This window comes from Nocardia sp. NPDC003482 (assembly GCF_053588115.1).
Map to the genome: position 1 here is coordinate 55,798 of NZ_JBSFPI010000019.1, position 55,399 is coordinate 111,196.

The window sequence follows — 55,399 nt, forward strand, 5'->3', positions numbered from 1 at the left end:
AACCCGACCACGGCATCTGGGAGATCCGCGGCAACCCGCGCCACCACGTGTACTCCAAGGTGATGGGCTGGCTGACCGTCGACCGCGCGCTGCAACTCGCGCAGCGGTTCAACCGGTTCGCCGATCCGGAGTGGGTCGAGCTGCGCGAGACCATCGCCGAGGAGGTCAAGGCCAAGGGCTGGAACGAGGAGGTGCAGTCCTTCACCGCGGCCTACGACGGCACCGATCTGGACGCGGCGACGCTGCACATCGGGCTGAGCGGGCTGATCGATCCGTCGGATCCCCGGTTCGCGGCGACCGTGGTGGCCACCGAGGCCGAACTGCGCAGCGGGTCGACCGTGTACCGGTACCACCACGACGACGGCCTGCCCGGCGGCGAGGGCGGCTTCCATCTCTGCGCGGCCTGGCTGGTCGAGGCGTATCTGCTGATCGGCAAGCGGTCCGACGCCGAGGCGCTGTTCGCGCAGCTGGTCGACGTCGCCGGGCCGACCGGACTGCTCAGCGAGGAGTACGACCCGGTGGCCGAGCGCTCGCTGGGCAATCATCCGCAGGCGTACAGCCATCTCGGTCTGCTGCGTTGCGCCCAGCTGCTCAGCCAGCCGGTGCCCGCACTGGTTCAGTAGCGAATCCGCGTCGAGGGCCCGTGACCACGGTCACGGGCCTTCGTCGTGTCGAGGACCACACGGGAATCGGACAGATCGATGTCACCGGCTATGGACACGTACGCTACATTCAAATGGAAATCGTTTCCGTTAAGTGCTGTGCAGGAGTACCCCCGCGTGAACAGAAGTCTCGTCGTCCGATCATTCGCCGTCGTATTGGGGGTCGCGGCAGCGGCAGCCCTGACCGCCTGCTCGAGCAGCTCCGAGGACACCGGTAAGCACACCGTCGTCGCGTCCACCAGCGCGTGGGGCAGCATCGCCGCCGCGGTCGCCGGGCCGGATATGACGGTCGAGTCGATCATCGATCAGCCCACCCAGGATCCGCACGAGTACCAGACCAGTCCGTCGGACGCGGCCAAGATCCGCGAGGCGGGGCTGGTGATCTTCAACGGCGGGCACTACGACGAGTTCGCGGAGAAGGCCGCCGAGGGCCGCGACAAGCCGACCATCGACGCCTTCGAGCTGCGCGCGGGTGCGGCGAAATCCGATGACAACGAGCACATCTGGTACGACGTGGACACCGTCGACGCGGTGGCGACGCGGATCGCGTCCGAACTCGGCAAGATCGACGCCCCGCATGCGCAGGCGTACACCGACCGCGCCAACGCCTTTCGCGCCCGGCTGAAGGAGATCTCCGCGATCACCGCCAAGATCGCCGCCGAGCACCCGAAATCGCCTGTGCTGCAGACCGAACCGATCGCGCACTATCTGCTGCTGGCCGCCGGGACCGACGACCGCACCCCGCACGCCTTCGCCGAGGCCGTCGAGCAGGGCACCGATCCCGCGCCCGCCGACGTCGCCACGGTCCGGGACCTGTTGAACGGCAAGCAGGTTCGCGCGCTGGTCTACAACAAGCAGACCGAGGACAAGACCACCCGCGACGTCGCCACGGCCGCCACGGCCGCCGGTGTCCCCGTCGTCGAGGTCACCGAGACCCTGCCCGCGGGCAGCGACTACCTGCAATGGCAGATCGGGAACGCCCAGGCGCTGGCCAAGGCGCTGGGCTGACGACGGGAGTGGTGATGTCCGGGAAGGCAGACCTCGGCGAACGTGTTGCGAACGGTGTGACAGGCACTCCGGGCGCCACTCCCGCACTCGCCGAAACCGATTGTCCGTTCGATGCCGCGTGCGCGGGTGAGCTCGCCGAGCCCGCGGTGCGGCTGCGGGGGGCGCGGCTCGCGTTCGGGGAGCGGACGCTGTGGGACGGGCTGGATCTGGATGTGGCGGCCGGGGAGTTCGTCGCGGTGTTGGGGCCCAACGGGTCCGGCAAGACGTCGCTGTTGCGGATGCTGTTGGGGCAGATCGCGCTGAGCGCCGGGAGTGTGGAGATCGCGGGTTCGCCTGCGCGACTGGGGAATCCGCGGGTGGGGTACATCCCGCAGCAGAAGACGATGGACGCCGGGGTGCAGTTGCGCGGGATCGATCTGGTCGGGCTCGGGGTGGACGGACATCGGTGGGGGCTGGGCTGGCGGGGGCGCAAGGAGCGGCGGGCGCGGGTCGCCGCGGCCATCGCTCAGGTCGGGGCGCAGGATTTCGCGCGCGCGCCGTTGGACGCGTTGTCGGGCGGGGAGCAGCAGCGGCTGCGGGTGGCGCAGGCGCTGGCGGGGGATCCGAAGGTGCTGCTGTGCGACGAACCGCTGCTGAGCCTGGATCTGGCGAATCAGCGGCTGGTGTCGCAGCTGGTCGACCGGCGGCGGCGCGACCACGGGACGGCGGTGCTGTTCGTGACGCACGAGATCAATCCGGTACTGCCGCTGGTGGATCGGGTGCTGTATCTGGTGGACGGGAAGTTCCGGATCGGCACGCCGGACGAGGTGATGACCTCCGAGGTGCTCTCGGAGCTGTACCGGACCCAGGTCGACGTCGTGCGGGTGCGGGGGCGGCTGGTCGTCGTCGGGGCCGAGGAGGGCGCGGCGTGATCGAGAAGTTGTCCGAGGTCTTCACGCGGATGGTCGATCTCCAGGTGACGGCGAATCTGCTGTCCTACGACTTCGTGCGGCAGGCGATCCTGGCCGCCGCGCTGCTCGGATTGCTCGCCGGGGCGATCGGGCCGCTGATCGTGAGCCGGCAGATGTCGTTCGCGGTGCACGGGACGAGCGAGCTGTCGCTGACCGGGGCCGCGGCGGCGTTGCTGGCGGGGATCGGAGTCGGGGTCGGGGCCATCGCGGGTTCGGTGGTGGCGGCGGTGTTGTTCGGCGTGCTGGGAGCCCGTGCGCGGCAACGGGATTCGGCGATCGCGGTGGTGCTGTCGTTCGGGTTGGGGTTGTCGGTGCTGTTCCTGTGGCTGGGTCCGAGCCGGGCGGGGTCGAAGTTCTCGCTGCTGACGGGGCAGGTCGTGAGCGTGGGCGACGGCGGGCTGGGGCTGTTGCTGGCGTGCACCGTCGGCGTCCTGGTGGTGCTGGCGGTGATCTACCGCCCGCTGCTGTTCGCGAGCACCGATCCGGAAGTGGCCGTGGCCCGCGGTGTTCCGGTCCGCGCCCTCTCGGTGGTCTTCGCCGTCCTGCTCGGCATCACCGCCGCCTTCGGCGTCCAGATCGTCGGCGCCCTCCTGGTCCTGTCCCTCCTCATCACCCCCGCCGCGGCCGCCGCCCAACTGACCGCCAGCCCCCTCCGCACCACGGTGCTGGCCATAGCCTTCGCCGAAATCTCCGCGGTAGGCGGCATCCTCCTCTCCCTGGCCCCCGGCGTCCCCGTCTCCACCTTCATCACCGCCATCTCCTTCGCCATCTACGTGATCTGCCGCCTCATAGGCACGAGAACCCGAAACCGCCGCTCCCCCATACCCGTTTGACCCCCAGGTACGCCAACCCAGCCGCACCCTTTATTCGGATCCGCACCCGTTTCAGGGCTCTGGAAGGGGTGCGGATCCGAATAAGGGGTGCGGCTGGGTTCGTGGGCTGCGGTTAGGGGGTGGCTTCGCCTGCTAGGGCGAAGAGGCCTTCGGGGGTTTGTTCTATGAGGCCGTCGGTGAGGAGGGAGTCGAGGGCTCGGGTGCGTTGGGTGGGGTTTTGGGGCCAGGCTAGGTCGAGGGTGGAGCGGGGGACGGGGGTGGGGGTGTTGCGGAGGACGTCGAGGAGGCGGCCTCGGGCCTGGCGGTCGGTGCCGGTGTATTTCTGGGTGCGGCGGGGGGTGGTGGATGGGGGGTGGCCCGCGGATTTCCAGGTGCAGTGTGGGAGGGGGCAATTGGTGCAGGTGGGGGTTCTGGCGGTGCAGATCAGGGCGCCGAGTTCCATGAGGGCGGCGGAGAATTTGGCGGCTCGGGGGACGTCTTTGGGGAGGAGGGCCTCGGTTTCGGCGAGGTCTCGGGCGGCGGGGTTGGCCGCGTCGGCGCGGCCGTGGACGGCTCGGGCCACTACCCGGCGAACGTTGGTGTCCACCACGGGAACTCGCTGTCCGTACGCGAAACAGGCCACGGCGCGGGCGGTGTAGGCGCCGATGCCGGGCAGGCCGAGGAGGACGTCCACGTCGGCGGGGACCTCGTCGCCGTGTTCGTCGGCGAGGACCCGGGCGCATTCGTGCAGGCGCAGGGCGCGGCGGGGATAACCCAATCTGCCCCAGGCGCGCAGGACCTCGCCCTGGGACGAGGCGGCCATGGCGGACGGGACGGGCCAGCGGGCGACCCACTCGCGCCAGATGGGCTCGACCCGCACGACGGGGGTCTGCTGGAGCATGATCTCGCTCATCAGGATCTGCCAGGCCGTCACCCCGGGCCGCCGCCACGGGAGGTCGCGGGCGGTCTCGTCGTACCAGTCGATCAAGGCGTCGGAGTCGATGCTCACGCGTTCGCCGTCCTCTCGCAGTTCGCCCTCACGCTGCCCGCCGCCGCACCACTCATTCCGTACACTTCCCGTACCCGGCCGACACCGGTTTGCCGGGACGTAACTTGGCGGACTCGCCGGTAACCGGCCCAGTATGGAAAATGGGACACATGCCTCATACCAACCCGATCAGTGCCTGGAAGGCCCTCCGCGAGGGCAACGAGCGGTTCGTGAGCGGCACGCTGCAGCATCCTAGCCAGGGTGCCGCCGACCGGGCCAAACTCGTGGCCGGTCAGCAGCCCTCGGCAATCCTGTTCGGGTGCGGCGACTCTCGCGTCGCCGCCGAGATCATCTTCGATCAGGGCCTCGGCGACATGTTCGTGGTGCGCACCGCGGGACATGTCATCGACTCGTCGGTGCTCGGCTCGATCGAATACGGCGTCGAGATCCTGAACGTGCCGTTGATCGTCGTGCTCGGCCACGACAGCTGCGGGGCCGTGCGCGCGACCATCGACGCGCTCGACGGCGGCGATGTGCCGGGCGGCTTCATCCGCAGCGTGGTGGAGCGGGTCACCCCGTCCATCCTGGTGGGCCGTCGCGAGGGCTTGACCGAGGTCGACGAGCTCGAGGCGCGGCACGTGATGGAGACCGCGCGCCTGCTCATGCAGCGTTCGATGATCATTTCGCAGCGGGTGGCGACGGGTGAGTGCGCGATCGCCTGTGTGACATACAAACTCACCGACGGCAAGGTGCAGCTGCATCGCGCGGTCGGCAACATCGGCGAAGTGGCCTGACCGGGGCCGACACGCCGTGCGCGTGAGCCGGACCGGCCGGATCGTGCGCTTACCGTTGTCGCTGTGCTGGAACCGACTGGACCGTTACCGCCCGAGGTCTACTGGCGGCGCCGCCTGCTCGCGATCGCGGCGCTGGTGGTCGTGCTCGCGCTGCTGATCTGGCTGGCGGTCTTTCTGCTGGGTGGGGGCGACGACAAGCCGAGCTCCGCGGCGGCGCCGAGTTCGACCTCGGCCTCCCCCGGTTCCGCCGCGCCCGCCGCGGGTGCGGAGAGTTCGCCGAGCGCGGCCGCGACCACGAACGCCGCGGCCAGCGGGTCGCCGTCGCAGTGTCCGGATCAGTCGCTCGCGGTGAAGGTGGCGGTGGGACAACCCAATTACAAGTCGGGCGAGCAGCCGGTGTTCCGCATCGTGATCACGAACATCTCCACCGCCGCCTGCACCCGGGACATGGGTTCGGGTTTGCAGCAGGTCTCGGTGACCTCGCTCGACGGGCAGCGCCGGCTGTGGGCGAACACCGATTGCGATCAGGGTGGTCCGGGAGATGTGCGGACCTTGAACGGGGGGCAGCAGGCGGAGTTCACGCTCACCTGGTCGGGGACGACCTCGCAGCCGAACTGCGCCGGGGAACGGGTGCCGGTCGGGGCGGGGGCGTATGCCGTTGTGGCGCAGTTCGGTTCGGTGCGGAGTGTGCCGGAGCCGTTCAATATCGCGTGAGCGCCGCGCGGATTCGGCGGGCCAGCCCGTCGTCGATACCGGGGAGGGCGGTGAGGTCGGGGAGGTCGGCGGCGCGGAGGTCGGTGAGGGTGCCGAAGGCGGCCACCAGGGTTTCGGTGGCTTCGCCGGAGAGTTGCGGGAGCTGCGCGAGGAGGCGGTAGCCGCGGGGTGCGGTCGTGGTGTCCAGGGCCTCGAGCCTCGCGGGAAAGCCCAGGGGCGGGGCCAGATTCGGCAGGTCCAGCAGGTCGAGTTCGTGGAGTTGGTCGAGGGCGTCCAGGGCACGGTCGGCGACGGTCTCGTCGGCGGTCGGGCGCGCGTGATCGCGGACGATCAGGCGGCGGACGCGATCGGTGTCGCCGACCACCTCGGTGAGTTGCAGGGCCAGTTGACGGCCGTCGGTACCGAGTTCGAGCACGTCGGATTCGATCTCGTGGGTCACCCGGCGGACCAGTTCGAGGCAGTGCAGGGCGCTCAGCACATCGCGGAGGGTCGCCGTGTCGGACAGCTCGGCGGCCGAGAGGCGCCGGAGCGTCTCGTCCAGCCGGGTCCGATACCGATCGAGGGTCGCCATGGCCTGATTCGCCCGCGCCAGAATGGTTTCCGAGGGCTGGATCAGGTGCCGGGCGCCGTGGGCGTAGACGGTGATGAGGTTGGTGGACCGGCTCACCGAGACCACCGGGTAGCCGATCTGCGCGGCGGTCCGCTCGGCCGCCTTGTGCCTGGTGCCCGTCTCCGTCGTCGGCAGTAGCGGATCGGGAACCAGGTGGACGTTGGCCCGCCGGATCCGCGTCCCGTCCGCCGAAAGCACCACGGCCCCATCCATTTTCGACAACTCCCGCAGCCGCGTCGGCGAGAACTCCGTATCCAGATCGAATCCCCCGTCGCAGATCCGCTCCACGCTCTCGTCGTACCCGAGCACGATCAGCGCCCCGGTCCGAGCCCGCAGAATCCGATCGATCCCGTCCCGCAGCCCGGTCCCCGGCACGAGCCGGGCCACGACCGCCCGGACGAGAGCGTCCGCGCCGCTGTCGCGGCGGGAACCGAGGGAGAGGCCCCCGGGGGAACCGAGAGAGTGGTCCCGGGGGGAACCGAGGGAAAAGTCACGAGGGGAACCGAGGGAGAGGTCACGGAGGGAACCGGAGGAAGCGTCGGGGCGAACGCCGACGGGCGGATCGTTGCGAGTGCCCAGAGGGTCGCGGCCCGGGGGGCCACCGGGCGATGCGAGGGGTAGGTGGCCGTGTGGGCCCGGTGGGAGGTCGGCGTGAGAGTCGTTGCCGGAGTGGGCATTCGCCGCGGGCGGGAGGGACAGGCCCGCGGCGGCCAGGGGGCGGCCCAGGAGGTTGGTGACCCAGCGGCCCGGTCTCATTCGACGGCCTCCAGTCGGGGGCGGTTGCGTTTGGCCAGGCCGGTGACGGTGAGGGCGGTGCGGACGTCGGTGACCTCGTGGATCTTCAGGCCGAGGCCGGAGGTGTCGACGCCGGGCGGGACCAGGGCCTCGGTGAAGCCGAGGCGTTCGCCCTCGGCGAGGCGGCGGGTGGCGCCCGCGACGCGGCGGACCTCGCCCGCGAGGCCGACCTCGCCGAGGATGACGGTGCCCGCGCGCAGGGGTTTGCCACGCTCGGCGCTGGCGATGGCCAGGGCCACGGCGAGGTCGGCGGCGGGTTCGGTGAGGCGCATACCGCCGACGGTGGCGGCGTAGACCTCGAATTTGCCGAGGTAGAGGCCGCACCGGCTCTGGAGGACGGCCAGCACCATGGAGACGCGGTTGTAGTCCAGACCGCTGACCGCGCGGCGGGGCATGGCCGCCTGGGTTTCCACCGTGAGGCCCTGGACCTCCCCGACGAGCGGGCGCTTGCCGTCCATGGCGACGGTGATGGCGGTGCCGGGGACGGCGTCGGCGCGGTGATGCAGGAACAGGCCGGACGGGTCCTCGACGCAGACGATGCCGTCGTCGTGCATCTCGAAACAGCCCACCTCGTCGGCACTTCCGAAGCGGTTCTTGATGCCGCGGATCATGCGCAATGTGGAATGCTTGTCGCCCTCGAACTGCAACACCACGTCCACGAGATGTTCCAGCGTGCGCGGCCCGGCGAGATTGCCGTCCTTGGTGACGTGCCCGACGAGCAGCACGGCGATACCGCTCGCCTTGGCCAGCGACGTCAGCGCCGCGGTGACCGCGCGCACCTGCGTCACGCCGCCGATCACGCCGTCCACATCGGCGGCCAGCATGGTCTGCACCGAGTCCACCACCAGCAGCGTCGGCCGCACCTGGTCGACGTGCCCGAGAATGGTCGACAGATCGGATTCGGCTGCGAGATAGACCCTTTCGTGCACCGCGTCGGTGCGGTCCGCGCGCAGCCGGACCTGTCCGGCCGACTCCTCCGCGGTGACGTACAGCGACCGCTCGTCGCGTTGCCGCGCCCAGCGATGCGCGACCTCGAGCAGCAGCGTCGACTTGCCCACCCCGGGCTCGCCGGACAGCAGCACCACCGAACCGGGGACGATGCCGCCGCCGAGCACCCGGTCCAGTTCGCTCACCCCCGTGGAGCGGGCGCGGGTGATCTGCGAGTCGATCGTGGAGATGGGCGCGGCCGCGGTGGACGGCAGCAACGCCCGGCGCGCGGCCGAGCCGCCCGTGGACGACACGACGGGGGCGGCCTCGTCGACCGAACCCCACTCACCGCAGCCGGGACACCGGCCCACCCACTTGGCGACCTCGTGCCCGCACGCGGAACATCGGTACTGCGATTTCACCTTGGCCACGTGCGCAGCCTAGAGATCGGGTCCGACACGAGCGGGCAACGGCGCGAGGCGATTCCGCGCGCCGGGGCTCCGACTCAGTGACCCGAGCCCTCGGCGGCCTTCTCGCCCGCCTTACGCTCGAGGTCCGGACCCGCGTCGACGGGGACGTCCACCTTGACCGTGCCCGCGTTCTTGAAGTTGAAGGTGACCTGGTAGGTCAGGCCCGGCGAGACGTCCTTGGTCAGGCCGGTGATCTCGATGAGCAGCGGATGCGCGGCCGGGTCGGCGGGCTGATCGGGCGAACCCTCGCCCACGCCGTGCGCGGGCGCCGCGCTCGCGGTGGCCGAGGCGCCGGTGCTCGTCGGCGCGGCCGTGGTGCTGGCGGCGGCGGAGGTGGTCGGCGCGGCCGCGTGGACCGCCTTCGGCGAGGCGGCGACGACGGTCTGGCCGGACTGCAACTGCGGGTTGGCCGGGGTGATCTTCACCGTGCCCAGATCGGAGGTGATGCTGGTGAGCTCGTCGCCATGGGCCGGATCGGCGTTCACGGCGCTGAAGGCCAGCACGGCCTTGCCGCCCTTGGCGTTGGTGTACTCCTCCGACTGCGGCAGCAGCAGGCGCACGTCGCGCAGCGCCACCTTGCCGATGTTCGCGCTGTTGCCGTTGACCGCGGCGACCTGGTCCGCGGTCTGCGAGATCTGACCGGCACCGCACCCCGACAGCGCGAGCATCGCGCCCGCGGCGAAGGCGGCGACGGTCACGGCGTGGCGGCGCGCCTTCGACGCTGTGGTGGCTTTCTGGGCAGTCACGGCTTGTCCTCCATGTCGACCGGCTCACTCCACGATGCAGAGTAGTAGTAGGCAGCGTAGTAGTCGCCCCGCGACGCCTCGTGTCGGGTAGGGGGACTTGTAAGCTCAACAATGGGCGGTCGGTACCATTCGACGAGCGGAATGCGGGCCGATCCGTAAATCCTTCTGGCACAACGGGATGCACACCAATGGCGTTCTGTCAACCCCCGCCGCCGCCTCGTTGTGGCCCTGACCTGCGTCGTTGATCGCGCCGTTACCGAGTCGCATGTTAAACTGTGAACATCGAAAGGGGCACGGGACACATGATTTTTAAGGTCGGAGACACCGTCGTTTACCCCCACCACGGAGCGGCGCTGATCGAAGCTATCGAGACTCGCACCATCAAGGGCGTGCAGAAGGAGTATCTGGTCCTCAAGGTCGCCCAGGGCGATCTCACCGTACGCGTTCCCGCCGAGAACGCGGAGTACGTCGGCGTCCGCGACGTCGTGGGCCAGGAAGGTCTCGACCGAGTTTTCCAGGTGCTACGCGCACCGCACACGGAGGAACCGACCAACTGGTCCCGCCGGTACAAGGCCAACCTGGAGAAGCTCGCCTCCGGCGATGTGAACAAGGTGGCCGAGGTCGTCCGCGATCTGTGGCGCCGGGAGCAGGACCGCGGCCTGTCCGCCGGTGAGAAGCGGATGCTGGCGAAGGCGCGCCAGATCCTCGTCGGGGAGCTGGCCCTCGCCGAGGGAACCGACGACGTCAAGGCCGAGACCCTGCTCGACGAGGTTCTCGCCGCGGCCTCCTGACCGTGAACGCCGCACACGACGCAAGTCGTGTCGTGGCATTGGTGCCTGCCGCCGGTCGGGGCGTGCGCCTGGGTGAAGCGATGCCCAAGGCGTTCGTCCCGATCGGCGACAGCCCTATGCTCACGCTCGCCGTCGACGGTCTGATCGCGTCCGGGGTCGTGGACCGCATCGTGATCATCGCGCCCGCCGAACTCGTCCGACACGCCGAATCCGCCTTGCCCGCCGGATTCCCGGCGGATGTGGTGGCCGGCGGCGCCGAACGCATCGACTCCGTGCGCGCCGGACTCGCGGCCGCGCCGGAGGCCACCCATGTCCTCGTGCACGACGCGGCCCGCGCCCTCACGCCGCCGTCGCTGATCGCGCGGGTGGTGGCCGAACTGCGCGCCGGGCATCCGGCCGTCGTGCCGGGCGTGCCCGTGGCCGACACCATCAAGTCGGTGGATTCGCGGCAGACCGTCACCGGCACCCCGGACCGCGCGGGGCTGCGCGCGATCCAGACCCCGCAGGGTTTCGAGGCACAGCTGCTGCGCGAGGCGTACGCGCTCGATGTTCCCGCCACCGACGACGCGGGACTGGTCGAACGCCTCGGCGCGCGCGTGCGCGTGATCCCCGGGGACACAATGGCTTTCAAGATCACCACCCCGCTCGATCTGCGGCTGGCCAACGCCCTGCTCGCCGATCGGCCCGTACCGGACGCGGTGTCGTGATGTCCGAACTCGCGGCGATGCGCGTCGGCATCGGAAGTGATGTGCATCCCATCGAACCCGGCCGTCCCTGCTGGCTGGCCGGGCTGCTGTTCGAGGGCGACAGCGGGTGCGCGGGTCACTCCGACGGCGATGTGGCCGCGCACGCGCTCTGCGACGCGCTGCTCTCGGCCGCCGGGCTCGGCGATGTGGGCGCGGTCTTCGGGACCGGACGCCCGGAATGGGCGGGCGTCTCCGGCGCGGCCATGCTGAAGGAAGTGCGCCGCCTGCTCGACGAGGCCGGGTTCACGGTTGTCAACGCCGCCGTCCAGGTTATCGGGAATCGTCCAAAAATCAGCCCGCGCCGTGGCGAGGCTCAGCGGGTGCTGGGAGAATTACTGGACGCGCCGGTCTCGGTGTCGGGCACCACGACCGACGGATTGGGGTTGACCGGTCGCGGGGAGGGGATCGCGGCGATCGCCACCGCCTTACTCCAGTGTTGTAGCCCCTCCTGTCCGGGTTCGCACTGACCCCTGCGCCTCTCCGGCATCGGAGCGCGTGCCCGTGCTCCCCCCTTGTACCACCCGTAATCTGCAAATTCTCAACAGCTAGGATGGCTGGTCGTGACTCTGCGCCTGTTCGACACCGAGACGCGGACCCTGCGTGATTTCACGCCGCTGGTCCCCGGCCGCGCGTCCGTGTATCTGTGCGGGGCCACCGTGCAGGGCGAACCCCATATCGGACACGTGCGCAGCGGCGTCGCCTTCGACGTGTTGCGACGGTGGTTGTCCGCCAACGGATTCGACGTGGCCTTCGTCCGCAATGTCACCGATATCGACGACAAGATCCTGAACAAGGCCGCCGCCGCCGGTCGTCCCTGGTGGGAGTGGGCCGCCACGCACGAGCGCGCCTTCGACCGCGCCTACCAAGCGCTGGGCGTGCTGCCGCCGTCGGTCGAGCCGCGGGCCACCGGGCACATCACCCAGATGGTCGACCTCATGCAGCGACTCATCGATCGCGGCCACGCCTACGCCTCCAGCGGCAACGTCTATTTCGACGTCCGCAGCTACCCGGACTACGGCAGCCTGTCCGGGCACAAGCTCGACGACGTGCACCAGGGCGAGAGCGCCGGGGAGGGCAAGAAGGATCCGCGCGACTTCACGCTCTGGAAGGCCGCCAAACCCGGCGAGCCGACCTGGCCCTCGCCGTGGGGTCCCGGGCGCCCCGGCTGGCATCTGGAGTGCTCGGCCATGGCGGAGTTCTATCTCGGCCCCGAATTCGACATCCATTGCGGCGGTATGGATCTGGTGTTCCCGCACCACGAGAACGAGATCGCCCAATCCCGCGCCGCCGGAGACGGTTTCGCCCGGTACTGGCTGCACAACGGCTGGGTGACCCTGGGCGGGGAGAAGATGGCGAAGTCGCTCGGCAACACGCTGTCGGTGCCGAATGTGCTGGAAAACGTTCGCGCCGTGGAACTCCGGTTCTATCTGGGCAGCGCGCACTACAGCTCGATGCTGGAGTACTCCGACCAAGCGCTGCGCGACGCGGCCCAGACCTATCAGCGGCTGGAGGCGTTCGTCCGGCGCACGGTCGAGCGGGTGGGCGAGGTCCCGGTCGGCAAGTGGACCGACGATTTCGCCGAGGCGCTCGACGACAATCTCGGAATTCCCAAGGCGCTGGCCGAGATTCACCGGGCGGTGCACGAGGGCAACAAGGCGCTGGAGTCGGGCGATCACGACACCGCGCGGGAACTGGCCGGGCAGGTGCGCGCGATGCTCGGTGTCCTCGGTGTGGATCCGCTGGATCCGCACTGGGCCGCCCCGGAGGATTCCTCGGCGGCCCTCGACGCCCTCGACGTGCTGGTCCGCGCCGAACTGGAGCAGCGTCAGCAGGCCCGGGCCGCCAAGGACTGGGCCACCGCCGACGCGGTCCGGAACCGGCTGACCGCGGCCGGTGTCGAGGTGACCGACACCCCGGACGGCCCCGAGTGGAGCCTCAGCGGAAAGGCCAACTGATGGCAGGCAATTCGCAGCGCCGCGGCGCGATTCGCAAGTCGGGCACCAAGAAAGGGCAGACCGTCGGCTCGGGCGGGCAGCGGCGGCGCGGGCTGGAGCCGCGCGGCGCGACCCCGCCCGCGGAGATGCGCAAGTACCATCCGGCGGCCAAACGCGCCGCCGCGGCGGCGAAGAAGGCCACCCAGCAGTCCAAGCGCCCGGCGGGCCGCCCGAGCACGCGTAAGGGCGACGACGGTCCCGAACTGGTGCTGGGCCGCAATCCGGTGGTGGAGTGCCTGCGCGCCGGGGTTCCGGCGACCGCGCTGTACGTCGCCAACGGCACCGAGAACGACGACCGGCTCACCGAGGCCGTGCAGCGCGCCGCCGACACCGGGATCTCGATCCTCGAGGTGCCGCGCACGGATCTGGATCGCATGAGCGCCAACGGTTTACATCAGGGTCTGGCATTGCAGGTGCCGCCCTACCGGTACGCGCATCCGGACGATCTGCTCGAGGCCGCGCGCGCCTCGGGGACGCCGCCGCTGCTGGTGGCGCTGGACAACATCTCCGATCCGCGCAATCTGGGCGCGGTGATCCGCTCGGTGGCGGCGTTCGGCGGGCACGGCGTGGTCATTCCGCAGCGCCGCAGCGCCAGCGTCACCGCGGTGGCGTGGCGGACCAGCGCGGGCGCGGCGGCCCGGCTGCCGGTCGCGCGGGCCACGAATCTGACTCGGACGCTGAAGGATTGGGCCAAGGCCGGATTGCAGGTGGTCGGGCTGGACGCGGGCGGGGACACCTCGCTCGACGACTTCGACGGCAGCACACCGACGGTCGTGGTGGTCGGATCGGAGGGCAAGGGCCTGTCCCGGCTGGTGCGCGAGACCTGCGACAGCGTGCTGAGCATTCCGATGGCGGGCGAGGTGGAATCGCTGAACGCCTCGGTCGCGGCGGGTGTGGTGCTCGCCGACATCGCGCGGCGGCGGCGGGGCTGAGCCGGAAACCGCGCGCGTCCGCGAGCTTTCGGGGTACCGAGCCCCCTAAACTTGGTTGGTGGCCAGCTACCCGCCCCAGTATTTTCCCGACGAGCCGATCGGTTCGCCCGTCGAGCATCCGCACGCGACCACGGTGCTGCTGCTCGGCGCGCTGAGCGTATTCTGTTGCGGCGCTCTGGGTCCCGTGGCGTGGGCGATGGGCAAGCGCGCGCTCGATCAGATCGAGTTCTCCCTCGAGCATCCCGAGCAGACCGGCGGGCAGGTGTTCGGCGGCCGGGCGCAGGTGCTGGTGGGTTACATCCTCGGGATCATCGGCACCATTCTGATGGTGATCGAGGCGATCATCTTCCTGCTGGTGCTGATCGGCGGCCACTGACCGCGGTTCAGTCCAGGCCGGGGCGCGGCGGGTCGGCGGGGACCTTCCAGGCGGGCCAGTCGGCGCTCACGCGTCCGGTCCAGTTGGGGGCGCGGCGATCTCGCACGGCGGCCAGGCCCTCCCCCGCGTCGACGCTGTTGGCGACGTAGGTGGTGAGTTCGGTCTCGAGCGCGGCGACGGCGTCGGGGCCCATGCCCAAGCCCTCCCACAGCAGGCGCTTGGACAGCGCGGCCGACAGCGGGGCCGAGCCGGCCGCGATGTCGTGCGCGACCGACAGCGCGGTGGGCAGCACCTCGGCCACGTCCAGGCTGGCATTGGCCAGGCCGAGCTCCTTGGCCTCGTCGCCGTCGAAGGTGCGGCCGGTGAGCAGGATGTCGGCGGCGTTGGCCATACCCGCCAGGCGGGGCAGCAGCCAGTGCGCGTAGCCGTCGGCGAGGACGCCGCGCCGCACCTGGTTGAGTCCGTAGATGGCGTCGCGGGCCAGGTAGCGCAGATCGCATTGCAGCGCGAGCGCCAGGCCGAGCCCGACCGCGTGCCCGTTGACCGCCGCGATCACGGGTTTGCGGATGCGCCAGGGCGCGGGGTCGATGGTGGCGGTGACGTCGCCGACACGGCTGGACAGGTCCGCGCCCGCGCAGAAGGCGGGCGGCGTACCCGTGACGACCACCGCCCGCACGGCGTCCTCGGTATCGCACCGCCGCAGCGCCGCCCCCAGTTCGGCCGCCATCGTCGGGGTGAACGCGTTCTGTTGCGCGGGACGATGCAACGTGAGCACGGCGACTCCGGCGGATACATCGACGTGCAGTTCCGAACTCATGCGACGAAATCCTAGCTCTGTGCGCGGGTCGTGCCCTGGTACGCGAACGAGCAGATCACAGGCGGGCACGGTCCCGCAACCGCGATGCGGAGGGAGCGCGAACGCGAACCCGCCGCGACGAAGGAGCGGCCGAAATTACCGCAGCACCTTGCGGCCGATGGCCCACTTGTGGACTTCTGTGGGGCCGTCGTAGAGGCGGAAGGCGCGCATGTCGCGGAAGATCATCTCCACGACGGTCTCGTCGCTGATGCCGATGCCGCCGAGGACCTGGACGCAGCGGTCGGCGACCTTGAACAGTTCCTCGGAGACGAAGGATTTGGCCATCGAGCTCTCGTGGCGGGCCTTGTGGCCCTGGTCCATGAGCCAGCAGGCGTGCCAGATGGTGAGGCGGCACTGGTGCAGGGCGATCTCGTTGTCCGCCAACATGAACGACACGCCCTCGTGTTCGCCGATGGCCTTGCCGAAGGCGGTGCGGGTCTTGGCGTGCTCGACGGCGATGCTCTGGGCGCGTTCGGCGGCCCCGAGCCAGCGCATGCAATGGGTGAGCCGGGCGGGGGCCAGGCGCAATTGGGCGTAGCGCAGGGCCTGGCCGGTCTCGCCGAGCAGGGATTCCTTGGGCAGCACCAGGTTGTCGAACCGGACCACGCCGTGGCCGCCGACGTAGTTGCGGTCCATGGTGTTCATGGTGCGTTCGATGACGATGCCGGGGGTGTCGCCGCCGGTGAGGAACAGCGTCGGACCCTCGGGCAGATGCGGGTTGGCGGCGAGGCGGGCCATGATGATCCACGTCTTGGCGCCGTCGGCCCCGGTGATCAGCCACTTGCGGCCGTTGACGGTGAAGTTCTCGCCGTCGAAGGTGGCGGTGGTGGCCAGCTGATCGGGATCCGAACCGGCCCCGGCGGGTTCGGTCATGGCGAAGACGGACCGCTGGTGGCCGGTGATCACCGGCATCAGGTAGCGGTCGACCTGTTCGGGATTCGCGATCTTCGACAGCAGGAACATATTGCCCTCGTCGGGCGCGGCGCAGTTCATGGCGACCGGGCCGAGGGTGGACCAGCCCGCGGCCTCGTAGAGCACGGCCTGCTCGACGTGGGTCAAGCCGCGGCCGCCGAGTTCGAGCGGGGCCTGGATGGTCAGCAGTTTCTCGGCGCGGGCGAGCTCGACCAGTTCCTGTCGCAGCTCGTCGTTCGGGCCGTGCGAGGTCAGTCGCGGATCGCGCTCGTAGGGCACGATCTTGTCGACGACGAATCCGCGAATCCGGTCGCGTTCGGCCTCGAGCTCGGCGGGCAGCGAGAAGTCGATCATCGGTTCACCCTTTTCCAGCGGTCCCGGCGCGTCGTTCGCCGGGTGTGCTGCGAGCATACGGCCCGGCCGGGCGAAGACTGAAGGCGGCTGCCATCAAATGCTGTCGCGCAGGAATTCGGCCACCTGCGCGCGGTAGACCTCGGGCCGGTCGTCGTGCGCGAGATGGCCCGCCCCGGCGATGCGGATGTAGCGGGCGTGCGGATGCGTCGCCGCCATCTCGCGCATCTGGCCGGGCGGGGTGATGGTGTGCTCGGCCTCCACGAGCAGGGCCGGGGCGCGGACGGCACGCCACTGCGACCAGAACTCGCGCGTCCCCCATTCCTCGGAGATGGCACGGAAGGTCTCCACCGAGCCGTGCAGGCGATACCCGTCCGGACCCGCGACGAAGGAGTTCAGGAAGTACTCCCCCGCCACCGGGCCGAAGAATTCGCGCACGGCCGCCGCGTCCGGAAACGGTTGCGGCCAAGCCGAAATCATGGCCGCCCAGTCCGACGCGGTGCGGCCGCGGAAGTCGGGGGCCATGTCCTCGACCACGAGCGCGCGCACCCGCCGCGGGAATTCGGCCGCGAACATCCAGCCGTGCAGCCCGCCCATGGAGTGCCCGATGACGATCATGGGTTCGGCGATGGCCGCGGTCGCGGCCGCGAGATCGGCGACGAACGCCTCGGTGCGCAGCTCCGCCGGGGCGGGCCGCCCGTGCCCCGCCGCGTCGACGGTGTACACGTGCCCGAACTCCCGCAGCCACGGCACGTGCGCCCGCCAGGTCCGGGCGCTGCCCATCAGCCCGTGCAGCAACAGAATCGGCACACCCGTGCCACCCTCGTCGTACAACAGCTCGTCCGCCTCCTCGTGCGCCGCGCACTCGCCACGGGTCCTGCGACCCTACCCACTGCCCTAGGCTGGGGCGCATGGCTGTTGTGAAGATCAATGCGATCGAGATTCCCGAGGGCGCGGGACCGGAGCTGGAGAAGCGGTTCGCCGCTCGCGCGCACGCGGTGGAGAACTCGCCCGGTTTCCTCGGTTTCCAGCTGTTGCGCCCGACCGCCGGGGAGAACCGGTATTTCGTTGTGACGCAATGGGATTCGGAGGAGTCGTTCGCGGCGTGGCGGGACGGGCCCGCGCGCGAGGCGCACGCCGGGCAGGCGCGGCAGCCGGTCGCCACGGGCGCCTCGCTGCTCGAGTTCGAGGTGGTGCTCGACGTGGCGGGCAAGGGCGCGTAGGACCTCAGCGCGGCCGGGTCGCGACGTCCACCTCACGGATGCCGGGCCGGGCCGTCGGATCGCCCCCGTCGACCTGGATCCGGACGTAGCGCGCGCTCGTCGGTTGCAGGAGTTCGCCCAGCGGCGTGGTCGCCACCTGCGACCATGTCCGGTTGTCGCCGGAGACGAGGATGGACGAGGTGACGGGGGCGGGTTCGGTCCAGCGCGGGCTCACCCGGGTGAGGGTGACCGTCGCGCCGAGGTCGACGGTCAGGTCGGCCCGGGACGAGTCGGGGAGCCAGCTGGTGGCGGTGTCGCCGTCCACCGCGGCCGCGGCGTAGTCGCCGGGTTGTTCGCTGCTGGCCGCGGTGGCCTTGCAGCGCGCGGCGTCGTCGGTGGGGACCAGATCCGGTCGGCGGGTGGGCAATTCCAGCGTCCCGTTCGAAGCGACCTGGCGCAGGCCGGAATTCGTCTCGACCGGGAGCGGGTCGCCGGAGCGCAGCGTGACCGTGGTGCGTTCCGGTCCGGCGGCGACGTCGAAAACGCGTCCCTGCCACCGCAATCCGCGCACGGTGAGGCCGGCCGCCAGGCGCGGGGTCAGCATCGGGTCCAGCACCACCCGGTCCTCCCGCAGGCGCAGCCCCAGCAAACCGTTGGTGAACTCCTGGAGGTAGCCGCCCGCGAGGGTGGTGAAATCGAAGGCGGGGGATCCGGCGAGCGGGTCGTTGGCGCCCGCCTTGGCGCCGCGCGCCTCGGAGAACTGGCCGAACGGTTCCCGGGCGAACGGCCGCGCCGAGCGTTCCAGATAGGTGGCGACCGAACAGCCGGGCTCGTTGTTGCGCGCGGCATCGATCGCGTGCACCGAATCGGTCATGGCCGGTCCGTCGGGGTCGGTGCGTTCGGCGTAGTAGTCGAGGGTCTTCGCGGCCACCTCCGGGGACATCGGCCATTCGAGGGGATATTGCAGCAGCACGGTGTCGGCCTGTTTGATCTGCGCGCCGCGGTAGCCCGCGTATTGCAGGAATACGCCGTTGACCGGATCGAAGGGGATGCGCAGGTGGTCGGCGACGTCGGTCCAGGCCGGCGGGGCGGGCTGGTTCAGCAGGCGCGCGGCGGCGGTCGCGTTCCGGAGTGCCTCGGCCGCAACGGCATTGGTGTATACGCCGTCGTCGACGCCGTTGCTGTACTCGTCGGGTCCGGCGACATCGCGGATCGAATAGCCGCCGTCCGGGTCCGCGGTGACGCGCGCGGCCCAGTACTCGGCCACCGCCGAGAGCACCGGCCAGCCGCGGTCGCGCAGGTAGCCCAGGTCCTTGGTGGCGAGGTAGTACTGCCAGACCGCCAGGGCGACATCGCCTTGCAGATGGTTCTGGATCAGGCAGTGCGGGGGTGACCAGCTGTGGCAGTCGGTGTTCAGATCGCCGGTGGCCGCGCTGGTCCAGGGGTAGAACGCGCCGGGCAGGCCGAGCCGCCGCGCGTTCTCGCGGGCGGCGGGCAGGGTCTTGAAGCGGTAGTCGACCACGGATCTCGCCAGGTTCGGGGCCAATTGCAGCAGGCCCGGGTACATCCAGATGTCGGCGTCCCAGAAGATCAGCCCGGCGTAGTTGTCGCTGCTCAGACCGGTCGGCGAAATGCTGTTGTCCTGCTGGGCGTTCGTCGCCGAGTACAGCGAGTACAGCGCGCCGCGCACCCAGCGCTGCGTGTCCGGATCGCCGGGCACCTCGATATCGGCGGACCAGAGTTCGCGCCATTGCCGGGCCTGTTCGGCGAGCAGGTTCGCCCAGCCGCGAGCGGCGGCGCGGTGGGCGGCGTCGGTGGCGGCGCGCGCCGGATCGGGGGCGGTGAGGGCGGTGTCGACGCCGACATACTTGGTGATCTCGTACGAGTTGCCCTGGGAGACTTGGAGTTCGGCGCGCTGGCTGGTTTCCTGTTGCCGCACCGGGGCGTTCCCGGCGGCGAGGACCGAGACGACGTCACCGACGACATTCGTGGTGCGCGTTCGGAATTCGAGGGCGGTGGTGTTCGCGTCCGGGGTGGCGATCGCGGTCCGGTCCAGGCGCCGGGCCCCGGCCATGTCCAGCAGGCCGGTGATCGTGGCGGGGCCGTCCCAGTGCGGGGTGAGCGTGAGATGGACGGCGGCCGTGTGCTGGTCGGCCCGGTCGGCGAGGACGTCGTAGACCAGATCGGTGGCCCGGCCGTCGCGGGTGGTCCAGGTGAGCGCGGTGCGGACCAGGCCGCAGCGCAGGTACTCGGTCTGGCGGAAGTTCGACACTTGATCGGGAGACAATGCGGGCGTGAGGGTTTCGCCGTTCACGGTGACCTGCAAGGTCGACCAGTTGGGCAGCGCGGCGGCCACCGTGCGGCCGTCGGCGAGTCCCGGTTCGGCGCCGTAGAGTCCGGCCACGAACGCGCCGTCGTAGCGCGGGGTGTACAGCGGCCAGCCGGTGCGCTCACCGGTCTCCACGTAGCCCGTGCCCGCGGGCGGGACGCGCAGGCCGAGATAGCCGTTGCCGACGAAGGGATGCCGGTCGTATCCGGCGCGGAAGTCCTCGGAGAAGGGCGCCCAATCCGGGCGCGCCGCGGCGGTGTCGCCGGGACACGCGGGCGCGCTGGCGGATTCGCCGTCGCGCGACCGCACCGCGACGAGCACGACCGCGGCCACCACCACCGCGACGACCACGACCACGACGAGTCCGATCAGCAGCCGCGTACGACTGCCGAGGAGATGTCGCGCTCCGGACGCCACACAGGCAGAGTGCCACAAACGGGCCGGATGTATGCGCGGACACGACACCCGCCGGACCGTCGCGACCGATGGGCCGCAACGGTTTCGGCGGGCACGAGATCAGGACGCGAGCGCGGCGTCCAGTTCGATGGTGTCGACTCCGGCCAGCGCCTTGCTGACCGGGCACCCCGCCTTGGCGCCCTCGGCGGCCTGCCCGAACGCGGCGGCATCGATGCCGTCGACGTCGCCGCGAACGGTCAACTTGATCTTGCTGATTCGGAAGCCGCCCGCCGGATCCGGGCCCAGCGTCACGTCCGCGGTGACGTCCAGGCTCCGCACGGTGCCACCGGCATTGCCGATCTGCGCCGACAAAGCCATGGCGTAGCAGGAGGAATGCGCGGCCGCGATGAGCTCCTCCGGGCTGGTGGTGCCGTCGGCGTTGTCGGCGCTGCGCTTGGGGAAGGAGACGTCGTACTTGCCGACGCCCGAACTGGCCAGCTCGACCTGTCCGGAACCGTCCTGCAGGCCGCCGGTCCAAGCGGTGCGCGCGGTACGTGTTGGCATCACTGTCCTTTCAGAGTGGGTATGGGGTCGCCGTCGCGATCGAACCTACCGCCTTCCCGTGTTCCGGGTTGTCGTGCGGACGAGACGAGCCCGGCATCCGTCGGTTCAGGCGGGGTTGGTGGCGCGGGCGAGCACGATGCCGCCGACGATCAGGGCCAGGGCCAGTACGCGGCCCGCGCTGACCGGGTCCTTCTGGACGATGACGCCGAGGACGATCGCGCCGACCGCGCCGATTCCGGTGAACACCGCGTAGGCGGTGCCGACCGGCAGGGTCTGCATGGAGCGGGAGAGCAGGTAGACCGCGGCGGCGGCGAGCAGGAAGCACAGCAGGGTGGGCAGCGGGCGGGTGAAGCCCTGGGTGGGCTTGATGCTCTGGGACCAGGCGATCTCGATCAGACCGGCGAAAGCCAATAGGGGCCAACCCATTTCGGGACTCCTTCGCAGACAAGTGGACGAGTTGTCCACTTCTTTCGAGGGTAGAGCGATATGGACACGTTGTCCACTTACTTCCGTCCGCAGTAGAGTCGAGCCCATGACCGACCTCCTCGCGCCGGACCCGGCCCCCGGGGAGCGGGCGGATGCCGCGCGCAATCGCGCCAAGGTCCTGCACGCCGCCGCGGAACTATTCCGCACCCGCGACCCCCGGGCGGTGACGATGGACGACATCGCCAAGGCCGCCGGGGTGGGCCGGGGGACGCTGTACCGGCGCTACCCGGACGTCGCCTCGATCGCCCTCGCCCTGCTCGACGAGCACGAGCGGGACGTGCAGGGCCGCCTGCTAGACGGCCCCCCGCCGCTGGGCCCCGGAGCGCCGCCCGGCGAACGGCTGGCCGCCTTCTACGCCGCGATGGTCGAATTGCTGGAAACCCATTCGCATCTGGCGCTCGGGGCGGAGACGGGCGGGGCCCGGTTCGCGACGGGCGCGTACGGGTTCTGGTACGCCCACGTCCGGACGCTGCTCGCGGAAGCCGGTGTGCCGCAACCGGATCGACAGGTGGACATCCTGCTCGCGCCCCTGGCGGCGGAGGTGTATCGGCATCAGCGGGAGCGGGGGCTGTCGGCGGAGGAGATCGCGGAAGGGTTGGCGCGGTTGGCGTATTCGGTGGTGGGGTAGCACTCAGGCCATATCGCGGCGGCGGATCAGCCAGAGCGTGCCCACGACGAACACCGCCACGTACACCCCCGTCGTCACGAAAGCCACTGGGCGGGTGAGGGTGTCCACCACGCCGGGGGTGGCCGCGCCCTGGACGGTGCGCATGGCGTTGGCCAGGGAACCCGCGGCGGTGCCGGGGAGGTGGTCGGTGAGGGGGCGCAGGGGGGTGAAGAGGGCGGCGACGCCGCGCAGGAGGTTCTCCACGACCAGGACCCAGACGAGGCCGAGGCCGACGGCGAGGGCGGGGCCGCGGGCGAGGGCGCCGATGAGGGCGCCCGCGAGGGTCCACATGGCGAGAATGGCGGTGCCGGTGAGGATTCCGAGCAGGACGCGGGAGGCCGAGGGGAGGGCCAGGGATTGGTGTTGGGTGGCGGCGATCAGGGCGGCCACGCCGGTGTCGACCACGAAGGCGACGCAGACGAGGGCGACGACCACCGCGGCCAGGGACACGATCGTCCCGCCGATGACGGCGATGCGCGAAGGCCCTTGGGCGAGAGCGGTTTTCCAGGTGCCCCAGCCGTAACCGCTGCCGATCGCCAGCGCGCCCAGCACCAGGATGAGCGCCCCGCCGAACATCGCCATGCCCTGGGTGAACACCTCCGGCACCGCGGCGGGCAGCATCTGCCGCAACAGCAGGTCGCGCGGCAGCCCGTTGGACATCCGGGAACTCGACCCGGACGAATAGGCCAGGTAGTTGAACAGATACGCGAAGGTGAGATTCAGCAGCAACCAGGTGCCGACCAGAATCCACATCGCGGGCCATTTCACCATTCGCGCGAATTCGGCTCGCGCGCAAGCCAACAGGTCGGTCATGATCCCGCCGCCACCTTCGTCATCTCGAAAAACACTTCTTCCAGGGACTTCTCGTCGGTGCGCAACTCCAGCAGATCCGCACCGGCCTCGATCACCGCGCGTGCCACCGTGGGCGCCGTCGCCCGATCGGCATCGACTCTGATGCCGCTGGCGGTCAGCAACGCGGAGCGCTCCCCCACCACCCGGCGCACCGCCGGGAAGGCCACCTCCAGCGGTTCGGCACGCAGGAAAAGCGTTGCCGCGCCGCGCAGTTCGCTCACCGTGGCCTCGGTGAGCAACCGCCCCCCGGCGATGACGCCGACCCGATCACAGATCTCCTGCACCTCGCTGAGCAGGTGTGACGAGAGCACGACGGTGTGCCCGTCGGCGGCCAAACCGGTGATGAGCTCGCGCATCTCGGCCATTCCGGCCGGATCGAGCCCGTTGGTGGGTTCGTCGAGGATCAGCAGATCGGGGCGGCCGAGCAGAGCCGCGGCCACCCCGAGTCGCTGCTTCATGCCGAGCGAATACGCCCGGAACTTGTCGTCGGCGCGGTCGGTCAGGGCGACCCGGGCCAGCGCCTCGGCCACGGCCGCCGTCTCGCAGCCGCGGTAGCGGGCCAGGACCCGCAGGTTGTCCCGGCCGGAGAGATACGGGTAGAAGCCGGGACCCTCGATCAGCACGCCCATGCGGCGCAGGGTGCGCGGATCGCCCGGTCGGCTGCCGAGTACCCGGGCGGTTCCGGACGTCGGGCGGATCAGGCCGGTCAGCATGCGCAGCGTGGTCGTCTTGCCCGCCCCGTTCGGGCCGAGGAAGCCGTAGATCTCCCCCGCCCGGACCGTCATGGCGACGGCGTCGACGGCGGTGTGGGTGCCGTAGCGTTTGGTCAGTGCCTCGGTGACCACGACGGTGTTGTTCATGCCTTCGAGAATCCGCCCTCGACCTGCCCGGACACATCGGCCGCCCGGCGTGAGCGGACGTACGTATCGCGACGTATTTCCTCGTGGCGGCGTACCGCGCCGGGTTCGTCCGGGGTTACCGTGCGAGGGTGAGTCCTACCGCGCGCCCGTGTGGGCGAGACGTGCTGGTGGCGCTCGTCGTCGCCGGTGTGCAGCTGGGCGCGGGCCCGGCGGTCAACCACGGGGAGGTACAGCACGGGCTCGCGGGCGCGCGGCCGGTGGACGCGCTGGGGTACGGCCTGCTGTTGCTCGGGCCGCTGCTGCTGGTGGTGCGGCGGGCCTACCCCTTGGCCGTCTTCGTGGGCGCGCTGGCGGTGACGGTCACCTATCTGGTCGCGGGTTTCGGCTACGGGCCGATCTTCCTGTCGCTGGTCATCGCGTTCCTCACCGCGGCCTCCGCCGGATCCCGGTGGCGCACATACCCATTCGTGCCGGTGGGCTATCTGCTCATGATCTGGCCGCTGCCCGCGCTGCGCGGCTATCCGACCAACGGCTGGCAGATGGTCGGGGTGCTGGCCTGGTTGTGCGTGCTGCTCGGCCTCGCCGAGGGCATCCGCCAGCGCCGCGAGATCCGCACCGCCCGACGGCAGCGGGCCGAGGCCGCCCACCGCAACGAACAGGCCGAACGCGAACGCGAACTGGCCCGGCGCGAACAACGCGCCTCCGAGGAGCGGCTGGCCATCGCCCGCGAACTGCACGATGTGCTCGCGCACAGTCTGTCGCTGATCAATGTGCAGTCCTCGGTGGCGCTGGAGTTGCTCGACCGCAAACCCGAACAGGCCGCGACCGCGCTGGCCGCCATCAAACAGGTCAGCCGCGACGCGCTCGGCGAGGTGCACACGCTGTTGCGGTCGATCCGCTCGGGCGCGGAAACCGGTGCGGCGCCGACCAGTCCGACGGTCGGCATCGCCGATCTCGACGCGCTCATCGATCCGGCCCGCGCGGCCGGGCTGACCGTGCGCACCGAGATCAACGGTCCGGCGCGCCGCCTGCCCGCCGTGGTCGACGTGGCCGCGGCCCGCATCGTGCAGGAGTCGCTGACCAATGTGCTGCGCCACGCGCCCGGCGCGGAGGCCGTTGTGGCGCTGGACTATTCGCCCGGCGAACTGCGGCTGACCGTCGAGAACGGCAGGCCCGCGAGTTCTCCACAGCCGTCCACAGGCGGCGGCAACGGCATCGCCGGAATGATCGAGCGCGCCCACGCGCTCGGCGGCGAGGTGGCCGCGACACCCGCCGGGGACGGCGGCTTCCGGGTGGCCGCGCGGCTGCCGCTCGGCTCGACCGACGAGGGGACCCGATGACCGTTCGAGTACTGATCGCCGACGACCAGGCCCTGGTCCGCGCCGGATTCGTGGCCCTGCTCGACGCCCAGGACGGCATCGAGGTGGTGGGCGAGGCCGACAACGGTCAGCAGGCGCTGCGCCTGACCCGCGAGCTGCGTCCCGACGTGGTGCTCATGGACATTCGGATGCCGGTCCTCGACGGGTTGTGCGCGACCCGCGAGATCGCCGCCGACCCCGACCTGTCCGAGGTGCGCGTGGTCGTGCTGACCACCTTCGAACTCGACGAGTACGTCTTCGAGGCGATGCGTTCGGGCGCGACCGGATTCCTGGTCAAACACACCGAACCCGCCGATCTGGTGAAGGCCGTGCGGGTGGTCGCCGCGGGCGACGCCCTGCTCTCCCCCAGCGTGACCCGCCGCCTGGTCGCCGAATTCGCCACCCGCGCCAAACCCGCGCCGCCCGCCGAACTGACCGGCCTGACCGACCGCGAACGCGAGGTGATGGTGCTGGTGGCCGAGGGCCTCACCAATGCCGAGATCGCCGAACGCCTGTTCCTCAGCCCCGCGACCGCCCGCACCCACGTGAGCCGAATCCTGTTGAAACTGCGCGCCCGCGACCGCACGCAGCTGGTGGTGCTGGCCTACGAATCCGGATTGGTGCGGCCGGGCTGGCAGTGATGCCGAATCCCGTACGCATGCAGACGTACGACGGGTGTCGCTCCCGCGCCGATGCCCGTCGACAGGGATCGGCGGAGGCTGGGGATATGAACGAATACCTTTCCGCGGCGGCCGAATACGGCTGGCATCCGTGGCCCTTCTTCTGGATCTTCCCGGTGCTGTTCTGGCTCGCCGCGATCACGTTCGCGGTCCGGTTCCGGCGTGGGTGTGGGCGTGACAACGGGGTGGGGCTGTTGCGCTCCGCCTTCGCCCGGGGGGAGATCAGCGAGGAGGACTACCTGTCCCGGCTCGCGGTGCTGCGCCGTTCGCGGCGTCTTTTCTGACCGATATCCACATTCGACGAGAGGCCGTCATGTCCATCAGCTTCGCCACCATGGCCGTACCCTTCGCCGGTCGGGCCTGGGCCGAGACCGCACGCCGGGTCGAGGAGCAGGGGTATCACACGCTGCTGCTGCCCGATACCCTGCACACCCCGTCCCCGTTTCCCGCGCTCGCGGCCGCCGCGGCGGTGACCACCGCACTCCGGTTGCGCCCCAACGTGATCGCCGCACCGCTGCGGACCGCCGCGGCGACGGTGCGGGAAACCGCCGCGCTGCAAGTACTTTCGGATGGCCGATTCGAACTCGGGATCGGCATCGGCCGACCCGACGCCGCGGCGGAGGCCGAGCGACTCGGGCAGCCCTGGGGCTCGGCCACCGCACGCCGTGCGCATCTCGCCGAGACCGTGGCCGCGGTCCGGGCCGGGGTCGATCCCGTGCCGCCGATCGTGATCGCCACCTCCGGGCCGCGGATGCTGGCGCTGGCCGGTCGCATCGCCGACCGCGTGGTGCTCGCCGCCGGACCGCAGGTGACCGAGGACGATCTGGCGGGCATGGTCGCCGTGGTGCGCGACAACGCCGAACGCCCGGTGGCCTTCACCGTTCAGCTCATGGGCATCGGCGACGCCGTGCCGCGCTGGCCCGGGAACTGGAAGGTGCCCAGCGTCGACGCGCTGCGCGACGTGGGCTCGGCGGCCGTCCTGCCCGGCGATCCGGACGAGGCGGCCGAGATCCTGCGGCATCGGCACGAGAAGTACGGCATCGACGAGGTGATCGTGCCCGGCGATATCGGGGACGCCTTCGCCCCGATCATGGCGTTGTTGCGCTGAGCCCGCGCCGAATCGCCTGTTCCACAGGCGAATACGCGCCGTCGGGGCGCTCCAGGACGCAGGGCTCGCGGGGCAGCAGCGGCGGCTGGGCCATGAATTTCGGCCGGTCGCCGCGATGGCGCTGGGCGGCGTGGACCAGGAACGGATGGCACAGGTACACGTCCCCGGCCCGCCCGGTCGCCGCGACCTCCGGCAGATCCGCGGTGTCGGCGTAGGCGGCCTGCATCTCGGGGCCGCCGATCGGCAACCCGGCGGCGCCGTGCGGCGCGAGCACACCGGACAGCCGCGTATGCGAGCCGACCCGGATGCGGGTCGGCGCGTCGGCGGCGGAGACGTCGGAGAACAGGAACAACATCAGCAGCGCGCGCCCCTCGGAACGCACGTTGACCCGCCAGGTGAGGAAGTCGGTGTAATCCTCGCCCGGCAGGCTCGCGTCCACGTGCCAGCCGTCGTCGCCCGCCGATCGTTCGCTCGGGAAGCGGATCGGGAAGGTGCCGAGGCTGATTCGCGGCAGCCACCGCCCCGCCCCGACCAGCTGATCGAACGCCTCGACCAGGGCCGGAGCGGTCGCCGCGGCGCGGAACGGCTCCTCGCCGTGCTCGCCGAGGCGGATCACCGGTTCCGTCCACGTTCGCGGATCGTCCGGATCGCGGCCGGTGGCGCGCCACAGGATCGCCCGCCCGGCATCGGCGGTCGCGCGCGGGAACGCCTGCTCGATCCGCACGAATCCGTCGGTGATGAAACCCTCGATCTGCGCGTCGGTGAGCACTGGCGTCCTTTCCTCCCGGGTCGGCTCGACAATGGCCCACGATCGCGGCCGCGCGCCAGCGATTTTCGGGCCCGCACACGCGAAAGCCCCTCTCGCACAAGGCGAGAGGGGCTTTCGAGCTGGACTTACTCGCCCGCGGCGGCGGCCTCGCCCGCGAGGGCGGCGACCGGCTCCTCGTCGGACTTCTTCGCCTTCTCCGTACCGGCGAAGGTGAACTTGGCGTCCTCGCCCGCGCCCTCGCCGTCCCAGTTCTCCACGTCGACCCGCACCAGCTGACCGGGGCCGATCTCGCCGAAGAGGATCTTCTCCGACAGCTGGTCCTCGATCTCGCGCTGGATGGTCCGGCGCAGCGGGCGGGCGCCCAGCACCGGATCGAAGCCGCGCTTGGCGAGCAGGCTCTTGGCGCGCTCGGTGAGCTCGATCTCCATGTCCTTGTTCCGCAGCTGCGTGGCGACGCGGCCGATCATCAGATCCACCATCTGGACGATCTGCTCGGTGGTGAGCTGGTGGAAGACGATCACGTCGTCGATGCGGTTGAGGAACTCGGGGCGGAAGTGCTTCTTCAGCTCGTCGTTGACCTTGAGCTTCATCCGCTCGTAGTTCGAGCCCTCGTTGTTCGACTGGGTGAAGCCCAGGCCGACCGCCTTCGAGATGTCCTGCGTGCCGAGGTTCGAGGTGAAGATCAGCACCGTGTTCTTGAAGTCGACCGTGCGGCCCTGGCCGTCGGTGAGGCGGCCGTCCTCGAGGACCTGCAACAGGGTGTTGTAGATCTCCTGGTGGGCCTTCTCGATCTCGTCGAACAGCACGACCGAGAACGGCTTGCGGCGCACCTTCTCGGTGAGCTGGCCGCCCTCCTCGTAGCCGACGTAGCCCGGAGGGGCGCCGAACAGCCGCGAGGCGGTGAAGCGGTCGTGGAACTCGCCCATATCGATCTGGATGAGCGCGTCGTCGTCGCCGAACAGGAAGTTCGCCAGCGCCTTGGACAGCTCGGTCTTACCGACGCCGGACGGACCGGCGAAGATGAACGAACCGGACGGGCGCTTGGGATCCTTCAGGCCGGCACGGGTGCGGCGGATGGCCTTGGAGACGGCCTTGACCGCGTCCTCCTGGCCGATGATCCGCTTGTGCAGCTCGTCCTCCATGCGGAGCAGCCGGGTGGTCTCCTCCTCGGTGAGCTTGAACACCGGGATACCGGTCCAGTTGGCCAGCACCTCCGCGATCTGCTCGTCGTCGACCTCGGCCACGACGTCCAGATCGCCCGAACGCCACTGCTTCTCGCGCTCGGCGCGCTTGGCGACCAGCTGCTTCTCCTTGTCGCGCAGGCGCGCGGCCTTCTCGAAGTCCTGCGCGTCGATCGCGGACTCCTTCTCCCGGCGCGCGTCGGCGATCTTGTCGTCGAACTCGCGCAGGTCCGGCGGCGCGGTCATACGACGGATGCGCATCCGGGCGCCGGCCTCGTCGATCAGGTCGATCGCCTTGTCCGGCAGGAAGCGGTCGTTGATGTAGCGGTCGGCCAGCGTGGCGGCCGCGACCAGCGCGGAGTCGGTGATCGAGACGCGGTGATGCGCCTCGTACCGGTCGCGCAGGCCCTTGAGGATGTTGATGGTGTGCTCGACGGTCGGCTCACCCACCTGCACCGGCTGGAACCGGCGCTCGAGGGCGGCGTCCTTCTCGATGTACTTGCGGTACTCGTCGAGGGTGGTCGCGCCGATGGTCTGCAGCTCGCCGCGGGCCAGCTTGGGCTTGAGGATGGAGGCCGCGTCGATCGCGCCCTCGGCCGCGCCCGCGCCGACCAGCGTGTGCAGCTCGTCGATGAACAGGATGATGTCGCCGCGGGTGTTGATCTCCTTGAGCACCTTCTTCAGGCGCTCCTCGAAATCACCGCGGTAGCGGCTGCCCGCGACCAGCGAACCCAGGTCGAGGGTGTAGAGCTGCTTGTCCTTGAGCGTCTCGGGGACCTCGCCGTTGACGATGGCCTGGGCCAGACCCTCGACGACGGCGGTCTTGCCGACGCCGGGCTCGCCGATCAGCACCGGGTTGTTCTTGGTGCGGCGGCTGAGCACCTGCATGACGCGCTCGATCTCCTTCGAGCGGCCGATGACCGGGTCGAGCTTGCCCTCGAGGGCGGCCTGGGTCAGGTTGCGGCCGAACTGGTCGAGCACCAGCGAGGTGGACGGGGTGCCCGACTCGCGGCCACCGGCCTCCACGGCCTCCTTGCCGCCCTGGCTGTACCCCGACAGCAGCTGGATGACCTGCTGGCGCACCCGATTCAGATCGGCGCCGAGCTTGACCAGCACCTGGGCGGCCACGCCCTCGCCCTCGCGGATCAGGCCGAGCAGGATGTGTTCGGTGCCGATGTAGTTGTGACCGAGCTGCAGCGCCTCGCGCAGGCTCAGTTCCAGCACCTTCTTCGCCCGCGGGGTGAAGGGGATGTGCCCGGACGGGGCCTGCTGGCCCTGGCCGATGATCTCCTCCACCTGGCTGCGCACACCCTCCAGCGAAATGCCCAGCGACTCCAGCGACTTCGCCGCGACACCCTCGCCCTCGTGAATCAGGCCCAGCAGGATGTGCTCGGTGCCGATGTAGTTGTGGTTGAGCATCCTGGCCTCTTCCTGAGCCAGGACAACGACCCGCCTTGCGCGGTCGGTGAACCTCTCGAACATCGCTCCCTCACTTCCTGCTCCGCTATCCACGGCGTTCCGGCGGTTCGGTGGGATCCGTCGCCAGCCTGCCATGAAGCCCTGGGGTTGCATCCCCCGCCTCCACTCTAGTTGGCGGGGGTCGCGGCCGTCGTGCGTCCACCCTATTGCGGACCTCCGACAGCACGTGTCATTCAGTCATAACGCGACTGTTGCCCGGTTCGTTTCCGTCTCGATACGCCGACAGCGAACACTCGTCCCGCCGAGGTCCTACCCGGGTCGCCGAGGGCCTAACCGGCCGCGGCGGCGGCCTACAGGTCCCGGTCGGAGATGATCCCCGCCTGCAGCGCGAGGCTGGCCAGCCGGACCCGTTTCTGGTTCTGCGGCAGGTCCTCGACGCCGAACTTCGAGAACAGCGTCCGCAGATGGGTTTTGATCGCGTCCACGCTGAGGAACAGCTCGTCGGCGATCTGCTGGTTGGACGCCGGGGTGGCGAAGCCGGAGTTGTTCTTGTACGGACGGCACAGCGCGACCAGGACCGCGCGCTGAGTCTCGGTCAACGAGCGCAGGGTGGGGAACATTCCCACCGACGTGCGGGTGGCGTCGTCGGCCACGCCGCTGAAGTCGTGGAACGACAGCAGCTGGGAGCCGATCCGGATGCGGTCGCCCTCGGTGAGCCGCCGCCGGCCGAGCACGCGTTCGCCGTTGACGAACGTGCCGTTGCGGGAGAGCCCGTCGTCGACGATCGTCCAGCCCGCGGTCAGGAACTCCACCGCCGCGTGCAGCCGGGACACCTCGGCGTCCCAGGACAGCGTGAGGTCGGCCTGTGGCGAGCGTCCGATGGTGACGCGCTGCCGATCGGGGGTCAGCATCAGCTCCTGGCGTTGGCCGTTGTCGTCGGTGAATCGCAGGAACGATCCGTGAAATCCGGTCACTGTGCCGATCCCTCACTCACCCGTCCATGGTGCCGCGCCCGCTCGGCTCGAAGCAAGATCGCGTGACGCTCGTCCGGGGAGCGTCACTTTCACCGGTTATGCGGAAAAGGTATGAAAATGCCGCTGCCGTCCGGACGGGGCGCGATTTCCTCCGGGCGGCAGCGGCCCCCAATTACAAACCGAGTTGTCGCTCTAGTTGTTGCGGCCGACTTCCTTGTTGTACGCCTCGGCGATCTCGGCGGAGATGCGGCCGCGTGCGGAGACCTTGTGACCCTTGCGCCGGGCCCATTCCCGAATTGCGGCGCTCTGCTCGCGATCGCGCGAGACATGGTTCTTCGGCGCGCCCGCACCGGTACCCGCGGGCTTGCTGCGCCGCCGGCCGCTGACCCGGCGGGCGTTGGAAACCCACGGCTCCAGCCCATCCCGCAGCTTCGCCGCATTCGCCGACGACAGATCGATCTCGTACGACACACCATCGATCGCGAACTCGATGGTCTCGTCCGCGATGGACTCACCGTCGACGTCGTCGATCAGGCTAACGGTGACCTTCTTTGCCATGAGCTGAACGTCCCTTCGAAATCGTGCGACCCGCATACCAGGCCGATACCCGAGTCGAGAATACCTCGAATTGCGAGATTTCCAAGACGAGACTTCGGCATTCAATCCCGAAGTTCACCGGGCGGCCGGACGCACAATTGGGAAGAGTATGGTTTCCCGGATTCCGAGACCGGTCAAGGCCATCAGCAACCGGTCGATTCCCATACCCGTACCGGTTGTCGGCGGCATGCCGTGTTCCATGGCGGTGAGGAAGTCCTCGTCCAGCCGCATCGCCTCGTCGTCGCCCGCCGCGGCCAATCTGGCCTGATCAATGAAGCGCTCGCGCTGAATGACGGGATCCACGAGTTCCGAATAGCCGGTGGCCAACTCGAACCCGCGAACGTAGAGATCCCACTTCTCGGTCACGCCGGGCCGGTCCCGGTGCTCGCGGGTGAGCGGGGACGTCTCGACCGGGAAGTCGCGCACGAAAGTCGGGGCGTACAGCTTGTCCCCGTAGGTGTGCTCCCACAGTTCCTCGACGAGTTTGCCGTGTCCGTACCCCTTGCCCTGGGGAATTTCCAGACCGACCCGATCGGCCAGCGCCAGCAATTCCCGGACCGTGGTTTCGGGGGTGACCGCCACGCCCAGCGAGTCCGACAGCGACGGGTACATCTCCACGGTGTTCCACTCGCCACCGAGATCGTATTCGGTGCCGTCGGCCAGGGTGACCACCAGGGTGCCGTACACCTCGGCGGCGACCTCCTGGATCAATTCGCGCATCATGCGCGCGGAATCGTCGTAGGTACCGTACGCCTCGTATGTTTCCAGCATGGCGAACTCGGGCGAATGCGTGGAGTCCGCGCCCTCGTTGCGGAAGTTGCGGTTGATCTCGAAGACCTTCTCGATGCCGCCGACCACGCAGCGCTTGAGGAACAGCTCCGGCGCGATGCGCAGATAGAGATCGATATCGAGCGCATTGGAGTGGGTGACGAACGGCCGCGCCGCGGCGCCACCGTGCAACGTCTGCAGCATCGGGGTCTCCACCTCGAGAAAACCCCTGCGCTCCAATGCGTTTCGCAGCGCGCGCACGACCCGCACGCGGGTGCGCGCCATTTCCCGGGCCTCCGGGCGCACGATGAGATCGACATAGCGCTGCCGGACCCGCGCCTCCTCGCTCAACTCCTTGTGCGTCACCGGCAGCGGGCGCAACGCCTTGGCCGCCATCGACCAGGAATCGGCCATGACGCTCAATTCGCCGGTGCGCGAGGAGATCACCTCGCCGTGCACGAATACGAAGTCGCCGAGATCGACCTCGGCCTTCCAGGCGGCCAGCGCGTCGGCGCCGACACCGTTCAGGCTGATCATCGCCTGCAGCTTGGTGCCGTCGCCCTCCTGCAGCATCGCGAAACACAACTTGCCGGTATTGCGCACGTGAATGACGCGCCCGGCCACGCCGACCACCAGGCCGGTCGCCGTATCGGCCGCCAGGTCGGGATAGGCCGCGCGAATTTCGGCGAGGCTGTGGGTGCGCGGTACCACCACGGGGTAGGGCTGGCGCCCCTGCTCGAGCAACCGCTCCCGCTTCTCCCGCCGAATCCGCATCTGCTCGGGAAGGTCGACTTCCATTGCGGCAGGACCGTTTTGCCGCGGCGGAACCGTGGCGTCACCGGTTGCGGGAGGATTCGGGTTGCTCACATCGAACCACCCTATCGTGCGGTGAAAATTCTTTTGCGGCGGAGCCCTGCCGGGCAGGCGACAATTACGACGACGCGAGCGCCACGACCTCACGGGTGATGTGCGGGGCGTTCGCCGCGACCGACAGCAGACCGGCCGCCTTCAGCGCCTGATATCCGCCGACCAGATCGGTCGCCCGGCGCAGGCCCAGCTCTTGCAGCGAGGCCGCGGCCAGGCTCGAGGTGTAGCCCTCGGAGCAGACCACGATCCATTCCACGTCGTGGTCGACGGCCAGCGCCAGCCGCGCGGAACTGGTCGGATCGAGCCGCCACTCCAGCACATTGCGCTCGATGACCAGGGCGCCGGGCAGCGTGCCCTCCTTGACGCGCTGCGCCTGCGGCCGGATGTCGACGAGCAGGGCGCCCCGCGCGAGGGCCTCCGGCAGTTCGAACGCGTAGATCCGCCGCAGCCGCTCACGCGTGTTCGCCAGCATGCGATCGATCGTCAGATGGGTCATTTCGCATCGCCTTCCGGCTGGTCGGTGAGGACGGTCCGGGTGCGGCGCAGCGTGCCGTGGCCGGTGACCTCGTAGTAGGACATGGCGGTGAGCGGTGGTGAATAGGCGTGCACGGACAGCGTGGGATCGGCCGGTCCGGCGACGAGGTGATCGGGGGCGCGCACCACGTCGTGCACCCAGCCCAGCGGGAACGCCGCCTGATCGCCCGCCGACAGCGTGCGATTGCGTAATTCCCTTCCGTTCCAACGGAATTCGGACAACGCGCCGGAGAGCACGGTCAGCGCGCCGAGGGATCCGGCATGGTCGTGCAGTTCGGTGTACTTGTCGGGCACCCAGCTGATCAGCCAGACGTCGACCTCGTCGTCGGCCGACAGGCGGGTGGCCCAGCGGTTGTCGGTAGGCCAGGCGCCGTCGGCGGGCAGCAGGTGGTCGTAGCGCCCGGCCAGCACGTCCTCGGCGCCCTCGTCGGTCAGGCGCAGCAGGTCGGCGGGGCGCAGCCGGGTGGGCAGCGCCGAGGCGACCGCGCGCTCGGTGACCTCGGGGGCGAGGCGCTGCGGCGCGAGGGCGGGAGAGGCGGGGGTGATGACAGAGGAACGCATGAGCGAATCTCCAGGAGAAGTGGTCGGCCGGGGGATGCGAAGCCCCGACAACGGTCGAGGCGAATCAGCCTCGACAACACTCCTGGACGCTCATGCGGTAAGCCACGGGCAAGAGCTTAGCAGCCGGTGAGAGAAGCACAAGCGGGCGCCTAGCGACGGCGTTGCTGATTGCGCTCGTAGACCAGCCGCAATCCGTCGAGTGTGAGATGCGGCTCATGATGTTCGATGGTCTCCGACTCCGGCACGATCAGCGGCGCGGTGATCCCGGTGGCCACGATCGCGACATCGTCCCCCGCGAAGGCGTCGAACTCGTCGCGCACGCGGTCGATGATGCCGTCCACCAGTCCCGCGAAGCCGAACACCGCGCCGGACTGGATGCATTCGAGGCTGTTCTTGCCCAATACCGAACGGGGACGGGTCAATTCGGCCCGGCGCAGCGCGGTGCGCGCCACCAGCGCCTCGGTCGCGATCTCGACGCCCGGCGCGATGCTGCCGCCGAGGAATTCGCCCTTGGCCGAGACCAGGTCGACGCAGATGGCGGCGGGACCGAAATCGACCACGATGGCGGCGGATTCGAAGCGGTGATAGGCGGCCAGGCAGTTGACGATGCGGTCCGCGCCGACCTCCTTCGGATTGTCCACCAGCAGTGGGATTCCCGTGCGCACGCCCGGTTCCACCAGGACGTGCGGCACGTTGTTCCAGTACCGGCTCAGCATGGCCCGCAGCTCGCGCAGCACGGGGGCCATGGTGGACAGCGCCGCGACGCCGACCACCCGGTCGAGTTGGTCGCCGACCAATCCCCGTACCTGCATGGCGAATTCGTCGGCGGTCAGCAGCGGATTGGTGTGCATCCGCCAGGTCTGCGTCAGCTCCGCGTGCGCGCCGCTGCCGGAGAACAGGCCGATCTCGATGCTGGTGTTGCGGACGTCGATGGTCAGCAGCATCCCCGAGGCCCGCCGCTCAGGCGAAGGTGAGCGAGCGCGGGGAGGTCAGACCCGACCCCTCCGGCGCGTGCGCCGGATCCGACCCGAGTTCCACGGGCCGGTTGCGCTCGTCGACGAAGACCACGCGGGGCTGGTACTCGCGGATCTCGCGCTCGTCCATCATGCCGTAGGCGATCAGGATGACCAGATCCCCGGGATTCACCAGATGCGCGGCGGCGCCGTTGATTCCGATGACGCCCGAGCCGCGTTCGCCCGCGATGACATAGGTCTCGAGGCGGGCGCCGTTGTCGATGTCGACGATGCAGACCTGTTCGCCCTCGAGCAGGTCGGCGGCGTCCATCAGATCCGGATCGACGGTCACCGAACCGACGTAGTGCAGATCGGCGTGGGTCACCGTCGCGCGGTGGATCTTGGATTTCATCATGGTGCGCAACATCGTCGTCGCCTTCCTACGAAAGAGCTTGTGCGGCAGGGGTATTGGGGTGGCCGTCGATCGGTACCCCGACGGTGACGGCCATGTTGTCGATGAGGCGGGTCGCGCCGATACGCGCGGCGACCAGCAGCCGGGCATTGCCGCTCGCGGTGATCTCCCCGAGGTCCGCGCCGCGCAGTTCCAGATAGTCCACGCCGATCTCGGGCCGGGTGTCGAGCACAGCACGCGCGGCGGCGAGGACGCCCTCGGGGCCGAGGCCCGCGGCATGGCGGCCGGCGGCCAGGGCGGCCGACAGGGTGGTGGCCAGTTCGCGTTCGGCCGGATCGAGGTAGCGGTTGCGCGAGGACAGGGCCAGCCCGTCGGGTTCGCGGACCGTGGCGACCGGGACGACGCGGACGTCGAAGTTCAAGTCCCGCACCATCTGTCGGATCAGGGTGAGTTGCTGGTAGTCCTTCTCGCCGAAGAACGCCTCGTGCGGGCGGGCGATCTGCAACAGTTTGGCGACCACCGTGAGCACCCCGGCGAAATGGGTCGGGCGGCTCACGCCCTCGAGTTCCGCGCCCAGCGGTCCCGGATGCACCGAGGTGCGCGGCCCGTCGGGATACATGTCCGCGGCGCTGGGCGCGAAGACCAGTTCCACCCCCTCGCCGCGCAGCAGGGCCACGTCGGCGTCGAGCGTGCGGGGATAGCGATCCAGATCCTCACCCGCCCCGAACTGCAACGGGTTGACGAAGATCGACACGATCACGACCTGATTGGTGCGCCGGGCGCGGCGCACGAGCTCCAGATGACCCTCGTGCAGGGCGCCCATCGTGGGCACCAGCGCGACCTTGCGGCCGACCGAGCGCAGCGCGTTCACCACCGCGGAGACGGTCGCGGGGTCGTGCAGCACGGTGAGTTCACCCGGACGGTAGGAGCCGCGCAGGGCGAGCAGCCGGGAATTCGGATCGGACATCAGCGTCCCTCCAGCAAATCGATCAGCTCGGGTTTCGCGTGCGCCCGCTCGGCCGTGCGCAACGACAGCGCGCGATAGCCCTCGGCCAGGCGCGGGTCCACCTCGCCCAGCGCCACGAGATGGGCCGCGACGGCCGCCGCGTCGCCGCGCGCGACCGGTCCGGTGAGCGCGGATTGCCCACGGCGCAGGGCATTGTCGAGGGCCGCCGAGGCCAGCGGCGCGAGCATGCGTTCGGCGAGGCCGCCCGGCTGGTCGTCGACCACCTGCTGGCCCATCAGGCCGGGGCCTTCCAGCGCGGCGCGCAGCGCGGCCACCGCGTCCACGATCAGCGTGACGAGATGATTGCTGCCGTGCGCGAGCGCGGCGTGGTACAGCGTGCGCTGCTCCTCGCGCACCCGCACCGGCTCGCCGCCCATCTCGATCACCAGCGACTGCGCGATGGCGTAGCCCACCTCGTCGGCCGCGGTGATCCCGAAACAGGCGTTGCCCAGCCGGGCCACGTCCTCGTCGTGACCGGTGAAGGTCATGGCCGGATGGATCGCGAGCGGACGCGCGCCGCGCTCGGTGAGCGGGGCCAGCACGCCGATCCCGTTCGCGCCCGAGGTGTGCAGCACGATCGTGCCCGGGCGCACCACGCCCGCGGTCGCCAATCCGCCGACCAGATCGGCCAATTCGCTGTCGGGCACGGCGAGCACCAGCAGTTCGCTGCGCGCGGCCACCTCCTCGACCGGCAGGATCCGCGAATCCGGCAGCCGGGTGCGGGCGCGCCGGACCGACGCGTCGGAGATCGCCGCCACGCCGAAGACGACGTGCCCCGCGCGCTCGAGCGCGGCGCCCAGTGCGGAGCCCACGCGTCCCGCCGAGACGATTCCCACCGTCAGTCGTGCAGGCGCAGGGTCACTCCCAGAATTACCTGAGGTCACCATTGTCCTCTCGATGTCGTTCCAGTCCCGCCGTGCGGGTACCGGACGTTACCGAGTCGAGGATAGGACGACGGACGTGCCGCGCCCAGAGGCGGGCCCGGTGATGTTCACCTCAGCGTCCGCTCTGCTCCGCGCGGAGATTGGCCATGATCTCGGCCACCGACAGGCGCGGGCCGTCGTCGTCGCCGTCCTCGTCGTCGGCGCGGCGACGGCGGCGCGAGCCCGCGGTGCCCATCGGCGTCCGGCGCTCCGGGCCGGGGTGGGCCGTGGGTTCGGGCCCGGATTTCGGTGCGGGCGTTGGCTTTTCGGGTTCGGAGGCGGGCGTCTCGGGCTCGGCCGGTGTCGCGGGCTGCCGGGCCTCGGGCGGTTCGGACGCGAGTCGCGCGGGACCGGCCTGCTCGGCGGGCTTGGGGTGGTCGACGACCTCGGGGCGCACCGGCCCGGGCTGTTCCGGCTCGGCCTGCTCCGGAGACTCGGCGCGGTCGCCGTCACCGGATTCGCGGTCGGGCTCGCGCTTCGAGGGCCGCTCCGGCTCGGCGCGCGGTCGCTCGGGGCGGACCCGCTCGGCCTCGAGGTCGGCCAGTTCCTCGGCCGAGACCACCGCGGTCTCGGCGGTCACCGGATCGTCGAAGGGGCTGGCGAAGGCCGGGGGCTCGGTGTGGTCGGTCTCGAAGACCGGGGTCACGTCCAGCGGGACCGCGGGGGCGTTCCACGCGTCCCAGGTATCGGTTTCTCGCGAGTTACCGTTCGCCACGCCCGGAAGTTCGGGCAGGCGGAACGCGTCCGCGTGCAGGGCCGGGCGCTGATTCGGCAGGCCGCCGTCGAACAGTCGTTGCAGACTCTCCCGCAGCACCGACAACTCGGCGCGCAGCGCGGCCAGTTCCGCGGCGTCCGCGCCGACCTTCTCGCGCACCCGCGCCTCGACGGTCAGTTCGTATTCGCGGCGGGCGCTGATCTCCCGCTCGAGCTGCAACTCGTACACCGTCCGCAGCTCGCGCGCCCGCGCCTGATCGTTGGCCGCCTCGCGCCGGTACCTGGTGGCCGCGAGCGCCCCGAGGACCGCGGCCCACAGGGCGGCGACCAGACCGACCCGGACCAATTGCAGGCTGTCGCTGAAGATCAGGAACACACTGGCAATCAGGCCGAGCAGGATCAGAATTCCGATCAGGAACTTTCCCGCGTAATCCCGCCACCGACGGGAAGTACTGCTACGGGCGGGTGAAACCATGACCGCGAGGATAGCCTGGTCAACTCGTTCCGGGTGGAAGCCGGTGCGATAATTCCCGAACGAATAATTGCTAGGAAGTAGCCGCTTCGTCGGGCGGTTCGTTGGGCGCGCGACAGCAATACTCCAGCCACAGGGCCGCCGCGACCAGGGCCAGCCCGGCGACGAGACCGACGACCGCGCCCGGCGTGTCGGCCGCGGCCGCGCGCAGGGTCGACCGCTGCGGGAAGACCCAGATCAAAAAGCCCAGCCACACCCCCGCCGCCAGCGAACCCACCAGCGCCGACGCCTTGGCCAGCGCGGCCGCGCGGGCGACGGTGATCGGATGCAGATGCCGGGGCGCGTCGCCGATCCGGTCGTCGTTGACCCGGGCGCGAATCACGAAGGCCAGCACGGCCTCCAGCGCCGCCACCGGATAGAGCGAGGCGCCCGCGATCGCGGTGATCGGCGGGAAGCTGGAGTACGCCCAGCGCGTGGCGATCCACGCCACGACGGCGGCCACCAGCACGTTCGCGGTCAGATCCAGGGCCCGCGTCGGCTTCATGACGTTCATGACACGGCCGCGCGCAGGGTGAGTTCGGTCCGGCGGACACCGTCGATCTCGCTGGCGTCCAACGCGTTCAGCCAGTCCCGGATCGGCAGTTCCCGGCCCTCGGCCGCCAGCACCGCGTCCGGTTCCACCTCGAGCCAGGGCACCAGGACGAAGGCGCGGCGGTGCGCTTGCGGATGCGGCAGGGTCAGCGTCGGGTCGGTGCTGCGCACCTCGCGCGAACCCGTCGCGCAGCGAATCACGTCGACGTCGAGAGTCCGTGCGCCCCAGCGCACTTCGCGCACCCTGCCGGCGGCCTGTTCGAGTTCCTGGCCGCGCCGCAGCCAGTCGCGCGGTTCGGCGGCCGGATCGTCCACCACCACAACGGCATTGAGGTAGTGCTCCTGCGGCACCCCGCCCCACGGCGCGGTCGAGTACACCGACGACACCGCGACCAGATGCGGCGCGCAGGCGTCGACGACGCCGCGCAGGTGGGCGAGGCGGTCGCCCAGATTGGATCCGATGGACAGCACCGCGCGGCTCACGCGATCACCTCAGCCCCGGCGCGGCGACGGGTGGCGACCACCCGGACGTCGGCGAAGGTGTGCGGGATGGGGGCGGACGGCTTGTGCACCACGACCTCCGCGGCGGCGACGCGCGCGTCGGTCATCACGTCGTCGGCGATCTCGGCGGCCACCGTCTCGATCAGATTGCGGGGCGGTCCGGTCACGACGGCGACGGCCCGCCCGGCCAGCTCGCCGTAGTCGACGGTGGCCGAAAGGTCGTCGGCGGCGGCCGCTTTCGCGAGGTCCAGCCACAAAGTGATGTCCACGACGAACTCCTGGCCGTCGCGGCGCTCGAAATCGAAGCACCCGTGATGGCCGTACGCGCGCAGGCCGCGCAGCTCGATGCGGTCGGTACTCACTCGGCTCCCTGTCGGATTCGTTCGGCGCGCCGCCAGGCGTCGGCGACGGCGATGGCGTCCAGTGACGCACGAACATCGTGGACCCGCACACCCCAGGCGCCGTGCAGCGCGGCCAGCGCCGAGATGGTGGCCGTGGCGGTCTCGCGCCCGTCGGGCGGGCGCGGGCCGGAGTCGTCGGCGAGCAGCGCCCCGAGGAAGCGTTTGCGGGAGGCGCCGATCAGGATGGGCAGGCCGTGCGCGGTCAGCTCGGGCAGCGCGCCCAGCAGCGCCCAGTTGTGCGCGGCGTTCTTGGCGAAACCCAGGCCGGGGTCGAGGACCAGGCGGCCGGGGTGCACCCCGGCGGCCATGGCCAGGTCCACCTGCATGGACAGCTCGTCGCGCACCTCGGCGACGACGTCGTCGTAGTGCTCGGCCCGGCCCGTGTGCCGGTAGTCGGCGTCCGCCCGCCAGTGCATGAGGATCCACGGAACCTCCGCCGCCGCAACGACTTTCACCATATCCGGATCGGCGCGGCCGCCGGAGACGTCGTTGACCACCGAGACCCCGGCCGCGAGCGCGGCGTCGGCCACCGGGGCGCGCATGGTGTCCACGCTGGTCGGCACGCCCGCCGCGACCAGTTCGCGGATGACGGGCACGACCCGCGCGGCCTCGGTCGCCGGATCGACGCGCACCGCGCCCGGCCGGGTCGACTCGCCGCCGACGTCGATGATGTCCGCGCCCGCCTCGTACAGCGAGAGCCCGTGCGCCACAGCGAGATTCGGATCCAGGTAGCGGCCGCCGTCGGAGAACGAATCGCCGGTGACGTTGACCACGCCCATCACCACGCACGAGCGGTCGCCGCGCGGGGAGACGAGTCGTCCGGACACGGGCCGCTCGCTCACTTCCGCAGGATCAGATCGAGGGCCTCGGCGCGCGAGGAGGCGCTGCTCTGCAGCAGGCCGCGCACCGCGGACGTGGTGGTGCTCGCGCCCGGCTTGCGGATGCCGCGCATGGCCATGCACAGATGTTCGGCCTCGATGACCACGATCGCGCCGCGCGGATCCAGTTTGCGCATGACGGCGTCGGCGATCTGGCTGGTCAGCCGCTCCTGCACCTGCGGGCGCTTGGCGTACAGATCGACCAGCCGGGCCAGTTTGGACAGACCGGTGACCCGGCCCTGCGGGCCCGGGATGTAGCCGACGTGCGCGACGCCGTGGAACGACACCAGATGATGTTCGCAGGTCGAGTACATCGGGATGTCGCGCACCAGCACCAGCTCCTGATGGCCCTCGTCGAACGTGGTGTTGAGCACCGCGTCCGGTTCGGTGTACAGGCCCCCGAACATCTCCCGGTAGGCGCGCGCGACCCGGGCGGGGGTGTCGGCCAGACCGGGGCGGTCGGGATCCTCACCGATCGCGAGCAGCAGTTCGCGGACCGCCGCCTCGGCGCGCGCCTGATCGAATCGGCGGCCGGTCTCGATCGCGATCAGAGCGTCGGTATCGGGTTCTGCGATGGCGTGGTTGTTGGCCGACACTCGGGACACCTCCAAAAATCCGGGTACGCGGCGCCCGGCGGCGCCGGTCGCGACCGGCGCCGGTTACCTCTCGGCACCGCGCTGTCGAGCCTAATCTCCGGTCGATCAGTGCCGACCGTTCGGCCCGTCCCACTCGCCGCCCTCGGATTCGCCGTTGGGCGAGGGGTAGCCCTGGCCCTGCTGATCGTGCGGCTGATGCCGAGCGGGACGGCCGTAGCGCTGACCGCCGCCGGGCGCCCAGCCGCCCTGCGCCTGCCCGCCGGGGGCGGGACGGCCCTGCTGATCCTCCTGCGGCGGCCAGCCGGGGGCGGACCAGCCGGCCGGGGCGCCGTAGTCCGGCCGCGAACCGTGCGTGCCGGGCCGCGGGTAGCCGGGGCCGTTGCCGGGCAGCGGGTACCCGCCGGGCTGCGGCTGCGGATACCCGGGCTGCGGCTGCCGCGCGCTCTCGGGCGGGTAGCCGTTGGCCGGAACCGGCTGGGCCGCGGGGCGGGCCGCCACCTGGGTGGCCGACTCGTCGGGCCACGGCTCGCCGCGCTCGGCGGCCAGTTCGCGGGGGGTCTTGACCGGCGGGCGGTCCGAGGGGGTGCGCTCGCCGAAGTCGTTGAACGCCGTGATGCGCGGCCGCTTGTCGACGGTGGCGAGGACCTCCTCGAGATCCTTGCGGTGCAACGTCTCCCGCTCGAGCAGCGCGCTGGCCAGCGCGTCCAGTTCGTCGCGGTAGTCGTTGAGGATGGCCCACGCCTCGGTGTGCGCGGCCTCGATGAGGTTGCGCACCTCCTCGTCGATCTCGCGGGCGACCTCGTGCGAGTAGTCCGAGCCCATGCCCATGGACCGCCCCAAGAACGGGTCGCCCTGCTCCTGGCCGTAGCGGACCGCGCCCAGCCGGGCGCTCATGCCGTATTCGGTGACCATCGCGCGGGCGATCTTGGTGGCCTGGTCGATATCGGAGGACGCGCCCGTGGTCGGCTCGTGGAACACCAGTTCCTCGGCGGCGCGCCCGCCCATCGCCATCACCAGCCGGGCGATCATCTCCGAGCGGGTCATCAGGCCCTTGTCGTCCTCGGGCACGGTCATGGCGTGGCCACCGGTGCGCCCGCGGGCCAGGATGGTGACCTTGTAGACCGGCTCGATATCGGGCATCGCCCAGGCCGCGAGGGTGTGCCCGCCCTCGTGGTAGGCGGTGATCTTCTTCTCGTGCTCGCTGATGATGCGGCTCTTGCGCCGCGGGCCGCCGATGACGCGGTCGACCGACTCCTCCAGCGACGCGCCCGTGATCACCTGGCCGTGCTCGCGCGCGGTGAGCAGTGCGGCCTCGTTGATGACGTTGGCCAGATCCGCGCCGGACATGCCGACCGTGCGCTTGGCCAACCCGTCCAGGTCGGCGTCGGGGGCGATCGGCTTGCCCTGGGAATGCACCCGCAGGATCGCGCGCCGGCCCGCGAGGTCGGGGTTGCCGACGGGGATCTGCCGGTCGAAGCGGCCCGGCCGCAGCAGCGCCGGGTCCAGGATGTCGGGGCGGTTGGTGGCCGCGATGATGATCACACCGGTGCGGTCGCCGAAACCGTCCATCTCGACCAGCAACTGGTTCAGGGTCTGTTCGCGCTCGTCGTGCCCGCCGCCCAGGCCCGCGCCGCGCTGACGGCCGACCGCGTCGATCTCGTCGACGAAGATGATGCAGGGGCTGTTCTGTTTGGCCTGGTCGAACAGGTCGCGCACCCGGGACGCGCCGACACCGACGAACATCTCGACGAAGTCCGAACCGGAGATGGTGAAGAACGGCACCCCCGCCTCACCGGCGACCGCCCGCGCGAGCAGCGTCTTACCCGTGCCGGGCGGGCCGTAGAGCAGCACGCCCTTGGGGATCTTCGCGCCCAGCGCCTGGTAGCGGGCCGGATTCTGGAGGAAGTCCTTGATCTCGTAGAGCTCCTCGACGGCCTCGTCGGCCCCGGCCACATCCGCGAAGGTGGTCTTGGGCATGTCCTTGGACAGCTGTTTGGCCTTGGACTTGCCGAAGCCCATCATGCCGCCGCGCCCGCCGCCCTGCATGCGGGCCATCACGAACACGAACAGGCCCAGCAGGACCACCATCGGCAACACGAACAGCAGCACCTGGGTGAACCAGCTGTCCTGCTTGACCGTCGTGTTGTAGGGCGCGCCGGAGGCCTGCACGTCCTTGAGGATCTGCGCGGAGACCTCGCTGCCGCCCGGGTACTTGGCGATGATCTGGCTCTGGCCGTCGGTCGCGTCGTTGCCCTTGTTCAGGGTGATGCGGAGCTGCTGCTCCTTGTCATCGATCTGAACCTGTTTGACGTTGGCCTTGTCCTGCAGCTGGGTGAGCGCCACCGAGGTATCGACGTTCTTCCAGCCGCGCGTGTCGTTGCTGAAATACGTGACCAGATAGATCACGAGCAGGATGCCCGCGACTATGGCCAGGTTGCGAAACACTGTCTTGCGGTTCATAGAGCGTCGGCCGGCGGGCCAGTCCTTTCCGGTGATTCCGGTTCGTGCCTACGATGCATCGGGCGGCGTATCCGCAACCGGAGGCGACCGGGTGCGACCGAACGGATGCGGACAAGCCACGTTACCGCGTACGGTCTACTCGATACATCGCGCAGTTCGGCACCTGATGCAGTTCGACAAGTAAACGGTCGGAGAACAGCGGTGGTTCCCGGCCTGTGCTCAGACCGATCCGAACATCATGTGTTCGGCGTCGGACCAAGTGGTCACAATGATGACATGCGCGTCCTATTGTGAGCGAGGACACAACACGAGTGCAGGGGGTATGGACATAGTCGAGTTACGGACACCCACAGCGATCCTGCGTCACGGCGGTGGTCGGCTGCAGGTCCTCAGACCCGGTGCGGAGGGCGAGCGCGTGCTCGACGTGCCGGTCTCCGACCTGCTCAAGGTCCGGCTGAACCGGCGTACCGACGACGCCGTCGTCATCGAGATCTACCTGCGCTACCCCACCTCGCTGCTGACCGGCATCCCGGCGGACCGCACTCCGCTGCCCGTGTTGATCGCCGAGCACGATGTCCCGGCGGCCACGGTGATCGTCGAGCGGATCAACGCCCAGATCACGGCCACGCAGCGCATCGACATGTCCGTACCCGACCTGGAACCGCCCGCCCCGGTGTGGGGTAAGAACGGTCCCACCCGCGCCGACGTCGATCGCGCGGTCCGCCGGATGGCCCCGCGCCGGGACACCAAGGCCGCGGTCACCACGCTGCACCGGCTGGTCACCCCCGAGGAGTTCGCGCTCGAGACGGCGCTGGTCACCGCCCAGCCCCCGGCCGGACGCGGGCGCGGACTGCTGGCGGTCACCACCGCGCGCCTGCTGTTCGTCGCGATCGGCCCGGCCGAGCGCTACGCCCACGAGATGCCCGTCGCCGCGCTCATGACGGCGCGCTCGGCCGACACCGACGGGGAACCCGGCGTGCAGGTCTGCGACGGCAATATGACGCTGACCTTCGTCGGCGCCGACCGGGCCGACACCGAGCGCGTGGTGGGCGCGCTGACGTTCGCGATCCAGCGCGAGGCCGCCGACGGGGCCGTCGCCCCGCCGGATCCCGGTGTGGCCCAGCTGTATTCGGAGTGGGAGCTGCTGGTCGAGCGGCATTCGCTCGGTATGGTCGACGATTCGCAGTTCCAGCGCTACGGCCGGGGCATCCTGCGTTCGCTGCCCGACTGAGCGCTAGGCGCTCGCCTCGGTGGGCTGCAACGAGATCCGGCGCCAGGGGCTGGTGGGCCGCATCCACAGCCGTACCAGTTCCAGGCGCCGGTCCACGCCGCCGGACTTCAGTTCGGCCAGATCCTCGCACGCCTGCCAATAGGTCCAGCCGGTGAGATAAGAGTCACCGAACTGCCGCCAGTTGCGGTAGCGGCGCTGGGCCGCGGGCAGCGCCCGCATCACGTAGTCCCAGGCGGCGTCGGCGTCGAGATATCCGGCGGTGAACGCCATCCGCGCGACCGCGACCACGCGGGCCAGATCCCACGCCTGGATGTCGGCGGGCAGCGGCTGCACCAGATGCTCGGTGAGGCCGAGTTTGATGGCCTGGGACCAGATGTCGTAGTCGCGCACGAGGGCCTCGGGGTTCTCCATGCCCCGGAACGAGCCGACCTGCCGCAGGAAGGCCCGGTGCCGATCGGCCCGCTCGCCGAACCGGTCCCGCTCGGGCGAGTTGATCGCGGCCATCACCAGCGGATGCACCAGCGCGTAGAGCGGGGAGTGCATCCCCTCCAGCAGCTGTTCCATCGAGGCCATGGCCTCGGTGCCGTCGGTGATGCCCCAGGCGCCGGTGAGGGTGTCGATGGCGAGTTCGCGGCGGTCGCCGAGCGGGTGCTCGCGCTCGGGGCCGAGCAGCAGCGCGTCGTGGAAGGCGTCCCAGCGCGCGGAGTAGAACGCCCCCAGCGAGAGCGCGCGCAGCTCGTCGTCGGAGACCTGCGCACCGGACCAGTGGTCGTCCTCGCGCCGGTCCAGCTCCTCGTAGGGGAAGGTGGTCAGTGTCGGCACGTCGCGGGTGGCCATATCTTCGATTGTGTCGTATCGATGCGCGGCGGGTTCGCCCATCCCCGTCGAGACGCGCGTCACGCCGCCGCCGCGCGGCCGGCGCGGCTGCAACACACAATTTTCACATCTGTGGTTTCTTGACCTGTCGCGGTCGGTTACCGAGCGCTACTCTCGGCGCCATGTGTAGAAACATCACCGTCCTGCGCGGGCTCGAGCCGCCCGCGACCGATCAGGAAATCTACGCGGCCGCACAGCAATACGTGCGGAAGGTCGGTGGGCTGACCGGCCTGTCCTCCACCACCAAGCCCGCGTTCGACAAGGCGGTGGCGGCGGTCGCGGCCGCGACCACGCAGTTGCTGGCCGAACTGCCCGATCGCCGGGTGCCCCCGGCCACCGAACCTCCGCTGCGACGGCTGGCGGCCAACGCGGACCAATAGCTCACGGCTATCGAACTCCGTAGATCGCGGCGCACTCCAGCGCGATCTCCAGCCACAGGCCGCGGTGTTCGATCGGATGGCCCAGTAGTTCCTCGATGCGCTGCATTCGATAGCGCACCGTGTTCTTGTGCACGCCCAGTCGTTTCGCGGCCGCGTCCGGACTGCGACGGCAGCGCAGATAGGCGTGCAGCGTCTCGCGCAGCCGCGCGGAGTTCGCGTCCGGCGCGGCCAGCGGGCCCAGTTCCCGCACGATGAGCGCGCGCATCGCCGCCTCGTCGGTTCCGGCCAGATAGGCCACCTCGACCTCCGGATAGTGCAGCACCCGCCCGATCTCGCCCCGCGCGCGCTCGGCCACCCGCCGCGCCGAGACCGCCTCCCGATGGCTCGCGCGGAAGCCCGCGATCCCCGCGGCGGGCGCGCCGACCGCGATCCGCACCGGCGCCTCGACCGTCGCGGGCGCGCGGGCGGCGTCGGATTCCACCGCGATCCAGGCCCACAGCGCGCTCGCGCCCGACGGCACGGTCAGCACGCTGCGGCTGCCCAGGGCCGCGGCCAACCGCGCCACCACCCGGTCGAGCAGGCCCAGCGTCTCGCCGTCGCCGACCTCGGCGCGAAAACCGTTGTCCGGCAATGTCATCGGGCCCGGCATCGCGTCGTCGGTCCACACCACGCAGGCCAGGTGCCGCCCGGCGAGCCGGTAGCCCAGCCGCGCGCTGGCCTGATCGATGTCGGCGTCGGCGCCCGCCAGCAGCGCGCGCACGAGTTCGGTGCGCTGGTTCAGGGCCGCGCGCAGGCCGCGTTCGCGCTCCTCGATGTAGGTCTCGGTGAGTTCCTCCACCGACGTGCCGACCCAGCGGATGGACCGCTCGAACAGCCGCATCAGCACCGATCGCTCGATGTCGGGCGGCAGCCCGCGCCGGTCCAGCACCTCGGTCATGTAGTCCATCACCGCCTCCTGACCCAGGTGGTAGACCCGCAGCAGCAGTCGCAGCTCGAGGCCGCGGCGGGCCAGGGTGCGGGCGAAGTCGTGGGCCTGCTGCGGCACCGGGTAGTCGGCGCGGTCCTGGGTGAGCCCGCCCAGCATGACCAGCGCGTGCGCGTGGGTGCTGGCCGCCAGATCGCGGCGGATGTCGCGATCGGCCAGCTCCGGCAGCCGGGCCACCACCTCGTCGTCGAGCCGGTCCACGATCTGGTCGAGGATGCCCGGACGCAGGGTCTCGGCGACGAAGTCGTTGAGCCACTCCCGCACCAGCGGATGGGTGCCCGCGGTCCGCGTCATCGCCGCCCTCCCTTTGTATCCGGAGTACAAACCGCGCGGGGAGGATTGACCGTCACGGCCAAGAAGCCGCCGCGCGATTGTGTCACGATCATAGTTCAGTGAACCATTTCACAATTCAGCGAAACGTGTACCCGGAGAACAGATCGTGACGAACCCCCAGACGACACCCGCCGACGCCGCCGGGATCGAGGTGCGCAATCCGGCGACCGGCGCGGTGGTCGGCACGGTGCCGAACGAGTCGGCCGCCGCCGTCGCCGCCAAGGTCCGCGAACTGCGGCTGTATCAGCGGGAGTGGGAGGCCATCGGTCCCGACGGCCGCAAGGAGTGGCTGCTGAAACTCCAGGACTGGCTGATCGACCACACCGATCACCTGGCCGACGTGGTGCAGTCCGAATCCGGCAAACCGCGCGTGGACGCCCTGATCGATCCCGGCTTCGCGGTCGATCTGATCGGCTACTACGCCCGCCGCGCGGCCGGTTTCCTCGCCGACGAGCATCCCGCCCCGCACAGCCCGCTGGCCCGGGTGAAGAGGCTGACCACGGTCTACCGCCCGTATCCGGTGGTCGGGGTGATCACCCCCTGGAACTTCCCGCTCGCCATGCCCGCGCTGGACGTGATCCCCGCGCTCGCGGCCGGGGCGGCGGTGCTGCTCAAACCGTCGGAGGTGACCCCGCTCTCGGCGCTGGAACTGGCCCGCGGCTGGGCCGAGATCGGCGCCCCGCCGGTGTTCGCGGTGGTGACGGGGGCGGGCGAGACCGGCGCGGCCGTGGTCGACAATGTCGACTATCTGCAGTTCACCGGGTCCACCCGGACCGGCCGGGCGATCGCCACGGCCTGCACGCGGCGGCTGATCCCCTACAGCCTGGAGCTGGGCGGCAAGGATCCGGCCATCGTGCTCGCCGACGCCGATCTGGATCGCGCGGCGTACGGCGTCGCGTTCGGCGGGCTGTTCAACGCGGGCCAGGTCTGCATCTCGATCGAGCGCGTGTACGTCGAGGCCCCGGTGTACGACGAGTTCGTCGCCAAGCTGACCGCGCACGTGCGCACGCTGCGCCAAGGCCAGGACGATCGCCGCGCCCGCTTCGACATCGGCGCGCTGGCGACCGAGGCGCAGCGCGACATCGTCGCGCGGCACGTCGACGACGCCATCGCCAAGGGCGCCACGGCCGTCACCGGCGGCAAGCCGACCGGCGTGGGCACCTTCTTCGAGCCGACCGTACTGGTCGACGTCGATCACACGATGGCCTGTATGACCGAGGAGACCTTCGGCCCGACCCTGCCGGTGATGAAGGTCGCCGACGAGACGGAAGCCGTCGCGCTGGCGAACGATTCGATCTACGGCCTGTCGGCGTCGGTGTGGACCGGCGACAAGGTGCGCGGCGAGCGCATCGCGCGGCGGCTGAACGCGGGCGCGGTGAACGTCAACGACGTCTTCGCCAACCTGTTCAATTTCGCCCTGCCGATGGGCGGCTGGCAGCAGTCCGGCATCGGCGCGCGCTGGGGCGGGGCCGAGGGGGTCCGCAAGTACTGCCGCAAGCAGGCGCTCACCACGCCGATGCTGCCGACGCAGCAGCGGGAACTGTTCTGGTTCCCCTACACCAAGACCCGGCTCGCGATCGCCCTGTCGGCCATGCGCGCCGCGGGCGCCCGGGGCATGCGGCGGCTGGGCGTGCTGGACGTGATCAACACCGTGGGAGGTAGGGGCAAGTGACGGATTTCGGCATCATTCGCGGCAAGGTCGTGGTGATCACCGGTGGCGCCCGGGGCATCGGGCTGGCCACCGCCACCGCGCTGCGCGCGCACGGCGCGAAGATCGCCATCGGCGACGTGGACGAGGTGGCCGTCAAGGAGTCCGGCAGCGCCCGCGATTTCGAGCACTACGCCCGGCTCGACGTCACCGACCAGCAGTCCTTCACCGCCTTCCTCGACGAGGTGGAACGGCGGCTCGGCCCGATCGACGTGCTGATCAACAACGCGGGCATCATGCCCACCGGCCGCGTGGTCGAGGAGCCGGACGCGCTGACCCGCCGCATCCTCGACATCAATGTCTACGGCGTGATCCTCGGCTCCAAACTCGCCCTGGCCCGGATGCTGCCACGCCGAAGCGGGCACATCGTCAATATCGCCTCCCTCGCCGGGGAGACCCATGTCCCCGGGCTGGCCACCTACAACGCCTCCAAGCACGCGGTGCTCGGCTTCACCGACACGCTGCGCGAGGAGTACCGCGACAGCGGGGTGTCGTTCTCGTCGGTACTGCCGACGCTGACCAACACCGATCTGGGTTCGGGCGTGACCGCGCCCAGACTGCTGCGCCCGGCCGAGCCGGAGGAGATCGCCGCCGCCATCGCGAATCTACTGGTGCGCCCGCGCGCGAAGGTGCGCGTCACCCGGGTGGCGGGGACGATCTCGCGGTTCTTCGGCCTGCTGCCCCAGGGCGTCGCGGACGCGCTGGGCCGCTCGCTGGGTTCGGGCCGCGCCTTCCTCGACGACGTCGACGCGGGCGCGCGCAAGGCGTACGAGGAGCGGGTGCGCTCGGATACGAAGTGAGCCACCGCTAGGGTCGCCGCATGGCGACGGCGGTATTCGCGGGGCTGGCCACGCTGGACATCGCGTACGCGGTGGACCGGTATCCGGCCGAGGACAGCAAGACCCGGGCGCGCGATCAGTTCCTGGGCGCGGGCGGCCCGGCGGCCAATGCCGCCGTGGCCTACGCGTTCCTGTCCGGCCGCGCACCGACCCTGGTGACCGCGCTCGGGAAACATCCACTGGCGCAACTCATCCGGCACGATCTGGACGAATTCGGCGTGACGCCAAGCGATCTCACTCCGGACGGGACGCACCGCCCGCCCGTCTCGTCGATCGTGGTGGCGACGGAGGCGGCCACCCGCACGATCGTGTCCCGGGATGGTTCGGGAATCTCCCCGACCCTCGACGCGGATCCGTCGCCGTCGCTCGCGGACGCCGAGATCCTGTTGCTCGACGGCCACTATCCGGCGGTGGCGCTCGAATTCGCCCGCGCGGCACGGCGATCCGGTGTTCCGGTGGTGCTCGACGCCGGGCGGTGGCGGGACGAGCACGCCGACCTGTTGCCGCTGACCGACATCGCCATCTGCTCGGCGTCCTTCGCCCCGCCCGGGGTGCCGCCGGAGGGGCTGTTCGATCATCTGCTGGAACTCGGCGTCGGACAGGTGGCGGTCACCCGGGGCGGCGAGTCGATCCGTTACGCCACCCCCGACGATCGCGGGGAGATCGCGATCGCAAAGAGCCCCATGGTCGACACCCTCGGCGCGGGCGACATCCTGCACGGCGCGTTCTGCCATTTCCACACGGCCGGAAGCGATTTCCCGGATTCGTTGCGCCGGGCCGCCGAGGTCGCCTCGGCGTCGTGTCGCTATCTCGGTACCCGGGAGTGGATGCGGCACTACCGCATCGAGTAGTTCTCCCCGTCGAACCGCAGGACGAGATCGGCGCGCTCCCTCGTGCCCGCGACCAGTTCGGCATTGCGCAGATCGCTGTCCGCCACCTTCGCCGTGGCCGATTCCGCACTGCGTCCGCCGCGAATATGCCTGCGCACCAGGCGGTCTCGTAGCTGTTCGACGGGGGCGTCGAGATACCACGCCTCGTCGAGCAGCGCGCGCACGCCCGCCCATCCGGCGGGCCGGTGGTCGTCGAGCAGCAGATAGTTGCCCTCGGTGAGCACGATCGGCTGCCGCTCGAACACCACCCCGTCGGGCACCGGCTCGTGCCGGTCCCGATCGTAGATCGGCCACGAAACCGCTTGTCCGAGTGGCGTTTCCCGCAACAGCCGGAGCCGCTCCAGATATCCGGTGACATCGAAGGTGTCCGGCTCGCCCTTGCGCGCGAGCGCGCCCGCGGCCCGCAGTTCGGCGTTGGGGAGATGGAATCCGTCCATCGGCGCGACCTCCGCGAGCCCGTCGAGTTCCGCCCGCAGCGCGGCCGCGAAGGTGGACTTGCCCGCCCCCGGCGGTCCCGCGATCCCGAGGACGAACCGCCGCGACCGCCCGGCCGCGTGCGACCGCACCCGCGCGGCCAGCTCCGCCAGCGTCACCGCGCCGCTCACGGCACCAACGCCACGACGCCCGCCGGACCACCCGAGCCGCCCCGGTAGATCGGTCCCCCGGCCAGCACCCACGCCCCGGTCACCGGCAGCGCGGCCAGATTTCCCAGGCACTCCAGGCTGATTCGATGCTCCCGATACACCATTCGCGACACCCGATACTCGTGATCGATCCCCCGGTCCGGTCCGAACGTATCGATCCCGAGCGCGCCCCGCCGCCCGAGCCGCCCGGTCGCCAGCAGCCACGCCACCGTCTCGGGCGCGAATCCCGGCTGATGGCCGAAGGATTCGCCGACCCCGACGAAATCGGGGCCGCCCCACTTGGCGTCCCACCCCGTCCACGCCACCACGGCCGCCTCGTCCGGAATGCGCCCGTACTCGGCCTCCCACGCCGTCAGATCCGCCACGGTGATCGCGTAGTCCCGATCCCCGCACCGCTCCCGCACATCGATCTTCACGGCGGGCCGGAACAGATCCTCCGCGTCGAGTTGGTCCGCCGCGAGCCCCGCCGGATCGAAATGCGCCGGTGCGCCCCAATGCGTTCCGGTGTGCTCGCCCTGCCGCACGTACCGCAGGAAATACCCGTCGGCCGCGATCTCGGCCACGGTCTCGAACTCGAACGCCGGATCGCCCGGATACAGCGGCGTCGTCGCCGGATCGTGCACATGCGACAGGTTCACGATCCGGCCGAAGGGCGTCATCGCGTCCCCCGCGGCAGGGCCCGGATGAGCGCGCGCAGATCCGCCTCCAGCAACCGGAACAGCCAATAGGTCAGCACGAACGCGACGATCCCCGCCACGCTCAACACCCGCACCGGGCCGATCACCAACGGCAGCTGCCCGTCCGGCACGAAGGTCGCGCTGGCCACCGCCAGCAACGGCACCGACGCCGCCGCGGCCAGATACAGATTGCTCCGCCGGGCCAGCCGCGCCAGCTGCCGCCCGTCCTCGGGACCGACCGGCCCGGCCACCAGCAACTGCGGATAGATCGACCGGATCATGTAGACGGTCACCAGGAAGAACGGGTACGCCAACGCGATCGCGGCACAGACGACCTGGGCCGTGTAGAACTGCACGAAATTGTGCGACGGCAGCACGACCCCGGTCCGCATCAGCGCCAGCGGCCACGCCACCCCCGCCAGCAGCCACATCGCGAACGGCACCAGCACCAGCCGATCCCCCACCGACAGCGTCTCGGTCCGCGCGCGCGGCACCTCGGCCGGCGGGTAGCCGCGCCCGTAGGCGAGCCGGTAGCCCGCCACCAGCGCCCGTCGGCACAGCAGCAGCATCACGATCCCGGCCAGCGGGAAGCTGACGAGATTGTTCACCAGCGCGACGGTCCGGAACCGCTGTTGATCCGACGCCGCGAGCGCGTCCACGATCAACACCTGATTGAGCCGGATGTTGTAGACGCTGGCGGCGAGGTTCGGAATGCCCACGCAGAGCGCGGCGATCGGGAACAGCCAGCGGCGGGCCCGGAAGCGCAGGCTGCGCGGCGGCGGATCGACCAGATCGCGGGCCCGCGGATCCAGGCACAACTCCAGTTGCCCCGCCAGTTCCGCACCGGATCGCCAGCGCCGCTCGGGCTCGGGATGCAGGCAGGTGAGCAGCACGCGGCGCAGGGTCGCGGGCGTATCCGCGGGCAGCTCGTCGAGTGCGCTCCCGTCGACACCGGCCGCGCGGGCGCGCAGCATGGTGGTCAACGGATCCGGGTCGTCCGCGGGCGGATCCGCGAACGGCCTTCTGCCGGTGAGCATTTCCCACAGCAGCACGCCCAACGCGAAGACGTCGGCGCGGGCGTCCGGCGGCGGGGCGGTGGGATCGAGGATCGCCGCCAGGTACTCCGGCGCCTGATACGGCACGGCCTCCGGATCCGCCGAAGCCGGTATCTCGCAGGCGAAGTCGGCCAGCTTCGGCACGCCCTCGGCGGTGAACAACACGTTCGCCGGTTTGATCGCGCTGTGCGAAACCCCTTGCTGGTCCGCGTAATCCAGCGCCGAGGCGAGCCGCCGCCCCACCCACGCCACGGTCTCCGGCCACGACAACGCGGCGATCTCCCCGCGCACGGCCGAATCCGTCGGGCGGATCTCCCCGCGCGCCTCCATCGCCGCGTCCACCGCCCGCAGCAGCCGCGCACCGCCGTCCGGCGTGGCCGCCCCCATCGAGCGCAGCAGATCCGCGCCGGTGCCGCCCGGCAGATACTGCATGTACTGCAACCGCAGCGCCGCGTCGTCGGCGTCGGCGATCACGCGCTGATCGAAGACCCGCACGATGTACTGGTGGTCCAGCTGCGCGACCCGGCGCGGATCGTGCGCGTCCCCCGCCTCCACCCGCACCGCGACCAGCCGCTGCATCGAAAGTTGCCGCGCCAGAAAGACCTTCGCGTGCTCCCGGCCGCCCAGTTGGGTGAGCAGATCGAAGTCGTCGACCCGGATGCCGACCTCGATCCGCGCGGGCAGCGCGGCGTCGGGCCGCGAAAGATACTGTGGCGCTTCGGAATCGCCGAATCGGTCGCGCAGTTCGGCCGCCTGGTCGGGGTATTCGGCGCAGAACTCCGCCAGCTCCACCGCCTCGAATCGGCGGCGCAACGTGAACTCCTCGCACACCAGCTCGGTGTACTGCGCGGTCCCCACCAGATCCGGGAACTGCTCGCCGTACTCGGTCATGCGCCGCCCGGCCCCGCGCCGCCACCGCTGCCGCTGATCGATGCGGATCAGATCGGCCAGCACCGCCAGCCGGACCGCGCTGCCGTCGGGGATGTAGCGCGCGAGCACCGGTGGCTCGAACCGCGTTTCGCGCAGGGTCGCCTCCCAGTCGGAGGCGAAACGCGCGACCGTCGCCGCCGGGGCGGTGTTCACGCGGTCATCCTTCCGCTCGCGGCCGCGCGTCGGCGGCCCGGCCCGCCGACCCCGGATCGACCACCCGCTCGAGCGCGCGCAGATCCGCCTCCAGCGCCCGGAACAGCACATACGCCACCAGGAACGCGGCGATCGCCCCGACGCACAGTACCCGCACGGCCACGATCACCCGCGGGATGTCGGCG

The 55,399-nt window shown here is 70.3% G+C and carries 59 protein-coding genes (2 of these 59 running past the window's edge); 23 read left to right on the forward strand and 36 right to left on the reverse strand.

Going from position 1 to position 55,399, the window contains the following annotated elements; all coding sequences use genetic code 11:
- From otsB to ACWDSJ_RS27115, 4 genes are all read left to right on the forward strand, one after another.
- A protein-coding gene (otsB, locus tag ACWDSJ_RS27100) for a trehalose-phosphatase (protein WP_387368264.1) crosses the window boundary here: on the forward strand, positions 1-623 show its end. Its footprint begins 1,951 nt before the window's first position; the window shows 623 of its 2,574 coding nt (coding positions 1,952-2,574); its start codon lies off the left edge, out of view; it ends in the stop codon at positions 621-623.
- Positions 624-779: 156 nt separating this feature from the next.
- Complete coding sequence (locus ACWDSJ_RS27105; RefSeq protein WP_450035175.1) at positions 780-1,670, forward strand: metal ABC transporter solute-binding protein, Zn/Mn family; 891 nt, start codon at positions 780-782, stop codon at positions 1,668-1,670.
- 146 nt (positions 1,671-1,816) lie between these two features.
- Positions 1,817-2,581, forward strand: a complete 765-nt coding sequence (locus tag ACWDSJ_RS27110) for a metal ABC transporter ATP-binding protein (protein WP_450035289.1) — start codon at positions 1,817-1,819, stop codon at positions 2,579-2,581.
- Entirely contained in the window at positions 2,578-3,453 is an 876-nt protein-coding gene (locus ACWDSJ_RS27115; protein ID WP_450035176.1) for a metal ABC transporter permease, read from the forward strand. The genes ACWDSJ_RS27110 and ACWDSJ_RS27115 overlap by 4 nt, the downstream gene beginning before the upstream one ends.
- Positions 3,454-3,565: 112 nt before the next feature.
- Here ACWDSJ_RS27115 and ACWDSJ_RS27120 read toward each other — a convergent pair whose 3' ends face one another.
- On the reverse strand, positions 3,566-4,441 hold the full coding sequence (locus ACWDSJ_RS27120; protein WP_450035177.1) for an A/G-specific adenine glycosylase: 876 nt from the start codon (positions 4,439-4,441) through the stop codon (positions 3,566-3,568).
- Between the two features lie 149 nt (positions 4,442-4,590).
- On the opposite strand from ACWDSJ_RS27120, the gene ACWDSJ_RS27125 reads away from it, so the two are divergent.
- Together ACWDSJ_RS27125 and ACWDSJ_RS27130 are read left to right on the forward strand one after the other, a co-directional pair.
- Entirely contained in the window at positions 4,591-5,214 is a 624-nt protein-coding gene (locus ACWDSJ_RS27125) for a carbonic anhydrase (protein WP_387368256.1), read from the forward strand.
- Between the two features lie 63 nt (positions 5,215-5,277).
- On the forward strand, positions 5,278-5,928 hold the full coding sequence (locus tag ACWDSJ_RS27130; protein ID WP_450035179.1) for a hypothetical protein: 651 nt from the start codon (positions 5,278-5,280) through the stop codon (positions 5,926-5,928).
- On the opposite strand, the gene disA is transcribed toward ACWDSJ_RS27130, so the two are convergent.
- The 3 genes from disA to ACWDSJ_RS27145 all read right to left on the reverse strand — a co-directional run bounded on the left by disA (position 5,915) and on the right by ACWDSJ_RS27145 (position 9,476).
- Positions 5,915-6,925, reverse strand: coding sequence for a DNA integrity scanning diadenylate cyclase DisA (gene disA, locus ACWDSJ_RS27135; protein WP_450035180.1), 1,011 nt, complete (start codon positions 6,923-6,925; stop codon positions 5,915-5,917). The two genes, ACWDSJ_RS27130 and disA, sit on opposite strands and share 14 nt — an antisense overlap.
- A 365-nt stretch (positions 6,926-7,290) precedes the next feature.
- Positions 7,291-8,691: a DNA repair protein RadA gene (radA, locus tag ACWDSJ_RS27140; RefSeq protein ID WP_450035182.1), complete on the reverse strand. Its 1,401-nt coding sequence runs from the start codon at positions 8,689-8,691 to the stop codon at positions 7,291-7,293.
- A 74-nt stretch (positions 8,692-8,765) separates the two neighbouring features.
- Positions 8,766-9,476: a hypothetical protein gene (locus ACWDSJ_RS27145; protein WP_450035184.1), complete on the reverse strand. Its 711-nt coding sequence runs from the start codon at positions 9,474-9,476 to the stop codon at positions 8,766-8,768.
- A 302-nt stretch (positions 9,477-9,778) separates the two neighbouring features.
- Here ACWDSJ_RS27145 and carD point away from each other — a divergent pair, with 302 nt between their 5' ends.
- The 6 genes from carD (at position 9,779) to ACWDSJ_RS27175 (ending at position 14,315) form a co-directional block, all read left to right on the forward strand.
- Positions 9,779-10,267 carry an RNA polymerase-binding transcription factor CarD gene (gene carD, locus ACWDSJ_RS27150; protein ID WP_019931623.1) on the forward strand — a complete coding sequence of 163 codons (489 nt, stop codon included), beginning with the start codon at positions 9,779-9,781 and terminating at the stop codon, positions 10,265-10,267.
- A gap of 2 nt (positions 10,268-10,269) precedes the next feature.
- Positions 10,270-10,974 carry a 2-C-methyl-D-erythritol 4-phosphate cytidylyltransferase gene (gene ispD, locus ACWDSJ_RS27155; protein WP_450035186.1) on the forward strand — a complete coding sequence of 235 codons (705 nt, stop codon included), beginning with the start codon at positions 10,270-10,272 and terminating at the stop codon, positions 10,972-10,974.
- 17 nt (positions 10,975-10,991) lie between these two features.
- Positions 10,992-11,480, forward strand: coding sequence for a 2-C-methyl-D-erythritol 2,4-cyclodiphosphate synthase (gene ispF / locus ACWDSJ_RS27160; protein WP_450035291.1), 489 nt, complete (start codon positions 10,992-10,994; stop codon positions 11,478-11,480).
- Between the two features lie 93 nt (positions 11,481-11,573).
- Complete coding sequence (cysS, locus tag ACWDSJ_RS27165; protein WP_450035188.1) at positions 11,574-12,968, forward strand: cysteine--tRNA ligase; 1,395 nt, start codon at positions 11,574-11,576, stop codon at positions 12,966-12,968.
- Complete coding sequence (gene rlmB, locus ACWDSJ_RS27170) at positions 12,968-13,939, forward strand: 23S rRNA (guanosine(2251)-2'-O)-methyltransferase RlmB (protein ID WP_450035189.1); 972 nt, start codon at positions 12,968-12,970, stop codon at positions 13,937-13,939. The genes cysS and rlmB overlap by 1 nt, the downstream gene beginning before the upstream one ends.
- Positions 13,940-13,997: 58 nt before the next feature.
- Positions 13,998-14,315, forward strand: coding sequence for a DUF4190 domain-containing protein (locus ACWDSJ_RS27175; protein WP_387368240.1), 318 nt, complete (start codon positions 13,998-14,000; stop codon positions 14,313-14,315).
- A 7-nt stretch (positions 14,316-14,322) separates the two neighbouring features.
- On the opposite strand, the gene ACWDSJ_RS27180 is transcribed toward ACWDSJ_RS27175, so the two are convergent.
- The 3 genes from ACWDSJ_RS27180 to ACWDSJ_RS27190 all read right to left on the reverse strand — a co-directional run bounded on the left by ACWDSJ_RS27180 (position 14,323) and on the right by ACWDSJ_RS27190 (position 17,271).
- Entirely contained in the window at positions 14,323-15,132 is an 810-nt protein-coding gene (locus ACWDSJ_RS27180; protein ID WP_450035192.1) for an enoyl-CoA hydratase/isomerase family protein, read from the reverse strand.
- A 135-nt stretch (positions 15,133-15,267) separates the two neighbouring features.
- Positions 15,268-16,437, reverse strand: coding sequence for an acyl-CoA dehydrogenase family protein (locus tag ACWDSJ_RS27185; RefSeq protein WP_450035194.1), 1,170 nt, complete (start codon positions 16,435-16,437; stop codon positions 15,268-15,270).
- A gap of 93 nt (positions 16,438-16,530) precedes the next feature.
- Complete coding sequence (locus tag ACWDSJ_RS27190) at positions 16,531-17,271, reverse strand: alpha/beta fold hydrolase (protein ID WP_450035292.1); 741 nt, start codon at positions 17,269-17,271, stop codon at positions 16,531-16,533.
- Positions 17,272-17,345: 74 nt separating this feature from the next.
- Between ACWDSJ_RS27190 and ACWDSJ_RS27195 the strand changes: the two genes are divergently transcribed.
- Positions 17,346-17,657, forward strand: coding sequence for an antibiotic biosynthesis monooxygenase family protein (locus tag ACWDSJ_RS27195; protein WP_387368234.1), 312 nt, complete (start codon positions 17,346-17,348; stop codon positions 17,655-17,657).
- A gap of 4 nt (positions 17,658-17,661) precedes the next feature.
- On the opposite strand, the gene ACWDSJ_RS27200 is transcribed toward ACWDSJ_RS27195, so the two are convergent.
- The 3 genes from ACWDSJ_RS27200 to ACWDSJ_RS27210 form a co-directional block, all read right to left on the reverse strand.
- On the reverse strand, positions 17,662-20,382 hold the full coding sequence (locus tag ACWDSJ_RS27200) for a discoidin domain-containing protein (protein ID WP_450035195.1): 2,721 nt from the start codon (positions 20,380-20,382) through the stop codon (positions 17,662-17,664).
- Positions 20,383-20,481: 99 nt separating this feature from the next.
- Positions 20,482-20,925 (reverse strand): OsmC family peroxiredoxin, encoded by a 444-nt coding sequence (locus ACWDSJ_RS27205; protein WP_387368230.1) that lies wholly within the window; start codon positions 20,923-20,925, stop codon positions 20,482-20,484.
- A 105-nt stretch (positions 20,926-21,030) separates the two neighbouring features.
- A complete protein-coding gene (locus ACWDSJ_RS27210; protein ID WP_450035196.1) occupies positions 21,031-21,351 on the reverse strand; it encodes a DMT family transporter in 321 nt (106 codons plus the stop codon).
- A gap of 106 nt (positions 21,352-21,457) precedes the next feature.
- On the opposite strand from ACWDSJ_RS27210, the gene ACWDSJ_RS27215 reads away from it, so the two are divergent.
- Positions 21,458-22,039, forward strand: coding sequence for a TetR/AcrR family transcriptional regulator (locus tag ACWDSJ_RS27215; RefSeq protein WP_450035197.1), 582 nt, complete (start codon positions 21,458-21,460; stop codon positions 22,037-22,039).
- A 3-nt stretch (positions 22,040-22,042) separates the two neighbouring features.
- Here ACWDSJ_RS27215 and ACWDSJ_RS27220 read toward each other — a convergent pair whose 3' ends face one another.
- Positions 22,043-22,891, reverse strand: a complete 849-nt coding sequence (locus ACWDSJ_RS27220) for an ABC transporter permease subunit (protein WP_450035199.1) — start codon at positions 22,889-22,891, stop codon at positions 22,043-22,045.
- Positions 22,888-23,790: an ABC transporter ATP-binding protein gene (locus ACWDSJ_RS27225; protein ID WP_450035200.1), complete on the reverse strand. Its 903-nt coding sequence runs from the start codon at positions 23,788-23,790 to the stop codon at positions 22,888-22,890. The genes ACWDSJ_RS27220 and ACWDSJ_RS27225 overlap by 4 nt, the downstream gene beginning before the upstream one ends.
- Positions 23,791-23,918: 128 nt before the next feature.
- On the opposite strand from ACWDSJ_RS27225, the gene ACWDSJ_RS27230 reads away from it, so the two are divergent.
- The 4 genes from ACWDSJ_RS27230 (at position 23,919) to ACWDSJ_RS27245 (ending at position 26,936) form a co-directional block, all read left to right on the forward strand.
- Complete coding sequence (locus ACWDSJ_RS27230) at positions 23,919-25,130, forward strand: sensor histidine kinase (RefSeq protein ID WP_450035202.1); 1,212 nt, start codon at positions 23,919-23,921, stop codon at positions 25,128-25,130.
- Positions 25,127-25,789: a response regulator gene (locus ACWDSJ_RS27235; RefSeq protein WP_387368215.1), complete on the forward strand. Its 663-nt coding sequence runs from the start codon at positions 25,127-25,129 to the stop codon at positions 25,787-25,789. Before ACWDSJ_RS27230 ends, ACWDSJ_RS27235 begins: the two co-directional genes overlap by 4 nt.
- An 86-nt stretch (positions 25,790-25,875) precedes the next feature.
- A complete protein-coding gene (locus ACWDSJ_RS27240) occupies positions 25,876-26,112 on the forward strand; it encodes a hypothetical protein (protein ID WP_450035203.1) in 237 nt (78 codons plus the stop codon).
- Positions 26,113-26,141: 29 nt separating this feature from the next.
- Positions 26,142-26,936, forward strand: coding sequence for an LLM class flavin-dependent oxidoreductase (locus tag ACWDSJ_RS27245; protein WP_450035204.1), 795 nt, complete (start codon positions 26,142-26,144; stop codon positions 26,934-26,936).
- Here the strand turns inward: ACWDSJ_RS27245 and ACWDSJ_RS27250 are convergent.
- The 18 genes from ACWDSJ_RS27250 to ftsH form a co-directional block, all read right to left on the reverse strand.
- A complete protein-coding gene (locus ACWDSJ_RS27250; RefSeq protein WP_450035205.1) occupies positions 26,917-27,705 on the reverse strand; it encodes a phytanoyl-CoA dioxygenase family protein in 789 nt (262 codons plus the stop codon). The genes ACWDSJ_RS27245 and ACWDSJ_RS27250 overlap by 20 nt on opposite strands.
- Positions 27,706-27,830: 125 nt before the next feature.
- Complete coding sequence (locus ACWDSJ_RS27255; protein ID WP_387368203.1) at positions 27,831-30,368, reverse strand: ATP-dependent Clp protease ATP-binding subunit; 2,538 nt, start codon at positions 30,366-30,368, stop codon at positions 27,831-27,833.
- Between the two features lie 287 nt (positions 30,369-30,655).
- Positions 30,656-31,216, reverse strand: a complete 561-nt coding sequence (locus ACWDSJ_RS27260) for an FHA domain-containing protein (RefSeq protein WP_387368452.1) — start codon at positions 31,214-31,216, stop codon at positions 30,656-30,658.
- A gap of 255 nt (positions 31,217-31,471) precedes the next feature.
- Entirely contained in the window at positions 31,472-31,837 is a 366-nt protein-coding gene (locus ACWDSJ_RS27265) for a histone-like nucleoid-structuring protein Lsr2 (protein ID WP_387368200.1), read from the reverse strand.
- Positions 31,838-31,951: 114 nt separating this feature from the next.
- Positions 31,952-33,442: a lysine--tRNA ligase gene (gene lysS / locus ACWDSJ_RS27270; RefSeq protein ID WP_450035206.1), complete on the reverse strand. Its 1,491-nt coding sequence runs from the start codon at positions 33,440-33,442 to the stop codon at positions 31,952-31,954.
- Positions 33,443-33,575: 133 nt separating this feature from the next.
- Positions 33,576-33,998, reverse strand: a complete 423-nt coding sequence (locus tag ACWDSJ_RS27275) for a rhodanese-like domain-containing protein (protein ID WP_450035293.1) — start codon at positions 33,996-33,998, stop codon at positions 33,576-33,578.
- Between the two features lie 5 nt (positions 33,999-34,003).
- Positions 34,004-34,606: a cysteine dioxygenase gene (locus ACWDSJ_RS27280; RefSeq protein WP_387368194.1), complete on the reverse strand. Its 603-nt coding sequence runs from the start codon at positions 34,604-34,606 to the stop codon at positions 34,004-34,006.
- 149 nt (positions 34,607-34,755) lie between these two features.
- Positions 34,756-35,550 carry a type III pantothenate kinase gene (locus ACWDSJ_RS27285; RefSeq protein WP_387368191.1) on the reverse strand — a complete coding sequence of 265 codons (795 nt, stop codon included), beginning with the start codon at positions 35,548-35,550 and terminating at the stop codon, positions 34,756-34,758.
- 16 nt (positions 35,551-35,566) lie between these two features.
- Positions 35,567-35,986, reverse strand: coding sequence for an aspartate 1-decarboxylase (panD, locus tag ACWDSJ_RS27290; RefSeq protein WP_387368188.1), 420 nt, complete (start codon positions 35,984-35,986; stop codon positions 35,567-35,569).
- A gap of 13 nt (positions 35,987-35,999) precedes the next feature.
- The gene (panC, locus tag ACWDSJ_RS27295; RefSeq protein ID WP_450035295.1) at positions 36,000-36,917 is read right to left on the reverse strand and encodes a pantoate--beta-alanine ligase; all 918 of its coding nucleotides are present in this window, start codon (positions 36,915-36,917) and stop codon (positions 36,000-36,002) included.
- A gap of 20 nt (positions 36,918-36,937) precedes the next feature.
- Entirely contained in the window at positions 36,938-37,864 is a 927-nt protein-coding gene (locus ACWDSJ_RS27300; RefSeq protein WP_450035209.1) for a Rossmann-like and DUF2520 domain-containing protein, read from the reverse strand.
- A 109-nt stretch (positions 37,865-37,973) separates the two neighbouring features.
- Positions 37,974-39,089, reverse strand: a complete 1,116-nt coding sequence (locus tag ACWDSJ_RS27305) for a DUF6779 domain-containing protein (protein ID WP_450035210.1) — start codon at positions 39,087-39,089, stop codon at positions 37,974-37,976.
- Between the two features lie 70 nt (positions 39,090-39,159).
- Positions 39,160-39,630, reverse strand: a complete 471-nt coding sequence (locus tag ACWDSJ_RS27310; protein WP_387368180.1) for a DUF3180 domain-containing protein — start codon at positions 39,628-39,630, stop codon at positions 39,160-39,162.
- Between the two features lie 5 nt (positions 39,631-39,635).
- Positions 39,636-40,160 carry a 2-amino-4-hydroxy-6-hydroxymethyldihydropteridine diphosphokinase gene (folK, locus tag ACWDSJ_RS27315; RefSeq protein WP_450035211.1) on the reverse strand — a complete coding sequence of 175 codons (525 nt, stop codon included), beginning with the start codon at positions 40,158-40,160 and terminating at the stop codon, positions 39,636-39,638.
- Complete coding sequence (gene folB, locus ACWDSJ_RS27320) at positions 40,157-40,540, reverse strand: dihydroneopterin aldolase (protein ID WP_450035212.1); 384 nt, start codon at positions 40,538-40,540, stop codon at positions 40,157-40,159. Before folB ends, folK begins: the two co-directional genes overlap by 4 nt.
- A complete protein-coding gene (folP, locus tag ACWDSJ_RS27325; protein ID WP_450035296.1) occupies positions 40,537-41,358 on the reverse strand; it encodes a dihydropteroate synthase in 822 nt (273 codons plus the stop codon). Before folP ends, folB begins: the two co-directional genes overlap by 4 nt.
- A 59-nt stretch (positions 41,359-41,417) precedes the next feature.
- Complete coding sequence (gene folE, locus ACWDSJ_RS27330; RefSeq protein WP_387368444.1) at positions 41,418-42,032, reverse strand: GTP cyclohydrolase I FolE; 615 nt, start codon at positions 42,030-42,032, stop codon at positions 41,418-41,420.
- A 126-nt stretch (positions 42,033-42,158) separates the two neighbouring features.
- On the reverse strand, positions 42,159-44,513 hold the full coding sequence (gene ftsH / locus ACWDSJ_RS27335) for an ATP-dependent zinc metalloprotease FtsH (protein ID WP_450035213.1): 2,355 nt from the start codon (positions 44,511-44,513) through the stop codon (positions 42,159-42,161).
- Between the two features lie 415 nt (positions 44,514-44,928).
- Here ftsH and ACWDSJ_RS27340 point away from each other — a divergent pair, with 415 nt between their 5' ends.
- Complete coding sequence (locus ACWDSJ_RS27340) at positions 44,929-45,744, forward strand: hypothetical protein (protein WP_387368169.1); 816 nt, start codon at positions 44,929-44,931, stop codon at positions 45,742-45,744.
- A gap of 3 nt (positions 45,745-45,747) precedes the next feature.
- Here the strand turns inward: ACWDSJ_RS27340 and ACWDSJ_RS27345 are convergent, their stop codons facing one another.
- Positions 45,748-46,581, reverse strand: coding sequence for a DUF1266 domain-containing protein (locus tag ACWDSJ_RS27345; protein ID WP_387368166.1), 834 nt, complete (start codon positions 46,579-46,581; stop codon positions 45,748-45,750).
- A gap of 161 nt (positions 46,582-46,742) precedes the next feature.
- On the opposite strand from ACWDSJ_RS27345, the gene ACWDSJ_RS27350 reads away from it, so the two are divergent.
- Positions 46,743-47,000 carry a DUF2277 domain-containing protein gene (locus ACWDSJ_RS27350; RefSeq protein WP_387368163.1) on the forward strand — a complete coding sequence of 86 codons (258 nt, stop codon included), beginning with the start codon at positions 46,743-46,745 and terminating at the stop codon, positions 46,998-47,000.
- A 7-nt stretch (positions 47,001-47,007) separates the two neighbouring features.
- Here ACWDSJ_RS27350 and ACWDSJ_RS27355 read toward each other — a convergent pair whose 3' ends face one another.
- A complete protein-coding gene (locus tag ACWDSJ_RS27355) occupies positions 47,008-48,279 on the reverse strand; it encodes a PucR family transcriptional regulator (RefSeq protein WP_450035214.1) in 1,272 nt (423 codons plus the stop codon).
- 145 nt (positions 48,280-48,424) lie between these two features.
- Between ACWDSJ_RS27355 and ACWDSJ_RS27360 the strand changes: the two genes are divergently transcribed.
- The 3 genes from ACWDSJ_RS27360 to ACWDSJ_RS27370 are packed head-to-tail and all read left to right on the forward strand — an operon-like array spanning position 48,425 to position 51,716.
- Positions 48,425-49,990 (forward strand): aldehyde dehydrogenase family protein, encoded by a 1,566-nt coding sequence (locus ACWDSJ_RS27360; protein WP_450035215.1) that lies wholly within the window; start codon positions 48,425-48,427, stop codon positions 49,988-49,990.
- Positions 49,987-50,826 carry an SDR family oxidoreductase gene (locus tag ACWDSJ_RS27365; protein ID WP_450035217.1) on the forward strand — a complete coding sequence of 280 codons (840 nt, stop codon included), beginning with the start codon at positions 49,987-49,989 and terminating at the stop codon, positions 50,824-50,826. Before ACWDSJ_RS27360 ends, ACWDSJ_RS27365 begins: the two co-directional genes overlap by 4 nt.
- A gap of 20 nt (positions 50,827-50,846) precedes the next feature.
- The gene (locus ACWDSJ_RS27370; protein WP_450035218.1) at positions 50,847-51,716 is read left to right on the forward strand and encodes a PfkB family carbohydrate kinase; all 870 of its coding nucleotides are present in this window, start codon (positions 50,847-50,849) and stop codon (positions 51,714-51,716) included.
- Here the strand turns inward: ACWDSJ_RS27370 and ACWDSJ_RS27375 are convergent.
- The 4 genes in view from ACWDSJ_RS27375 to ACWDSJ_RS27390 are tightly spaced (at most 4 nt apart) and all read right to left on the reverse strand, a layout consistent with a single transcriptional unit that may run on beyond the window.
- Complete coding sequence (locus tag ACWDSJ_RS27375; RefSeq protein ID WP_450035220.1) at positions 51,701-52,360, reverse strand: nucleoside/nucleotide kinase family protein; 660 nt, start codon at positions 52,358-52,360, stop codon at positions 51,701-51,703. The two genes, ACWDSJ_RS27370 and ACWDSJ_RS27375, sit on opposite strands and share 16 nt — an antisense overlap.
- Positions 52,357-53,058, reverse strand: coding sequence for a cyclase family protein (locus ACWDSJ_RS27380; RefSeq protein ID WP_450035221.1), 702 nt, complete (start codon positions 53,056-53,058; stop codon positions 52,357-52,359). The genes ACWDSJ_RS27375 and ACWDSJ_RS27380 overlap by 4 nt, the downstream gene beginning before the upstream one ends.
- Entirely contained in the window at positions 53,055-55,214 is a 2,160-nt protein-coding gene (locus ACWDSJ_RS27385) for a protein kinase domain-containing protein (protein ID WP_450035222.1), read from the reverse strand. Before ACWDSJ_RS27385 ends, ACWDSJ_RS27380 begins: the two co-directional genes overlap by 4 nt.
- 4 nt (positions 55,215-55,218) lie before the next feature.
- Positions 55,219-55,399: the final stretch of a serine/threonine-protein kinase gene (locus tag ACWDSJ_RS27390; RefSeq protein WP_450035223.1), read on the reverse strand. Its footprint extends 2,255 nt past the window's final position; 181 of the gene's 2,436 nt are visible here — the last part of the coding sequence; its start codon lies beyond the right edge, outside the window; it ends in the stop codon at positions 55,219-55,221.

What these genes read in the sequence shown, in the direction of transcription:
- ACWDSJ_RS27125 (WP_387368256.1), top strand. Translation starts at nt 4,591, where the DNA reads ATGCCTCATACCAACCCGATCAGTGCCTGGAAGGCCCTCCGCGAGGGC.
- carD (WP_019931623.1), top strand. Translation starts at nt 9,779, where the DNA reads ATGATTTTTAAGGTCGGAGACACCGTCGTTTACCCCCACCACGGAGCG.
- ispF (WP_450035291.1), top strand. Translation starts at nt 10,992, where the DNA reads ATGCGCGTCGGCATCGGAAGTGATGTGCATCCCATCGAACCCGGCCGT.
- rlmB (WP_450035189.1), top strand. Translation starts at nt 12,968, where the DNA reads ATGGCAGGCAATTCGCAGCGCCGCGGCGCGATTCGCAAGTCGGGCACC.
- ACWDSJ_RS27180 (WP_450035192.1), bottom strand. Translation starts at nt 15,132, where the DNA reads ATGAGTTCGGAACTGCACGTCGATGTATCCGCCGGAGTCGCCGTGCTC.
- ACWDSJ_RS27185 (WP_450035194.1), bottom strand. Translation starts at nt 16,437, where the DNA reads ATGATCGACTTCTCGCTGCCCGCCGAGCTCGAGGCCGAACGCGACCGG.
- ACWDSJ_RS27195 (WP_387368234.1), top strand. Translation starts at nt 17,346, where the DNA reads ATGGCTGTTGTGAAGATCAATGCGATCGAGATTCCCGAGGGCGCGGGA.
- ACWDSJ_RS27205 (WP_387368230.1), bottom strand. Translation starts at nt 20,925, where the DNA reads ATGCCAACACGTACCGCGCGCACCGCTTGGACCGGCGGCCTGCAGGAC.
- ACWDSJ_RS27210 (WP_450035196.1), bottom strand. Translation starts at nt 21,351, where the DNA reads ATGGGTTGGCCCCTATTGGCTTTCGCCGGTCTGATCGAGATCGCCTGG.
- ACWDSJ_RS27215 (WP_450035197.1), top strand. Translation starts at nt 21,458, where the DNA reads ATGACCGACCTCCTCGCGCCGGACCCGGCCCCCGGGGAGCGGGCGGAT.
- ACWDSJ_RS27220 (WP_450035199.1), bottom strand. Translation starts at nt 22,891, where the DNA reads ATGACCGACCTGTTGGCTTGCGCGCGAGCCGAATTCGCGCGAATGGTG.
- ACWDSJ_RS27225 (WP_450035200.1), bottom strand. Translation starts at nt 23,790, where the DNA reads ATGAACAACACCGTCGTGGTCACCGAGGCACTGACCAAACGCTACGGC.
- ACWDSJ_RS27235 (WP_387368215.1), top strand. Translation starts at nt 25,127, where the DNA reads ATGACCGTTCGAGTACTGATCGCCGACGACCAGGCCCTGGTCCGCGCC.
- ACWDSJ_RS27240 (WP_450035203.1), top strand. Translation starts at nt 25,876, where the DNA reads ATGAACGAATACCTTTCCGCGGCGGCCGAATACGGCTGGCATCCGTGG.
- ACWDSJ_RS27245 (WP_450035204.1), top strand. Translation starts at nt 26,142, where the DNA reads ATGTCCATCAGCTTCGCCACCATGGCCGTACCCTTCGCCGGTCGGGCC.
- ACWDSJ_RS27255 (WP_387368203.1), bottom strand. Translation starts at nt 30,368, where the DNA reads ATGTTCGAGAGGTTCACCGACCGCGCAAGGCGGGTCGTTGTCCTGGCT.
- ACWDSJ_RS27260 (WP_387368452.1), bottom strand. Translation starts at nt 31,216, where the DNA reads ATGCTGACCCCCGATCGGCAGCGCGTCACCATCGGACGCTCGCCACAG.
- ACWDSJ_RS27265 (WP_387368200.1), bottom strand. Translation starts at nt 31,837, where the DNA reads ATGGCAAAGAAGGTCACCGTTAGCCTGATCGACGACGTCGACGGTGAG.
- lysS (WP_450035206.1), bottom strand. Translation starts at nt 33,442, where the DNA reads ATGGAAGTCGACCTTCCCGAGCAGATGCGGATTCGGCGGGAGAAGCGG.
- ACWDSJ_RS27280 (WP_387368194.1), bottom strand. Translation starts at nt 34,606, where the DNA reads ATGCGTTCCTCTGTCATCACCCCCGCCTCTCCCGCCCTCGCGCCGCAG.
- ACWDSJ_RS27285 (WP_387368191.1), bottom strand. Translation starts at nt 35,550, where the DNA reads ATGCTGCTGACCATCGACGTCCGCAACACCAGCATCGAGATCGGCCTG.
- panD (WP_387368188.1), bottom strand. Translation starts at nt 35,986, where the DNA reads ATGTTGCGCACCATGATGAAATCCAAGATCCACCGCGCGACGGTGACC.
- ACWDSJ_RS27300 (WP_450035209.1), bottom strand. Translation starts at nt 37,864, where the DNA reads ATGGTGACCTCAGGTAATTCTGGGAGTGACCCTGCGCCTGCACGACTG.
- ACWDSJ_RS27305 (WP_450035210.1), bottom strand. Translation starts at nt 39,089, where the DNA reads ATGGTTTCACCCGCCCGTAGCAGTACTTCCCGTCGGTGGCGGGATTAC.
- ACWDSJ_RS27310 (WP_387368180.1), bottom strand. Translation starts at nt 39,630, where the DNA reads ATGAAGCCGACGCGGGCCCTGGATCTGACCGCGAACGTGCTGGTGGCC.
- folP (WP_450035296.1), bottom strand. Translation starts at nt 41,358, where the DNA reads ATGGGCGTGGTCAACGTCACCGGCGATTCGTTCTCCGACGGCGGCCGC.
- ftsH (WP_450035213.1), bottom strand. Translation starts at nt 44,513, where the DNA reads ATGAACCGCAAGACAGTGTTTCGCAACCTGGCCATAGTCGCGGGCATC.
- ACWDSJ_RS27345 (WP_387368166.1), bottom strand. Translation starts at nt 46,581, where the DNA reads ATGGCCACCCGCGACGTGCCGACACTGACCACCTTCCCCTACGAGGAG.
- ACWDSJ_RS27350 (WP_387368163.1), top strand. Translation starts at nt 46,743, where the DNA reads ATGTGTAGAAACATCACCGTCCTGCGCGGGCTCGAGCCGCCCGCGACC.
- ACWDSJ_RS27355 (WP_450035214.1), bottom strand. Translation starts at nt 48,279, where the DNA reads ATGACGCGGACCGCGGGCACCCATCCGCTGGTGCGGGAGTGGCTCAAC.
- ACWDSJ_RS27370 (WP_450035218.1), top strand. Translation starts at nt 50,847, where the DNA reads ATGGCGACGGCGGTATTCGCGGGGCTGGCCACGCTGGACATCGCGTAC.
- ACWDSJ_RS27380 (WP_450035221.1), bottom strand. Translation starts at nt 53,058, where the DNA reads ATGACGCCCTTCGGCCGGATCGTGAACCTGTCGCATGTGCACGATCCG.